Origin of the sequence: Bizionia argentinensis JUB59, from assembly GCF_000224335.1 — a bacterium.
Taxonomy (GTDB): domain Bacteria; phylum Bacteroidota; class Bacteroidia; order Flavobacteriales; family Flavobacteriaceae; genus Algorimicrobium; species Algorimicrobium argentinense.
In genome coordinates this window covers 1-47,840 of sequence record NZ_AFXZ01000070.1, presented here as the reverse complement: position 1 = coordinate 47,840, position 47,840 = coordinate 1, and the positions used below count along the sequence as shown (strand labels likewise).

Annotated in this window: 35 protein-coding genes, 1 other RNA gene and 2 pseudogenes; 21 read left to right on the top strand and 17 right to left on the bottom strand. The window is 33.9% G+C overall.

Features of this window, described 5'->3' with window-relative positions:
* Window positions 1-207, bottom strand: a pseudogene (locus BZARG_RS15120) (transposase); the annotation flags it as partial.
* Between the two features lie 170 nt (window positions 208-377).
* On the opposite strand from BZARG_RS15120, the gene BZARG_RS15115 reads away from it, so the two are divergent.
* Window positions 378-1,214, top strand: a complete 837-nt coding sequence (locus BZARG_RS15115) for an SGNH/GDSL hydrolase family protein (RefSeq protein ID WP_008639901.1) — start codon at window positions 378-380, stop codon at window positions 1,212-1,214.
* A gap of 169 nt (window positions 1,215-1,383) precedes the next feature.
* Window positions 1,384-2,658, top strand: a complete 1,275-nt coding sequence (locus tag BZARG_RS15110) for an alpha/beta hydrolase-fold protein (RefSeq protein WP_008639920.1) — start codon at window positions 1,384-1,386, stop codon at window positions 2,656-2,658.
* 116 nt (window positions 2,659-2,774) lie between these two features.
* Here the strand turns inward: BZARG_RS15110 and BZARG_RS15105 are convergent, their stop codons facing one another.
* Both BZARG_RS15105 and BZARG_RS15100 read right to left on the bottom strand, forming a co-directional pair.
* A complete protein-coding gene (locus BZARG_RS15105) occupies window positions 2,775-4,907 on the bottom strand; it encodes a prolyl oligopeptidase family serine peptidase (protein ID WP_008639897.1) in 2,133 nt (710 codons plus the stop codon).
* A 93-nt stretch (window positions 4,908-5,000) separates the two neighbouring features.
* Window positions 5,001-7,049 carry an HD family phosphohydrolase gene (locus tag BZARG_RS15100; protein WP_008639908.1) on the bottom strand — a complete coding sequence of 683 codons (2,049 nt, stop codon included), beginning with the start codon at window positions 7,047-7,049 and terminating at the stop codon, window positions 5,001-5,003.
* 129 nt (window positions 7,050-7,178) lie between these two features.
* On the opposite strand from BZARG_RS15100, the gene BZARG_RS15095 reads away from it, so the two are divergent.
* Window positions 7,179-8,357 carry an acetyl-CoA C-acyltransferase gene (locus BZARG_RS15095; RefSeq protein ID WP_008639903.1) on the top strand — a complete coding sequence of 393 codons (1,179 nt, stop codon included), beginning with the start codon at window positions 7,179-7,181 and terminating at the stop codon, window positions 8,355-8,357.
* Between the two features lie 132 nt (window positions 8,358-8,489).
* Window positions 8,490-9,242, top strand: coding sequence for a C40 family peptidase (locus tag BZARG_RS15090; protein ID WP_008639910.1), 753 nt, complete (start codon window positions 8,490-8,492; stop codon window positions 9,240-9,242).
* Between the two features lie 154 nt (window positions 9,243-9,396).
* Here the strand turns inward: BZARG_RS15090 and BZARG_RS15085 are convergent, their stop codons facing one another.
* Together BZARG_RS15085 and gyrA are read right to left on the bottom strand one after the other, a co-directional pair.
* On the bottom strand, window positions 9,397-10,644 hold the full coding sequence (locus BZARG_RS15085) for a tetratricopeptide repeat protein (RefSeq protein ID WP_008639911.1): 1,248 nt from the start codon (window positions 10,642-10,644) through the stop codon (window positions 9,397-9,399).
* A gap of 32 nt (window positions 10,645-10,676) precedes the next feature.
* Window positions 10,677-13,235 carry a DNA gyrase subunit A gene (gene gyrA / locus BZARG_RS15080; RefSeq protein ID WP_008639924.1) on the bottom strand — a complete coding sequence of 853 codons (2,559 nt, stop codon included), beginning with the start codon at window positions 13,233-13,235 and terminating at the stop codon, window positions 10,677-10,679.
* A 260-nt stretch (window positions 13,236-13,495) separates the two neighbouring features.
* Between gyrA and BZARG_RS15075 the strand changes: the two genes are divergently transcribed.
* Both BZARG_RS15075 and BZARG_RS15070 read left to right on the top strand, forming a co-directional pair.
* Entirely contained in the window at window positions 13,496-16,060 is a 2,565-nt protein-coding gene (locus BZARG_RS15075; protein WP_008639879.1) for an ATP-dependent Clp protease ATP-binding subunit, read from the top strand.
* Between the two features lie 80 nt (window positions 16,061-16,140).
* Window positions 16,141-16,509, top strand: coding sequence for a hypothetical protein (locus BZARG_RS15070; protein ID WP_040288962.1), 369 nt, complete (start codon window positions 16,141-16,143; stop codon window positions 16,507-16,509).
* A 36-nt stretch (window positions 16,510-16,545) separates the two neighbouring features.
* Here the strand turns inward: BZARG_RS15070 and hutH are convergent, their stop codons facing one another.
* Entirely contained in the window at window positions 16,546-18,057 is a 1,512-nt protein-coding gene (gene hutH, locus BZARG_RS15065) for a histidine ammonia-lyase (RefSeq protein ID WP_008639889.1), read from the bottom strand.
* 115 nt (window positions 18,058-18,172) lie between these two features.
* Between hutH and BZARG_RS15060 the strand changes: the two genes are divergently transcribed.
* Window positions 18,173-19,225, top strand: coding sequence for a TlpA family protein disulfide reductase (locus tag BZARG_RS15060; protein WP_008639915.1), 1,053 nt, complete (start codon window positions 18,173-18,175; stop codon window positions 19,223-19,225).
* A gap of 86 nt (window positions 19,226-19,311) precedes the next feature.
* Here the strand turns inward: BZARG_RS15060 and BZARG_RS15055 are convergent, their stop codons facing one another.
* Window positions 19,312-20,892 carry a bifunctional ADP-dependent NAD(P)H-hydrate dehydratase/NAD(P)H-hydrate epimerase gene (locus BZARG_RS15055; protein ID WP_008639906.1) on the bottom strand — a complete coding sequence of 527 codons (1,581 nt, stop codon included), beginning with the start codon at window positions 20,890-20,892 and terminating at the stop codon, window positions 19,312-19,314.
* 381 nt (window positions 20,893-21,273) lie between these two features.
* On the opposite strand from BZARG_RS15055, the gene gcvT reads away from it, so the two are divergent.
* The 6 genes from gcvT to BZARG_RS15025 all read left to right on the top strand — a co-directional run bounded on the left by gcvT (window position 21,274) and on the right by BZARG_RS15025 (window position 27,118).
* Window positions 21,274-22,356 (top strand): glycine cleavage system aminomethyltransferase GcvT, encoded by a 1,083-nt coding sequence (gcvT, locus tag BZARG_RS15050; protein WP_008639919.1) that lies wholly within the window; start codon window positions 21,274-21,276, stop codon window positions 22,354-22,356.
* Between the two features lie 3 nt (window positions 22,357-22,359).
* Window positions 22,360-23,274: a glutaminase gene (locus BZARG_RS15045; protein ID WP_008639909.1), complete on the top strand. Its 915-nt coding sequence runs from the start codon at window positions 22,360-22,362 to the stop codon at window positions 23,272-23,274.
* A 23-nt stretch (window positions 23,275-23,297) separates the two neighbouring features.
* Entirely contained in the window at window positions 23,298-24,128 is an 831-nt protein-coding gene (locus tag BZARG_RS15040) for a sugar nucleotide-binding protein (RefSeq protein WP_040288960.1), read from the top strand.
* A gap of 55 nt (window positions 24,129-24,183) precedes the next feature.
* Window positions 24,184-24,480 carry a 4a-hydroxytetrahydrobiopterin dehydratase gene (locus BZARG_RS15035; protein ID WP_008639885.1) on the top strand — a complete coding sequence of 99 codons (297 nt, stop codon included), beginning with the start codon at window positions 24,184-24,186 and terminating at the stop codon, window positions 24,478-24,480.
* A gap of 172 nt (window positions 24,481-24,652) precedes the next feature.
* Window positions 24,653-25,375, top strand: a complete 723-nt coding sequence (locus BZARG_RS15030) for a YebC/PmpR family DNA-binding transcriptional regulator (protein ID WP_008639913.1) — start codon at window positions 24,653-24,655, stop codon at window positions 25,373-25,375.
* A 258-nt stretch (window positions 25,376-25,633) separates the two neighbouring features.
* Complete coding sequence (locus tag BZARG_RS15025) at window positions 25,634-27,118, top strand: carboxypeptidase-like regulatory domain-containing protein (RefSeq protein ID WP_008639895.1); 1,485 nt, start codon at window positions 25,634-25,636, stop codon at window positions 27,116-27,118.
* Window positions 27,119-27,218: 100 nt separating this feature from the next.
* Here BZARG_RS15025 and BZARG_RS15020 read toward each other — a convergent pair whose 3' ends face one another.
* The 5 genes from BZARG_RS15020 to BZARG_RS15000 form a co-directional block, all read right to left on the bottom strand.
* Window positions 27,219-27,767 carry a 1-acyl-sn-glycerol-3-phosphate acyltransferase gene (locus BZARG_RS15020; protein ID WP_008639893.1) on the bottom strand — a complete coding sequence of 183 codons (549 nt, stop codon included), beginning with the start codon at window positions 27,765-27,767 and terminating at the stop codon, window positions 27,219-27,221.
* 1 nt (window position 27,768) lies between these two features.
* Window positions 27,769-28,851 (bottom strand): iron-containing alcohol dehydrogenase family protein, encoded by a 1,083-nt coding sequence (locus BZARG_RS15015; RefSeq protein WP_040288957.1) that lies wholly within the window; start codon window positions 28,849-28,851, stop codon window positions 27,769-27,771.
* Window positions 28,852-28,978: 127 nt separating this feature from the next.
* The gene (locus BZARG_RS15010) at window positions 28,979-29,683 is read right to left on the bottom strand and encodes an HAD family hydrolase (protein ID WP_008639925.1); all 705 of its coding nucleotides are present in this window, start codon (window positions 29,681-29,683) and stop codon (window positions 28,979-28,981) included.
* Window positions 29,674-30,390, bottom strand: a complete 717-nt coding sequence (gene kdsB / locus BZARG_RS15005; protein WP_192807239.1) for a 3-deoxy-manno-octulosonate cytidylyltransferase — start codon at window positions 30,388-30,390, stop codon at window positions 29,674-29,676. The genes BZARG_RS15010 and kdsB overlap by 10 nt, the downstream gene beginning before the upstream one ends.
* 291 nt (window positions 30,391-30,681) lie before the next feature.
* On the bottom strand, window positions 30,682-32,106 hold the full coding sequence (locus BZARG_RS15000) for an ATP-dependent DNA helicase (RefSeq protein ID WP_008639933.1): 1,425 nt from the start codon (window positions 32,104-32,106) through the stop codon (window positions 30,682-30,684).
* A 122-nt stretch (window positions 32,107-32,228) separates the two neighbouring features.
* Between BZARG_RS15000 and BZARG_RS14995 the strand changes: the two genes are divergently transcribed.
* The 3 genes from BZARG_RS14995 to BZARG_RS14985 are packed head-to-tail and all read left to right on the top strand — an operon-like array spanning window position 32,229 to window position 34,328.
* Window positions 32,229-32,969 (top strand): hypothetical protein, encoded by a 741-nt coding sequence (locus BZARG_RS14995; RefSeq protein WP_008639917.1) that lies wholly within the window; start codon window positions 32,229-32,231, stop codon window positions 32,967-32,969.
* The gene (locus BZARG_RS14990; protein ID WP_040288955.1) at window positions 32,953-33,774 is read left to right on the top strand and encodes a DUF3822 family protein; all 822 of its coding nucleotides are present in this window, start codon (window positions 32,953-32,955) and stop codon (window positions 33,772-33,774) included. The genes BZARG_RS14995 and BZARG_RS14990 overlap by 17 nt, the downstream gene beginning before the upstream one ends.
* Window positions 33,774-34,328 (top strand): RsmD family RNA methyltransferase, encoded by a 555-nt coding sequence (locus tag BZARG_RS14985; protein ID WP_008639939.1) that lies wholly within the window; start codon window positions 33,774-33,776, stop codon window positions 34,326-34,328. Before BZARG_RS14990 ends, BZARG_RS14985 begins: the two co-directional genes overlap by 1 nt.
* 71 nt (window positions 34,329-34,399) lie before the next feature.
* On the opposite strand, the gene rnpB is transcribed toward BZARG_RS14985, so the two are convergent.
* Window positions 34,400-34,718: RNase P RNA component class A (rnpB, locus tag BZARG_RS15385), an RNA gene on the bottom strand.
* Between the two features lie 199 nt (window positions 34,719-34,917).
* Between rnpB and BZARG_RS15380 the strand changes: the two are divergent.
* The 3 genes and pseudogenes from BZARG_RS15380 to miaE all read left to right on the top strand — a co-directional run bounded on the left by BZARG_RS15380 (window position 34,918) and on the right by miaE (window position 37,809).
* A pseudogene (locus BZARG_RS15380) lies at window positions 34,918-36,647 on the top strand (DNA polymerase III subunit gamma/tau).
* Window positions 36,648-36,652: 5 nt separating this feature from the next.
* Entirely contained in the window at window positions 36,653-37,225 is a 573-nt protein-coding gene (locus tag BZARG_RS14970; RefSeq protein WP_008639887.1) for a hypothetical protein, read from the top strand.
* Between the two features lie 2 nt (window positions 37,226-37,227).
* On the top strand, window positions 37,228-37,809 hold the full coding sequence (miaE, locus tag BZARG_RS14965; protein ID WP_008639937.1) for a tRNA-(ms[2]io[6]A)-hydroxylase: 582 nt from the start codon (window positions 37,228-37,230) through the stop codon (window positions 37,807-37,809).
* A 61-nt stretch (window positions 37,810-37,870) separates the two neighbouring features.
* On the opposite strand, the gene BZARG_RS14960 is transcribed toward miaE, so the two are convergent.
* The 4 genes from BZARG_RS14960 to BZARG_RS14945 form a co-directional block, all read right to left on the bottom strand.
* Window positions 37,871-38,401 (bottom strand): porin family protein, encoded by a 531-nt coding sequence (locus BZARG_RS14960; protein WP_008639931.1) that lies wholly within the window; start codon window positions 38,399-38,401, stop codon window positions 37,871-37,873.
* Between the two features lie 100 nt (window positions 38,402-38,501).
* Entirely contained in the window at window positions 38,502-39,407 is a 906-nt protein-coding gene (locus BZARG_RS14955) for a Ppx/GppA phosphatase family protein (protein ID WP_008639927.1), read from the bottom strand.
* Window position 39,408: 1 nt separating this feature from the next.
* A complete protein-coding gene (gene ppk1, locus BZARG_RS14950) occupies window positions 39,409-41,469 on the bottom strand; it encodes a polyphosphate kinase 1 (RefSeq protein WP_008639935.1) in 2,061 nt (686 codons plus the stop codon).
* 82 nt (window positions 41,470-41,551) lie between these two features.
* A complete protein-coding gene (locus BZARG_RS14945; protein ID WP_040288951.1) occupies window positions 41,552-42,037 on the bottom strand; it encodes a SixA phosphatase family protein in 486 nt (161 codons plus the stop codon).
* Between the two features lie 493 nt (window positions 42,038-42,530).
* Between BZARG_RS14945 and BZARG_RS14940 the strand changes: the two genes are divergently transcribed.
* Together BZARG_RS14940 and BZARG_RS14935 are read left to right on the top strand one after the other, a co-directional pair.
* Window positions 42,531-43,046, top strand: coding sequence for a hypothetical protein (locus BZARG_RS14940; RefSeq protein WP_008639941.1), 516 nt, complete (start codon window positions 42,531-42,533; stop codon window positions 43,044-43,046).
* Window positions 43,047-43,077: 31 nt separating this feature from the next.
* Window positions 43,078-47,840: SprB repeat-containing protein (locus BZARG_RS14935; protein WP_123767006.1), on the top strand; the 4,763-nt coding region annotated here is incomplete at its 3' end.

Here is a 47,840-nt window from a genome sequence, read left to right as displayed (position 1 = left end):
AAACTGGGTCAAGGTTCCAAAAACGGGTTCTACCGTACTTTGACGTTTGCCTTTCATATAGCTGCCTTGCGGACTATTTACATGTTCTATATTACGTTCATATTCTGCTTTGTAATAGGTTACGGAAAACTTTTTCTCTTTGGCCGTTTTCCCCAAACAGCGCAACTTTATTGGACAGTCCTTACATTGATACGCAGAACCACGGTACTATTTTTTAAGATCTCGCTCCGATAATAATAAGTATTTTTTTTTGAAGAATGAATGAAATATAACTAAAACTATCGATATCCCAGTTATAATAGCTTAAATCAGTTATATTAGTGCACATATAACGAGTTGCCAGTAATTTAAACAAAAATCGCGCTGAAATTGAAAATATGAAAAATCTTCTTCTAATATTCATCATATTAACCACAATAAGTTGTAAATCTCAAAACACAGAAAAAGCGGACGAAATAAACGTGTTATTTATTGGAAATAGCTTGACATATTTCTACGAAATGCCACAGACTGTGCAAAAAATGCTGAATGAAACAAATCCTAAAATAAAAATTGACCAAAGCACTTTTCCTGGACAATCTTTATCTGGACATTTATCTGAAATAATAACATCAAGAACGGAAAACGGAATTAGTACAAGAAAAAAAGAAGAAGGCGAAAAAACAGAAACGGAAATTAAGATTGCCGAGAAAAAATGGGATATAGTAATTTTACAAACTGGAACTGTAAGTGTTTTAATCCCAGAAAATCGAGAATTTAAAACGAACAAGGCAATTTCTGAAATTAAAAAATTAGTTTCTAATCCGAACTGTAAGTTTATACTTTTCAACACTTGGCCATCTAAAACCGAATATCCTGAACAATATTGCTATCCATCGAGAATGATAGATAAATCAATAGAAAAAGACAGATGCTGTTCGCCGACTCTTGAGAATTTACAACAAGAAACCGAAATAATAAATGAATCGTACGATTTAGTGGCGCAGAAAAACAACTTGCTGAAATCTGACAATGGAACAAAATTCTACGAGGTTTTGACCAAACATCCCGAAATTGAACTTTATGAAGATGAAAGTCATCCAAATAAATATGGAGCTTTTTTAAACGCTTGTGTTTTTTATCAAATGTTGACTAACAAAAAAGCATCTGATTTAATTTACAACGGCGAAATTGAACCTAAAACCGCCGAAATATTAAAGAAAATTGCGGAATAAAAACTACTGGCAACACCGTGTATAAACCATTGCTGGGTCTGTGCTTATCTGGAAAATTCTTGGGAATTTTCCAGCGTAGTTTTGTATCTTTAATGGTTCGTGTGTGAGACACGCAACGGTCCATACACAAAAACGTTATGTGTAGGCTAAAAAAAAAAACTAGAATACAATGATAAAATTTGAAAAATTACTTATTGCAATTTTATTATTAAGCATTTTTTCTTGCGCAAAAAACGAAAAAAAGTTAAAAGAAGAAAAAACAAATCCAAAGCAAGAGAACGGAATTAAAATCGGTTTTATAGATACTATAAATTCCAAAATCCTTAAACAAAAAAGAGAACTTGTTATTTATATTCCTGAAAGTGCTAAAGACCCAAACAGGAAAAGAGATGAATACCCTGTAGTTTATTTATTGGATGGAGACTACAATTTCCTTCCATTAGTTGGAATGTTAAAACAATACAGCGAGATGAACGACACACAAATTCTTCCCGAAATGATTGTTGTCGGAATTCCAAATATAGATAATGATAGTAGATGGATGGATTTTTCGCCGACAACAGCTGGAAAACCTGAACAATATGGAGGAGGAAACAAGTTTTTAGAATTTATGAAAACAGAGCTTTTTCCATACATCGAACAAAATTATTCAGGTTCTCAAAACAGAACTATTATTGGACATTCATTTGGTGGCTTGGTGGTAATGAATGCCTTAACAACACATCAGGAAATGTTCACTAATTATCTATTAATAGACGGCAGTCTATATTTCGATGAAGAATTATTTTTTAATAATCCTAATTATAGTTTAAAAGGTAAAGATTTAAAAAACAAAAATCTTTATATAGGAATTGCAAATACTGCGACTTATGGAAGCGATTTGGAAAGTATAAGAAAAGATACTATTAGAGCTAATAAATATGTTCGCTATTCTCTTAAACTTGTTGACGAAATAGAAAGTTTAGACACTAATCTAAATATGGAATGGAAATACTACGAAAATGACACACACGGAAGTACAGCGTTCTTATCTCAAATGGAGGGTTTTCGATTTTTCTATTCTTGGTTTGAGTTTAAAGATGAACATAAATACAGAGGTAAAAGTTTTATCCCAAAAACAGTTGAAGACCACTTCGCAAATTTGACTAAATCACACTTTAAACTGGTCTCTCAAAAAATAGGTTATACTTTTAAACCAGAAGAACAATGGGTAAGGTTAAATGCAGGTATGCTTCTTGATTATCATAAGCTTCCTAAACAAGCACTAGAAAACTACAAATTGAATCAAGAATATTATCCAAATAGCCCAAGTGTTTATAAAGATTTAGCTGACTATTATTTATTACAAAATGACACAATTTTAGCCAAGAAATATTATACTAAAACACTCGAATTAGAAGATAATTCTGGAGTAGAGGAAACACTGAAGAAATTAGGAACATAAAACAAGCAAAGGAAAAGCCTACACATAACAAAGTACTGTGGTAAAAAGGTAAAGAATCATAACAAAAAGCCCAAACGTTAGTTTGGGCTTTTCTTATAAAATAAAATATCAAAAACTTATTGCTTCGGCTCTACACCCATATTATACAAAGCAAATGCCTGAATATCCACTTGCTCATTTATAGTTGCTTCAGTCGATTTTCCTGCACCGTGTCCAGCGTTCACTTCAATACGTATCAACGTTGGATTTGTACCCGTTTGCTTGTCTTGCAACTCGGCAGCAAACTTGAAACTGTGTGCTGGTACTACACGATCATCATGATCGCCAGTTGTTACTAAGGTCGCAGGATATTCTACACCTGTTTTTACATTATGAACCGGTGAATAGGCTTGTATATACTCAAACATCTCTTTGCTTTCTTCAGATGTTCCGTAATCAAACGCCCAACCTGCACCGGCTGTAAACGTATGGTAACGCAACATATCCAATACTCCAACTTGTGGAATAGCAACCTTCATTAAGTCTGGTCGCTGCGTCATAGTTGCTCCTACTAATAAGCCACCGTTAGATCCACCTTTTATTGCTAGATAGTCCGAGGATGTATAGTTTTCTTTAATCAAGTATTCGGCTGCTGCAATAAAATCATCAAACACATTTTGCTTTTGCATTTGCGTTCCTGCATTATGCCATTTTTTACCGTATTCGCCACCACCACGTAAGTTAGCAACCGCATAAACACCGCCGTTTTCTAACCAAACCGCGTTGGCGATACTAAATGAAGGCGTTAAACTAATATTAAACCCACCATAAGCATAAAGCATCGTTGGATTTTCACCATTTAATTCTGTTCCTTTTTTATACGTAATAATCATGGGAACTTTGGTACCATCTTTAGAGCTATAAAAAACTTGTTTAGACTCGTAGTCTTCCGATTTAAAATCGATTTCTGGTTTTTGGTAAACCGTCGATGCACCGTCTTCAGGGTTATAAGAATAAATTGTTCCTGGAGAAATATAGTTTGTAAACGAATAATACAGGGTCGTATCTTCTTTTTTACCACTAAATCCACCAACAGAACCAATTCCTGGTAATTCAACATCACGAACTAACGTACCATCAAAATTATATTGTTTTACCATTGAAACAGCATCTTTCATATATTCTGCAAAAAGATAGCCTGCACCTTTAGAAACTGATAATACATTCTCCGTTTCAGGAATGACATCTTTCCAGTTAGCTTGTCCCACTTTATTAATATTGAATTTAACAATACGTTGATTTGCTGCTTCATAATCGGTTACTACAAAAAAGGTGTCACCTTCGTTATGCATCACATTATTACTGCTATCAAAATTATCAACAACCGATACAAATGGCCCATTTTTACGTAAATCTTTCACATAAAGCTCATTTCCATAGGTAGAATTAGCCGCTGTAACCACCAAATAATTATTATCTAATGTTACAGATCCACCCACGTAACGTCTTTTTTCCGAATCACCAAAAATAACTTTATCGTCACTTTGTGGCGTTCCTAATTTATGGTAGTATAAACGGTGTTGATCGGTTTTAGCCGATAACTCACTACCTTTTGGCTTCTCATAACTCGAGTAGTAAAAACCTTCATTTTTATACCAAGACATACCGCTGAATTTCACATCCATAATGGTATCGCCAATAATTTCTTTGGTTTCTGTTTTTAGAACAATAATTTTACGCCAGTCACTACCGCCTTCTGAAATAGCATAAGCTGCCATAGAACCGTCTTCTGTGAAACTTAATCCTCCTAAAGAGGTTGTTCCGTCTTTTGAAAATCCATTAGGATCCAAGAATACTTCTTCTTTTCCTTCGGCATCTTTTCTATATAGAACCGATTGATTTTGAAGCCCATCATTTTTAGAGAAATAGGTATAATCGCCTTCCTTAAATGGAGCCGAAATTTTTTCATAATTCCAAAGCTTTTCCATGCGCTCTTTCATTTTACTACGGAAAGGAATTTGATCTAAATAATCAAATGTTACTTTGTTTTCCGCTATTACCCAAGCTTTGGTATCTTCGGCATAATCGTCTTCAAGCCAACGGTACGGGTCTTGAACTTCAGTTCCGAAATAGGTATCAACAGTATCAACCTTTTGGGTTTTTGGATAAGTTAGCTTCATAGCTACGTTTTCATTTTCGTTCTTGTTTTGGTCGTCTTTACAGGCAACAATTGTCGCAAGCGCCAAAACAAATGTTAGTGATTTCCTCATATTCTATTTGGTTTATTAGAGTAATTAACAAAAATAAGGGATTTTATTGCTAAGTAGTGTTAAAGAAAATAACAGAACGCCATTATTGTCCGCTTATTCAGGGTATTCAATACGTAGGTGATAAATATTGGTCAGTTTCCTTTTAAGAATCTTTTTAATAGACTGAATTTCCTTGAACGTGATGTTCGCATTTAAAAACTGCTCTTCGCTCATTTGCTTGTTTAAAATAGTCTCCACAAAAGCGTCAATCTTTGTCGAAGTTGGTTCCTTTAAACTTTTGGAAGCGGCTTCAACACTATCACACATCATTAAAATAGCCGTTTCCTTGCTGAAAGGTTTTGGACCAGGATACATAAAATCTTCTATATTCAAATCTTCGTTTACTTTTTTCTCTTTCATATAAAAATAATACACCACACTAGTTCCGTGATGGGTTCTTATAAAATCGATAACGCGATCTGGTAAATTATTTTTTCTGGCTATTTCAATCCCATCAATTACATGATTAACAATGATACTTGCACTTTCAACAGGGGATAATTCGTCATGCGGATTTATTCCTGTAGACTGGTTCTCGGTGAAATACGTGGGGTTTTTCATTTTCCCAATATCATGATACAAAGCGCCTACCCGAACCAGCATGGCATTGGCTCCAATTTCGTTGGCCGCCGCTTCCGCTAAATTAGCCACGTTTAAAGAGTGGTGAAACGTACCCGGCGCTTTATTGGATAATTCTTTTAGCAACTTGGAATTCGTATCAGACAATTCCAACAAGGAAACATCCGAGACTAATCCGAATAGTTTTTCATAGACATAAATCAGCGGTTGTACAAAAAGCGTCGCTAAACCACATAACACAAACAGTCCAAAGGTTTCCCATTGCAAAGTTTCTATACTGCCTTCATGGATTACGAAAAAGGCAAAATAGGCTACAATATATATTAAGGTGATTTGTCCAACAGAAATAAACAGGTTTGCACGTTTATATAATTCAGACACCGTTAAAATAGTTACGATTCCCGCAATAATTTGTAGGAACATATATTCGTAACTATTCGGAACAATTAAGCCCAGTAACAACACCGTGATTACATGGGTAAACATACCTAATCGCGCATCGAAAAACGCTTTTAACACTAATGGTAAAATACAAATGGGCACCACATAAACGTATTGCGAATTATAACGCACCACCATGGTTGTTACTAAAACCATAAATGCCACGTTGAAGAAAATAAAGGTAACTTTTACATTGTTTTCAAATACAGATAAACGATATTTCTGAAGAAAAAGTAGCAACATTAATAAGGCTAAAGCCACTAAAAGGGTATAAGCAAAAACAATCCATATATAATTAGACTTATTCCAGACTTGCGATTCGTACTCGGATTCTAATGATTTTAATATTTGAAATTTAACGCCTTCAATCACTTCCCCTTTAGAAATAATAAGCGTTTCACGCTCTACACTGCCACGTGTATAAGAAACCTTGTCCAGCTCTTCCTGTAAAACACTTGCCGAAAAGTCTTTATTATAGATTAAATTAGGTTCTACTAAATCGAAAAACAGCGAGGTAAATTCATTTTTATACGCCAATAAATTATCAACCTCTAAAACTTTGACAATAATTTCGGTTAATTCATTTTCTTCGGTAAGGTTACCAAATTGGGTCTGCTCCTTCTCTACTCGACCCTCCAAAAGAATTACTTTTTTTGTTGGCTTATAGGTGAAGTCATCGCTTAACACACCAAAATGGTACAATTTATCAATTATTTTATTTCCTGCACTTTTTAAAATACTTAATTTGTAAACCCCTAGCGTATCTGGGAATAAACTTTTAAATGCGCGATCAAAATTATTAGAAACCGTATTTTTAACTGTAGCATCTAAATTGAAATACAAGGGCACTTTATCCTTAATCTCTTGTTTTTCGGTCGCTATTTCTGCGTCTGTTTTTTTAATGGCAAAATTAAAAGGCGCATATAAGTTTTCCGACTGCCAAGGTTTTCCTTTTTCAAAATTGTACTTAAATTTACCACTTTTAGGAAATAAGTAAACAATTAAAAAAGTAGTACATATAAAAAGCAACACTTTGTATGCAAGTGCATGATTTCTATAGAGTACATTTATAAAGTCTTTCATAGATTGAAGATATATTTTCAAATGTAGTAAAATATAGTCGAAAATTAAGGTTGTATAAAACGCTAATCATTCTACATTCTACTAAAAAATGATTAATTTTGTTTCATTAAAAAAATAAACGTTAAAAACATGAGTAAAGAAGTCGTTATTGTATCAGCAGCTAGAACACCAATTGGTAGTTTTTTAGGATCGTTATCAACTATTCCAGCACCACGATTAGGCGCTGTAGCTATAAAAGGTGCTTTAGATAAAATTAATTTAAAGCCCGAATTAGTTCAAGAAGTTATAATGGGTCATGTTGTTCAAGCAGGCGCTGGACAAGCACCTGCAAGACAAGCGGCTATTTACGCAGGCATTCCAAATACAGTACCTTGTACAACGGTTAACAAAGTGTGCGCTTCAGGTATGAAAGCCGTTATGCAAGCCGCACAAGCTATTGCTTTAGGTGATGCTGATATTATTGTTGCCGGTGGAATGGAAAACATGAGTTTAATTCCTCATTACTTACATGCTAGAACAGGAACAAAATTTGGTCCTGTTAAAATGGAAGATGGTATGCAACGTGATGGTCTTGTTGATGCTTACGATCAGAATGCTATGGGGGTTTGTGCAGATGCATGTGCTACAGAATATAAGTTTTCTCGTGAGGATCAGGATGCCTTTGCAGTTCAATCATATGAACGTTCGGCAGCAGCTTGGAAAGCAGGAAAATTTGACAATGAAGTGGTTCCTGTTGAAGTACCTCAACGTCGTGGTGATGCTTTAGTAGTTGATACTGATGAAGAATTTACCAATGTAAAATTAGATAGAATACCTTCTTTAAGACCAGCATTTTCTAAAGATGGAACGGCTACAGCTGCCAACTCATCTACTATTAATGATGGTGCTGGAGCGATGGTTTTAATGAGTCGCGAGAAAGCTGACGAATTAGGTTTAAAAGTTTTAGGAACTATAAAAGGTTACGCTGATGCAGCGCATGAGCCAGAATGGTTTACTACAGCGCCTGCTAAAGCGCTTCCAAAGGCGTTGGATAAAGCAGGAATAGATATTAAAAATGTAGACTTCTTCGAGTTTAACGAAGCGTTTGCTGTTGTTGGTCTTGCCAACATGAAGTTATTAGGTTTAAATGATTCTAACGTAAACGTAAATGGTGGTGCTGTTTCTTTAGGGCATCCTTTAGGTTGTTCTGGAGTTCGTATTCTAATTACTTTATTAAACGTTTTAGAACAAAACAATGCGAAAATTGGTGCGGCTGCTATTTGTAATGGCGGTGGTGGTGCTTCTGCAGTTGTTATTGAACGTACCTAATAATTTGTATTCTTATTTTTTATGGTCGATTTATGGGTTTCAAGAGCTTTAATGCTATTTCGAGAAATGGTATAATTTATTCAACCTTATTTTTAATAATCAATTAAAATATTAAATAAACATTAACCTCGAATGCAATACGGGATTTGTAATTTAAGTATTGTTCCATTACGAATGGAACCTAGCGATACAAGTGAACTTGTTTCACAAGTATTGTATGGTGATTATTTTAAGGTACTTGAAAAACGCAAATCTTGGAGTAGAATTCGCTTGGGTTTTGATGCTTATGAAGGCTGGGTAGATAATAAACAATATATAGAAATTTTTGAAGACGATTATAATAAATTACATCAAGAAGCGCCCATCTTATCTATCGATTTGGTAGAGTTTATTGAAGATAATACCAATCAATTATACCCAATTCCTTTAGGCTCAACTTTAAATGGTATGAACCTATTAGAACATGCTTATGAAGGTCATTCTGTAAGTGTAATTTCAGCGAAAGATGAACTACTAAATACAGCTTTTACCTATTTAAACGCACCCTATCTTTGGGGCGGAAAAACGCCTTTTGGTATTGATTGTTCTGGGTTTACCCAAATGGTTTATAAATTGAACGGTCACAAATTATTTAGGGATGCTTCGCAACAAGCAAATCAAGGTGAAGCATTAAGCTTTATTGAAGAAAGTGATCCTGGCGATTTAGCTTTTTTTGATAATGAAGAAGGTCAAATTGTTCACGTTGGTATAATTATGCCTGACAATTTTATTATTCACGCTCATGGAAAAGTTCGCATTGATAGATTAGATCACTCTGGAATTTACAATGTGGATACTGGTATGCATACCCATAAATTGCGCGTTATTAAAAAGATTATTGAATAAGTAAGTTTCTACACCAGCTGTTGTAAAAAAAGAAGCTAATAATATCTAACTTGTAGAAATTAAACGGGAAAGAATACTTTAATTATTAAGCAAAAAAAAATGCTACTGAATGTCAGTAGCATTTTTTAATAAAGTATGTTTGAAAATCTAGAATTTATTCTCCTTGTAGTTCTTCAATTTTATTTTTCAGACGCTTATAGTTTGCATCGTCTGGAATAGCTCTATAAATATTCATTAAAGTTGTAGTTACTTCTATGCTGTTTGGATCTATTTCTAAAACCGCTTCTAAATAAGGAATAGCAGTTTTATATATATTGGTTCTTTCTTTTTTCAATTCATCATAGCGCTTATTATCTGCAGATGATGTTCCTAAACCGTTCATTTCCTCAATAAGACTAGCCTCTTCACCTAAAATTAAAGCAGCCAAGTTTGTTTGCGCATTAATATAAGTTGGATCCATATCAATTACCTTCTGGTAATACTCCTTGGCTTTGTCATTATCTTTAGCTTCCGAAGCTAATACACCTAAATTATAGAATAAATCGATATTATTAGGATCTAATTCGATTGCTTTTTCAATAAGGACTCTATATTCATCCAAATTACCTAATTGATATTGCAAATTAGCTTCTGTCAAAATAATATCAACGTCAGTTGGATTATCAGCACGCGCTTTTTTAATAGCCTCTAAAGCCTCGTCCTTCTTATCTAAACTTACATAAATAAACGCTATATTTCTGGTTATCTCGTTAGCTTTAGATTCTGTTAAACGCTCGCCTGGTTTAATGTATTCGCCTGCTTTTACAAATAAGTCCCGATTATTTTTATCCGTAATAACTTCTTTACCGGTTTCTTTTTCAGTTGCAAAATATTCTTTAGCAACACCTGTATACCCTAAATCATTTAATGCAAGATAATGCTTTAAAGCTTCCTCATAATCCTGACCGCTAACAGCGCTAACTGCAGCGTAATATAAATAAGTAGTATCTGAAGGAACTACATTATATAATTGTTCGAATTTAGTACCAGCTTCTTCAAAATTATTAGACTTATATAAATTATTAGCTTTTGTTAAAAGTTCATTTTCTATAGTTGTTGTTAGCATCTCTGACTCCGATTGATAATCGCTACCAACCATCATCAAATTTTGTATAGCTTTATCTAAATCTGTATTATTAGCGGTTCCTTGAGCATAAAGCGCTTCGGCAACTAAAATATGGTATTGAGATTTTTGCTTATCACTCATATCAGACTTCATAGCTTCTGCCTGATTTAATGCTGATTTAGCTTCAGCATAATTTTTGTTTTTTATTGCTTTTTCAGCGGTACGTAACTCTTTTTTTTGTGCAAAAGAGATAGTTCCCACCAATATAGCCAATGCAATTAAAATTGGTTTTTTCATATTGTTCTAATTATTGTAATTATTTTTATTTTTTATTCTTCCTCACTATTATCAAGAGTTGTGCCATTATCCGTTTCTGGTGTTATATCTATTACTTCACCATCAGCATCTAAAACCACTTCTTCCGCATCGTCCTTCATAACTTTAGCAACGGCAGCAATGGAATCGCTTCCTTTTAAGTTAATCAGTTTTACACCTTGCGTTGCACGACCCATGACACGTAAATCGGCAACAGCCATACGAATAGCAATACCAGATTTGTTTATAATCATTAAATCCTCATCATCAGATACCGATTTGATAGCTACTAAATGACCAGTTTTTTCTGTTATAGAAATCGTTTTAACACCTTTCCCTCCTCTATTGGTTATTCTGTAAACTGCTTCACCATCTGCTGGATCATCAATATAAGTACGTTTTCCGTAACCTTTTTCAGAAACAACTAATACAGATTCTTCTTGTGGGTTTTCAACGGCAATCATTCCAATTACCTCATCTTTATCGTTAGCGAGTGAAATTCCACGAACTCCCGATGCGTTTCTACCCATTGGTCGTGTTTTAGCTTCTTCAAAACGAATAGCTTTACCTGATTTTAATGCCAACATCACCTGACTGTTTCCAGTTGTTAATTTAGCTTCTAATAGTTCGTCATCCTCTCTAATTGTAATGGCATTAATACCATTTGTTCGTGGACGTGAATACTGCTCTAAAGAGGTCTTTTTAACTTGACCTTTTTTAGTAGCCATAATTACGTAATGGCTATTGATATAATCTTCATCCTTTAAATCTTGTGTGCTGATGAAAGCTTTCACTTTATCATCCTGCTCAATATTTATTAGGTTTTGAATAGCACGCCCCTTGGATGTTTTACTTCCTTCAGGAATTTCGTAAACCCGCATCCAGAAACATTTACCTTTTTGAGTAAAGAATAACATGTACTGATGATTGGTTCCTACAAATAAATGCTCTAGAAAGTCTTCATTTCTAGTTGTAGATGCTTTTTGTCCTACACCACCTCTATTTTGTGTTTTGTATTCTGTAAGTGATGTTCTCTTAATATAACCCGCATGCGAAATGGTAATTACCACTTGCTCATCTGGAATCATATCTTCAATACTTAAATCGCCTCCAGCATATTCAATAACTGAACGACGCTCATCACCATATTTATCTTTTACAACAAGCAGTTCGTCTTTAATGATTTCCATACGACGTTCTTTTTTAGCAAGAATGTCTTTTAAATCTTCAATGGTTACCATTAAATCTTCATATTCTGTACGCAGTTTATCCTGTTCTAATCCGGTTAACTGACGTAAACGCATTTCCACAATAGCTTTCGCCTGGATTTCGCTTAATTTAAAACGTTCAATTAACTTCTCGCGCGCTTCATCAGCATTGGATGATGCACGAATAAGTGCAATTACTTCATCAATATTATCCGATGCTATAATTAAACCTTCAAGAATATGTGCGCGTTCTTCAGCTTTACGTAATTCGTAAGTGGTTCTTCGCACAACCACATCATGCCTGTGTTCCACGAAATGATAAATCATTTCTTTCAAATTCAATAGTTGTGGACGTCCATTAACTAGCGCAATGTTATTAACACTAAAAGAAGACTGTAAAGCGGTATATTTATATAAGGTATTTAATACAATATTTGGAATAGCGTCACGCTTTAAAACGTAAACAATTCGCATTCCATTTCTATCGGATTCATCACGAATAGACGCAATACCCTCCATTTTCTTTTCGTTGACTAAATCGGCCGTTTTTTTAATCATATCGGCCTTATTCACTTGGTATGGAATTTCGGTAACAATAATAGATTCACGTCCTTGTACTTCTTCAATACGTGCTTTTGCTCGCATGACTACACGACCACGACCTGTTTTAAAAGCCTCCACAACACCATCATAACCATAAATAGTTCCTCCGGTAGGGAAATCTGGCGCTTTAATATGCGTGATTAACTCATCAATTTCAATATCATGATTTTCAATATATGCTACAATACCATCCACAACTTCACTTAAGTTATGAGGTGGCATATTAGTGGCCATTCCCACGGCAATACCAGATGCACCATTTATTAATAAACCAGGAATACGTGTAGGAAGTACGGTTGGTTCATGTAAGGTATCATCAAAATTTAATTTAAGATCTACTGTTTCTTTATCTATATCGGCCAGCATATCTTCCGATATTTTACGCATACGTGCTTCCGTATAACGCATAGCTGCCGGACTATCACCATCAACAGACCCAAAGTTACCTTGTCCATCTACTAACATATAACGTAAACTCCATTCTTGAGCCATACGCACCATCGCATCATAAACGGATGTATCACCATGCGGGTGAAATTTACCAAGTACTTCACCCACGATTCTGGCCGATTTTTTATGGGCTCCCGTGGCTCTAATACCTAGTTCGTGCATTCCAAAAAGAACACGTCTGTGTACCGGCTTTAACCCATCTCTTACATCAGGTAAGGCACGTGACACAATGACTGACATTGAATAATCAATGTAAGCCGACTTCATTTCATCTTCTATGTTAATTGGAATCAATTTTTCTCCTTCTGCCATATATAATAATAATTAGATTTTTGTAGGTTTACAAATCGTGCTAATATAACCATTTCATCAACTACAGCAAGGGTTTCTTTTCTGTTTTTTCGGTTTATTTATTAACAATTATAACGAGTCTTTTCGTTAATAAGTAACCTGTTAAAAATTTTGACTTTATAAACTATTTTTCGTCTATTAGCATACCACGTATTAATTAGGGTATGATTTTTGTCCTTAACGATATGTTTTAGTACATTTAATGAAGAAAGGAATTATTTATGGATGACAATTTTTCACCAAGAGTTAAAGATGTAATTGCGTATAGTAAAGAAGAAGCCTTAAGGCTTGGCCACGACTTTATAGGCACAGAACATTTAATGCTTGGATTATTACGAGACGGAAGCGGTAAAGCTATTGATATTTTAAGTGCTCTAGAAATAGACCTTAATCACTTACGACGTAAAGTTGAGATTTTAAGTCCTGCCAACCCAAATTTGGCAGTTGCTTCAAATAACAAAAAGAACTTACACCTAACCCGACAAGCCGAAAGGGCTTTAAAGACCACATTTTTGGAGGCTAAACTTTTTCAGAGTAGCGCCATTAATACTGCACACTTATTATTGTGTATATTAAGAAATGATAACGATCCCACAACCAAGCTTTTAAATAAGCTAAAAGTGGACTACGATAACGTAAAAGAACAGTTTAAGATTATGATAACAAACGACGAAAATTATCCTGATATTACAGGGGAGCCGACATCGCAATCTTTTCCAGGTGACGATTCGGCAGCGGATGACGATACTTCAAAGGACAATTTATTTAATTCACCTACAGGAGGAAAAACGAATAAGAAGTCTAAAACACCAGTTTTAGATAATTTTGGTCGTGATCTTACAGCTATGGCCGAAGAAGGTAAACTAGATCCTGTAGTAGGTCGAGAAAAAGAAATTGAACGCGTTTCTCAAATTTTAAGTAGACGTAAGAAAAACAATCCACTTTTAATTGGAGAGCCTGGTGTTGGTAAATCGGCAATTGCCGAAGGTTTAGCAAATAGAATTGTGAGTCGTAAAGTATCTCGAATTTTATTCAACAAACGTGTGGTAACACTAGATTTAGCGAGTTTAGTTGCAGGTACCAAATACCGTGGACAATTTGAAGAGCGTATGAAAGCCGTTATGAACGAGCTGGAAAAAAACGAAGATATTATTTTGTTTATCGATGAAATTCACACCATTGTCGGTGCTGGTGGTGCCACAGGAAGTTTAGATGCTTCCAATATGTTTAAACCAGCTCTAGCTAGAGGTGAAATTCAATGTGTGGGTGCAACAACTTTGGACGAGTACCGACAGTATATTGAAAAAGATGGTGCTTTAGAGCGTCGTTTTCAAAAAGTGATTGTGGAACCTACAACAGTTGATGAAACTATTGAAATCCTTAATAATATTAAAGATAAGTATGAATCCCATCATAATGTAACCTATACTCAAGAAGCTATCGAGGCTTGTGTAAAATTAACCAACCGTTATATGACGGAACGTTTTTTACCAGACAAAGCTATTGATGCTTTAGATGAAGCGGGATCACGTGTGCACATTACTAACATTAACGTTCCAGATAGAATTGTTGAATTAGAAGAACAACTGGAAGCGGTTAAAGAAACCAAATCTTCAGTTGTTAAAAAGCAGAAATATGAAGAAGCTGCAAAACTTCGTGACGATGAAAAGCGTTTGGAGAAAGAATTAGCTATTGCGCAAGAAAAATGGGAAGAAGACACCAAATTACATCGTGTATCGGTTACTGAAGATAACGTAGCAGATGTGGTTTCGATGATGACTGGTATTCCTGTTAACAGAATTGCTCAAACTGAAAGTAATAAATTGGCTATTTTACCAGAACTAATAAAAGGTAAAGTAATTGGGCAGGATGAAGCTGTGGCAAAAGTTGTAAAAGCTATCCAGCGTAACCGTGCTGGATTAAAAGATCCAAATAAACCAATCGGTTCGTTTATATTTTTAGGTCAAACAGGTGTGGGTAAAACACAACTGGCTAAAGTACTTTCTAAAGAATTATTCGATAGTGAAGATTCCCTAATCCGAATCGACATGAGTGAGTACATGGAGAAATTTGCGATTTCTAGATTAGTTGGAGCACCTCCGGGATACGTGGGTTATGAAGAAGGTGGTCAATTAACCGAAAAAATTAGACGTAAACCTTACGCCGTTGTACTTCTTGATGAAATTGAAAAAGCGCATCCCGATGTATTTAATATGTTACTTCAAGTTTTAGATGATGGTTACTTAACGGATAGTTTAGGTAGAAAAATCGATTTTAGAAACACGATTATTATCATGACCTCTAATATTGGTTCCCGAAAATTAAAAGATTTTGGAGCTGGTGTTGGTTTTGGAACAGCTTCGCAGAAATCGCAGGAAGATGCTAATGCCAGAAGTGTTATTGAAAATGCCCTTAAAAAAGCATTTGCACCAGAGTTTTTAAACAGAATTGATGATGTGGTTATATTCAATGCTCTTGAAAGAGAGCATATCGATAAAATTATTGACATTGAACTGGAGAAACTTATTTTGCGCATAAAAGATATTGGTTACACACTTAAATTAAGTAAAGCCGCGAAAGATTTCATAGCCGATAAAGGCTTTGATAAACAATATGGTGCCAGACCTTTGAAACGTGCAATTCAAAAGTATGTTGAAGATGCTTTAGCTGAACAAATTATCAACTCGAAAATATCTGAAGGCGATAATATAATGATGGATTTAGATACTAAAACCAATGAATTAACTACTAAAATTGAATCAGGTAAAAAACCGACAGAATCTTAAAGTAAATCAAATAATTATTAAAAACCTCCGCTTATTTTTGCGGAGTTTTTTTTATGAAAAACTTTAATTAAGTTTGTAACATGCCAATAATTAAAAAATACCATTTTGGTGAAATATCATTTCACGAAAACTACATGATTGCGGTCATGAATGAAGGTCTCTCTATTTCATTAATTTTAAATAATGAACTTTATGGTATAGCAAGAAATCACTTTAAATTAAAAGATTTTGTCTATATAACACATCGAAAAAACTCCTATTCTGTAGACCCAAATATTTACTTTGAAATGTCGAAAATTAAAAACCTTATTGGTTTTGCCGTTGTTTTGGGAGATACGATTCAAATAGATAATACGGATTTCGAACGTTCTTTTATTAGTATCCCTTTTAAAGCATTTAATGCCCTGGAAGACGCCACGGATTGGGCAAACGATTTATGTGCTAAATAAAAATCTTATTTAGCAATTTTTAAAACCGCTACGTTCCTACTCATAAATTTCACGGTCATCAATCTGTAAATTGGTTAAAAATGCAATAGCATTCTGAATATCAATGTACAGTTCTCTATCATTTGAAACAAAAGTTACATCTTCACGAAATGCTGCTAGTACCGCTTCAATAAATGAAGAGGATTTTAAAGGCGCTCTAAAAAATAAAGCCTGGGACGCATTAAATAATTCAATAGCCAAAATACGTTCTATATTATTAATTAAAGTAAACGCTTGTGTAGCCCCATTTGCCCCCATACTTACGTGGTCCTCTTGTCCGTTGCTAGAAACAATACTATCAACACTGGCTGGACTTGCCAGCTGCTTATTAGCACTTACAATACTTGCTGCTGTATATTGCGGAATCATAAACCCAGAGTTTAAACCTGGATTATCCACTAAAAAAGTAGGCAAACCTCTTAAGCCTGATACTAACTGAAACACACGTCTTTCAGAAATATTACCTAATTCTGCCATTGCTATTTTTAAATAATCTAAAGCTAATGCCAATGGCTGACCATGGAAATTTCCGCCTGAAATTATTTCATCTTCCTGACTAAAAACATTGGGGTTATCGGTAACCGAGTTGATTTCCGTAATAAATGTTTTACGCACAAAATCTAAAGTATCTTTGGTTGCGCCGTGTACTTGTGGCATACATCTAAAAGAATACGGATCTTGAACGTGTTGTTTTGGTTGCAAAATTAACTCGCTATCCTGTAAAAATGTACGTACACGTTCAGCTGTTTTAATTTGTCCATTATGTGGACGCACCAAATGTACCAATTCATTAAATGGCTCTAATCTGCCATCAAACGCTTCTAATGAAATACTTCCTACTAAATCGGCTGTATAAGACAACTTATAAGACTTCATTAATAAATGAACACCGTAAGCGGTCATGAATTGCGTACCATTTAAAAGCGCCAATCCTTCTTTTGATTGCAGGGTTATTGGTTCCCATTTAAATGTTTTTAGAATAGAAGCGCCCGAAACAATGTCACCCTTATAATATACGTTTCCTTTTCCTATAAGCGGCAAGGCTAAATGCGCTAAAGGTGCTAAATCGCCAGACGCGCCTAACGAGCCTTGTGTATAAATTACAGGTAAAATATTGTTGTTATAAAAATCCATTAAGCGTTGCGCTGTTTCCAACTGAACGCCACTATGTCCATAACTTAAAGACTGGACTTTTAATAACAACATGAGCTTAACAATAGCTTTTGGTACGCGATCTCCGGTTCCACATGCATGGGACATAACCAAGTTTTCTTGAAGTTTTGTTAAGTTTTCTGTTGAGATTTTTACATCATACAATGAACCAAACCCAGTATTAATGCCATAAATAGGCTGATCTTGATTTTTTAATTTCTCATTTAAATAAGCCCGACAAGCTTCCATTTTTGTAATGGAGTCTTCTGATAAAGCTAACAGTTTATTTTCTTCCAGAATTGCTGAAATAGTTTCTAGAGTAATTGTTTCTTTGGATATATAATGTGTCGTTCTCATGCAGATAATTATTGTTCAAAATTCCGCATTCATTACCTATTATGCAAACAAATACTGATATTTCATTTAAATTCATCCTAAAACTCTATTTTTGAATAAACAAACTAATATAACTATGAAAAAAACATTGATTTTACTGTCAGCGTTATCAGTTTTGGCATGTCAAGAAGAAGCACCTAAAGACTATGCTACTTTCGCTGGAAAAATTACAAATAAAAATAGTGACTCGCTTGTGGTTAGAACCCGTGAGTACTCTAAAACGATCGCCGTGAAAGATGACGGTACTTTTAGTGATACGCTCAAGGTTAACACAGAAGTTTATAATGTATTTGATGGTACCGAATCCACTAACATTTTTTTAAAAAATGGTTTTGATATTAACATGACTGTCGATACCAAAGAGTTTGACGAAACAGTAACTTATAAAGGAAATGGCTCTGAACACAGTAATTTTTTAGCTAAAAGAGCCTTAAAAGAAGAACAACTATTAAATCTTGGAGAGTTAAGTAAAATTTCAGAGACGGAAGCGTTAGAAATTAAATTTAATGGTATTAAAACGGAATTAGATGAATTCTATAATTCTGATAAAGCGATTGATTCTACAATTATAGAAAACGCTAACAAGGATTTAGAGCCAATGCTTATGTCTTACAAATCTTATTTAGGCCAGTCTATTGCTTTAAAAAAGGAATTACCAAAAGGGATGGCTTCTCCTATATTTAAAGATTTCGAGAATATTGATGGAAGCACTACCTCGCTTTCAGATTTAAAAGGCAAGTATGTATATATTGATGTTTGGGCCACGTGGTGCGGACCTTGTATTGCTGAAATTCCATCATTAAAGGAACTAGAAAAAGAATATCATGATAAAAACATTCATTTTGTAAGCCTATCTGTGGACGACGGACGTGGATATAAAGCCGACTCTAGAGAGGAAGCGGCGGCATTATCTAAAGAAGGTTGGAAAAAAATGATTGCGGAAAAAGATTTGGGTGGTATTCAAATTATTGCTGCTGACGGCTTTCAGTCAGAATTCATTCAAAATTATAAAATTAACGGTATACCTCGTTTTATCTTAATTGATCCTGATGGAAACATTGTATCACCAGATGCACCTAGACCTTCAAGTGATGCTATTAAAGAACTTTTAACCGAATTAAATATCTAATTCCGAACCAGTTTAAAATTTAAAGAGTCGCAAATTTGCGACTCTTTTTTTATCCAAAATTTATTTTTTTGATTTTTAATCACTGCCTATTTTTCATTTTTCTTATTCTCGCCTTCTTTCTTATCTTCTTCGTTTCTTTCTGCTTTTGGCGATTCAGGTTGCGTGAACAAATCAATATACGCATCACCTAACGTTTCAATAACATGAGATGCTGTCATAGCTTCAAAGCCTAAATCTTGAACAGCGATATCAGCAGATTTTCCATGCAAATAAACACCAAATACAGCAGCTTTTAATGGTTCATAACCTTGAGCAATTAAACCTGTAATAATACCAGTAAGCACATCGCCAGTTCCGGCAGTAGCTAAACCAGGGTTTCCAGTGGAGTTAATATATATTCTATTCTTTAAAACCGTTAAGGTATGCGCACCTTTTACTACTATAATAAGTTTATATTTTTTTGAAAACGCCTTAACTTTTTTTAATTTCTCATAATCATTTTTCCATTTACCAATTAAACGCTCCAATTCTTTAGGATGAGGTGTTAAAATAGTATTTTCTGATAGTAACGACAGCAAATCCTTATTTTTCGCGAGTAAATTTATACCGTCTGCATCAATAACTAATGGTGTTTTATTTGTTTTTAGAAACGCTTTTAAGGATTCCTCTGTTTGTTTTGTGGTACCCAATCCAACCCCAAGTCCAATTACGGTTGGCGCAATTTCAAATTTAATATTACTGATAAATTCATCCTGCTCATCGGTAATTACCATAACTTCTGGTATACTAGACTGCATAGGAATATAACCACATTTGGGCAAAAAGGCTGTAACCAAACCAGCACCTACTGCCAAAGCAGAGCGACTAGCCAAAATAGCTGCTCCTATTTTACCATAACTCCCTCCTATAATTAAAGCATGACCAAAGTTTCCTTTATGCGAAAACTTGCCACGCATTTTATAAATAGGTAATACTTCTTGTTTTCCTATTAATTCAATATCGATAGGTGTATTAATTAAATAATTGGGATCTATACCCACATCCAACACCTCCCATTGCGTGGTATACTTGGCGGTATCCGGTAAAAAAAAGGCTAATTTAGGCGCTTGAAAACTCAACGTATGGCTAGCCCAAACAACAGCGTTCTCATCGGCAGGAACCTCGTCTGTTTCCATTCCTGAAGGCAAATCGATAGCTAAAGTAAATGCTTCCGAAGCTTTAAAGTGTTGAAAAAGTTTTACCACCCAATCAGCTGCTGGTAGAACTAAGCCAAATCCAAAAACGGCATCAATGATAATATCTTCAGATCCAATTTCAGGAAAATCATCTTTTGGCCCCATAAGCGTTGGCCATTTTTTTGTAATTTGCTTTATAAAATCATAATTAACAAGAAAATCTTTACTCCTGTTAACGCTAAAGTTAACCACATAAGTTTCCACATTATAACCATGATTAATTAAGTGTCGTGCTACAACCAATCCATTTCCGCCATTATTACCAATCCCGCAAAACACATGGATAGGCACTTGCGCACCTTGCATTCGGACATCCAACCAATTAAAAATTTGGATTCCAGCGCGTTCCATCAGCTCTGTAGATGTTATGTTATGGCGTTCAGCGGTGAGTTTATCGCCTTCGAATATCTGCTTATCTGAAAATATTTTCATGTATAAAATACTGTTTCAATAAATACTATAATGAAGACATTGTAATATTTACTATTAATGGTTTTGTAAAAATAAGTCTTTTGAAAGTCAATAACCAATATTCATGAATACACAACGCGTATTTATAAACTTAATGATTATCATATTTAAAAAGTCAATATTATTTCAATTTATAAACTTCCGTATAACATCTTGCTAGCCATTATTTCCAACTATCTAATGGTAAAATTAAAAATGATTTTTGAAGACACTTAGTATTATAATTAACAATTATTTAAATCTAGATTAGCTTAAAGTGTCACTTTAAAACAGATAAAATTCAATACATTTGCGAAACAATCGAAGTTTAATTAAAACATTCCGCTTACTCGGAAAAAACGTATGAAAAATATAGCTTTATCATTAACACATGAAGCACTAGGCGCAAAAATGGTGCCTTTTGCAGGTTTTAATATGCCCGTTCAATATGAAGGCGTAAATATCGAGCACGAAACAGTAAGAAAAGCTGTTGGGGTTTTTGATGTTTCACACATGGGAGAGTTTTTAATTGAAGGACCAAAAGCATTGGCTTTAATTCAGAAATTAACCTCAAACGATGCTAGTAAATTAACCATTGGAAAAGCACAATACACATATTTCCCTAATGAGACCGGCGGCGTTATAGACGACTTCATTGTTTATAAATTGGAAGAAGAAAGTTACTTATTAGTCGTTAATGCTGGAAATATTGAAAAAGATTGGAAATGGATCCAGTCTAATAATGATATTGGCGCTGACATTAGTGATGTTAGCGATACTTATTCACTTTTAGCTATTCAAGGCCCTAAAGCAATTGAAGCTATGCAACCCTTAACGAGTCATAATTTATCTGATATTAAGTTTTACAATTTTGTAGTAGGAGACTTTGCCGGTGCTAACGATGTTATTATTTCAGCAACGGGATATACAGGAAGTGGTGGTTTTGAAATTTATTGTAAAAATAAAGACGCTCAAAAAATTTGGGACAACGTTTTTGAAGCTGGTGCAAAATACGGTATAAAACCTATTGGTTTAGCTGCGCGTGATACACTGCGTTTAGAAATGGGTTATTGTTTATACGGTAATGATATTGACGAAACGACTTCGCCATTTGAAGCTGGTTTAGGTTGGATTACCAAATTCACTAAAGACTTTACTAATTCTGAAAATCTTGCTGAAGAAAAGAAAAACGGCCTAAAACGTAAGTTAATTGCTTTTGAGTTAGACGAAAAAGGAATTCCAAGAAGCGGCTATGATATTGTAGACACAGACGGAAATGTTATTGGAAAAGTAACTTCTGGTACCATGTCGCCTTCCTTAAAAAAAGCGATTGGTTTAGGTTATGTTCCTATGGATTATACCGCTGTTGATAGCAAAATACATATTCAAATACGTAAAAACGCCGTTCCTGCAACCGTTGTAAAACTGCCATTTTATAAGGGTTAATATATGATTGATTATCAATCCATTTTAAACAATATTTACGCGCGTGTAACACGGGAAACAGATAAAGGTAAAATTGCCAAATATATTCCTGAGTTATCGCGCGTTGATCCTAATCGATTTGGTATTCATTTAAAGCTTATTTCAGGTGAAGAGTTTTCGGTTGGCGATTCAGATGTTGGCTTTTCTATACAAAGTATATCCAAGGTATTAACGCTTTCTATGGCTATGAGTCAAGTAGAAGCGAAAATTTGGAATCGTGTGGATGTTGAACCTTCTGGAAACCCATTTAATCATTTATCTCTTTTAGAGCTAGAAGAAGGTATTCCTAGAAATCCGCTGATAAATTCTGGGGCTATCGTAATTGCTGACATTTTAGTTTCCCAATTAAAAGACCCGAAAGCCGAATTTTTAAAGTATGTTCAAGATATTACTGGCGATCCTTCTATTTCATATAATTTAAAGGTGGCTCAATCTGAGAAAGAAACGGGTTTTAATAACTATGCAGCGGCTAATCTTTTAAAATCTTTTAACAATCTAAATAATTCAGTTGATGCTGTTTTAGATTTTTACTTCCATCAATGTTCATTGGAAATGAGTTGTGCGCAATTATCCAAAGCTTTCTTTTTATTTGCTAATAAAGGTCTTTGTTTGAAAAATGTAGCGCGATTAACCAAAAGTCAGGCCAAGCGTATTAATGCCATTATGCTAACATGTGGTTTTTATGATGAAGCAGGCGAATTCGCTTTCGAAGTTGGCTTACCCGGAAAAAGTGGCGTAGGCGGTGGTATTGCAGCCTCCCTTCCAAATGAGTTTAGTATTGCAGTTTGGGCGCCAGGATTAAACCCACAAGGAAATTCGAAATTGGGTATGCAAGCACTGGAACGCTTTACAACCCTTACTAATCAATCTATTTTTTAATAATCAATTCCTTTTAGTTGGCCATGTCGGCAATAGAAAACAAACATAGAATATTAATTTTAGGTGCAAGTGGTTTTATAGGAAATGCTATTTACAAAGAGCTCTGCTCCTATTTTAGAACCTTTGGAACCTACCGAACACCCAAATTGGAATTTGAAAAAAATCAACATTTTTTTCAATACAATATTGAAGAAGATGATATATTTGAAATTCTAGAAATAGTAAAACCTACCATCATCATTTCGGCACTTCGTGGCAATTTCAATGCTCAAATTATTGCACATAGCCATATTGCGCAATATATGCAGTTACATAAAAGTAAGTTGCTGTTTTTATCTTCAGCCAATGTTTTTGATTCCTACAGCAAATACCCCAGCTACGAAATAGACAAAACTTTTAGTCATAGCGTTTATGGGCATTTTAAAATTAAAATTGAAAATATGCTATTGCGTTTACCAAAACGTCAAGTTGCAATTATTAGATTGCCCATGGTTTTTGGAAATGCATCACCCAGAATAACGGATATTAGAGAATTTATATTAAACAAAGAAGCTATTGAAGTATTCCCAAATCTGATAATGAATGTTGCAACAGAGATTAAAGTAACGCAGCAAATTCATTATATTATAAATAGAAATAAATGCGGTATTTTCCATGTTGGAAGTGCAGATTTAGTACATCATGATGAATTTATTTCCGATATTATAGAAACTTTAGGTTATAAAGATGTCCTTCTTAAAAACGTTTACACCACTAATGATGAGCGTTATTTAGCCGTCTTACCAAAGTTTAATTTACTACCGAAACACTTACAGTTTACCAGCAAAGATTTTATAACAGAAATAGCTATTTAATTGGTTCTCATTTATAATTTAGCTATATTAATGTCACTAAAAAACAGACATTATTATGAGCAAGTTATCAGAAGAAGATATTCAGAAAAAACTATTACAATTTCCAGATTGGGACTATTTTGATGAAGCAATTCATGCGGAATTCGAATTCGAAAATTTTAAAGATTGCTTTAGCGCTATGAGTCGAATTGCTTTTGAGTGTGAAGCATTAAATCATCATCCCGAATGGACAAATTTGTATAATGTATTAAACATATCCTTATCCACGCATGATGCCGACGGTGTAACTAATAAAGATTTTAAACTAGCGAAAGCTATTGATGCCATTGTTGTTCCTGAAGATGAGGAGTAAATATGGCATGTCTTTTAAGAGATATCTCTAAATATAATTCAAGTTATTTTTAGAGATTTTTTTATATACAGTTAATGGATTTTGTTAAATTTGCCTTATTAATAACTTAATCGAGTTTCCCACTTTCCTATCTTACGACAGGCAATCGTGGGAAAAAATAAAAAATTGTTTTATGGGAAGAGCTTTTGAGTTCCGAAAGGCGCGAAAAATGAAGCGTTGGTCTGCAATGAGTAAAGCCTTTACGCGCATTGGTAAAGATATAGTTATGGCCGTTAAAGAAGGTGGACCCGATCCAGATTCTAACTCCAGATTACGTGCAGTAATTCAGAACGCCAAATCGGTAAACATGCCGAAAGACAACGTAGAACGAGCTATAAAACGTGCTTCCGATAAAAGTCAAGGCAATTATAAAGAAGTGATTTTTGAAGGATACGCGCCTCATGGTATAGCAATTCTTGTAGAAACCGCTACAGATAATAATATGCGAACGGTTGCTAATGTAAGAAGCTACTTCAATAAATGTGATGGTAGCCTAGGCACGTCTGGCTCTGTTGTTTTTATGTTTGACCATACGTGTAATTTCCGTATTCCTGCTGAAGGATTAGACCCAGAAGAATTAGAATTAGAATTCATTGATTTTGGAGCTGAAGAAGTATTTGGAGACGATGATGGTATTTTAATTTATGCACCTTTCGAATATTTTGGCGCCATTCAAGCAGAGTTAGAGAGCAGAGAAATTGAAATTTTATCATCTGGTTTTGAACGTATTCCACAAGTAACTAAAACGATAAGCGCAGAAGAAATTGCTGATGTTGAAAAACTTCTAGAAAGATTAGAAGAAGATGATGATGTACAAAACGTGTATCATACTATGGAGGAAAGTTCGGATGCCTAATAATTAGACTATCATTTTGATTACATCATTTAACATTCATTTAGTAATGTTCGAGGGTTTTAAATAAATTATATTTTTATATAAACAATATTTAATTCGAGGTAAACATCTTGTTTTAAGAACTTTAACGCATTCCAAAGTATAGGTGTTTTTCATTTTACTTTATAACCTATAAAATCACAAAATTCGTTTTAGTTTACTATTTAGTTAAAAATGTAACAAACTTTATCTAAATTCGTCTTAATCTAAAACATAATTATGCTCTTTAAAAATATAAAACAAACGCTTTTTTCAGTTTTAATTTTTGTGTGCTCTTTAAGTAGTTTAAGTCAAACTATACGCGGTAAAATTTTAGATACTCATAACATTCCAATTCCTTTTGCTACAATACAAATTGGTGATGATTATGGCGTTATTTCTAATGATGAAGGTAATTTCACCATTCACACATCTAGTTTTCAAGACAAAGATTCAGTTCATATTTCCTGTATGGGTTATGAGAAAATCGGTTTCCAGGTACAAGAATTTCAATCTAAAAATTACACACTTACCGATCACGTTAATGAGCTTTCAGAAGTATATGTTACAGATAGAAAGTTAAGTATCGACTCTATATTATATTATGTAAATGCTAATGTTTCTAAAAACTATAGACTAAACAACCATTCATTTAAGCTTTTTGGCAGAAGAACGGAATATGTAGCTGGTAAAGTCGCTGAATTTGAAATTACAAAATCCCCTAATTTCAAAAAGAAACAGCTAGAAGCTTTCAACAAAGATTTTGAAGACCTCGGTAAATCCTTACTAAATAATAACTCCAAACAATATACAGATATGGTTTCCACCTTGTATATAAAGGATGCTAAACACGCCAAATTAGAGGTTGAAAAAGCCGTGCGTCTATTAGATGAGCGCAACGACCAATCATTAGAAAAAATGGTTGAAAAAGGTAACGATATTGTTTTAAAACATTTAGACACCAGCAAGGTTTATACGGTTAAATCTGGTTGGTTTAAAGTTTCTGATTCCGTTTCTTTTAATAAGCGAAACGATAAAGTATCAGATTCTATAAATGCAATTCGCTTTATACGAGAAGCCGCCTTAAATATGGTTAAAGAGGTTAATCCTATTACAGAAGATTTGGAATTAGATTTTATTACTAATACGAGAAAATATGATTATGAGCTCAAGGATTTCACTTATTTGAATGACGAAATTGTTTATATAATCGATTTTAAACCTAAACGTGGTTCTGCAAATTATGAAGGAACAATGTATGTTTCCAATCAAACTTTTGCCGTTTTAAGAGCTGATTATGCATTTTATCCCGGACGCGAGGGTAAAAAATTTAATCTACGTTTAATTTTAGGTGTTAAATATGTTGAAAAAAATAAAGCAGGTTCGGTAGCTTACAAAAAAGATAGTGATGGCTATTATTATCCATATTATATAAAAAATGAAGTGGACCGTTATTTTTATATTAATAGACCAATAAAATTTATAGACAATGATGACCGCAGCAATAAAGTAGCTTTTAATTTTAAAATGGAAGGGACTTTTAAAGAACGTACCGAAATGTTAACATTGGATGTAAACATCATGGATGAAGCCATTTTCAATGCAGTTACAGAACCTAAAACTCTAGATTACGAAACGAAAAAGAAATACGACCCTGCCATTTGGAAAAATTACAACGTGATAGAACCGCTTCAGGAAATGAAAGATTTTAAAGTAAAAAACTAATCGTAACTAAAATTAGTTAAATAGATATTATAAGCTTAAAAATAAAAAAATGCTACTCTCGTCAAGTAGCATTTTTATTATAAATATATAGTGCTTAATTCTATGAGTAAGATGCAACCTTTCCCTCTATTCCCTTAAAAAAGGCTTTCATAAAGGCAAAATCTGCTTCTAAATCGTCCGTAGGATAGAAAGGTTCCGAAATATTGTTTTGTTTATTTTTAAAATCCAAGCTAAACATTATAATCGGTACGTTGGCGGCTTTGGCTATATAATAAAATCCAGTTCGCCATTCGGTGACTTTTTTTCGTGTGCCTTCTGGCGCTAATGCTAGTCTAAATTCATCATGTTCTGCAAATAATTGAGCTATAGCTTCCACCTTATTTTGGTTCTCACCTCTATCGATTGGTGCGCCACCTATGGCTTTCAAATACCAGCCAATTGGACCAATAAACAGTTCCTTCTTTGCTATGAAATTAGATTTTAATTGGCTTACATTTCGTAATAAAACACCAATATAAAGATCATGCCAACTCGTATGAGGCACGCCTATTAATACTGCTTTTTTTACGGTATCCTTTGAAAAATTCACATTTCCAGTAACGCGCCAACCAAGCATTTTAAAATAAATGAATTCTGCTATACGACGCATGCTACATCCTGGAATAAAGGTCTCTTAATTTTTCACGTGTCATCACTTTTTTCCAGTTTTTACCCAAAGCATTTTCCCATAATGGTTCTAAACTTAAAGCAACATCAATCATTATATCAAACTCCTTGTCACTTAGATTGGCACAAATACCTTGCGGTAGTTTAATATCATGTTTGGCTTTCATTTCCTTAAAAACTTTTACACCTTCAGGGTAAAACTCTTCTAAATGATCAAAAACAATACAGTTACCAATGCCATGTTTAGTTCCTAATAAATAACCTAAACCATAACTCAAAGCGTGCGCAACACCGACTTGCGAATAAGCAATACTCATGCCACCATGCCAAGAAGCCATCATGAGTTTATCTTGTGCTTCTTCTTCAGATAAATTATTATCTAAAAACAACTCAACACATAATTCGTAGGCTTTTTCACCGTAACTTTCACTAAAAGCATTTAAATACGTACCTTTTAGAGACTCTACACAATGTATAAAGCAATCCATGCCCGTATAAAACCACTGATCTTTTGGAACGCCTTTTGTTAGTTCAGGATCCAAAATAACCTGATCAAATGGTGTGTAATCGGAGTTGATACCTAATTTCTTTTCTGGACCTGTTAATACGGTTGTTCTAGAAACTTCCGCACCTGTACCAGAAATGGTAGGAATACCAACATGATAAAGCGCTGGATTTTTTACTAAATCCCATCCTTGATAATCTTTAGCTTCTCCTTGGTTAGTTACCATTATAGCTACAGCTTTTGCCATATCCAAAACGGTTCCGCCACCAATACCTATAATTCCTGAAGGGCGTTGTTTGCAGGTTAATATAATATCTTCCACAAGTTCATCTACTTGCGATGTTTTGGGTTCCTCTTCGGCTGATATATATATTATTTTATCCTCATAAGCCAGAGGAATACGACTTGTAAGATCTGGATCTTTTTTAAAAACATCATCTACTAAAAAAATAAATGGCGCGATTGTACTTAATCGCTTGGGAACCAAAATATCTTCTAATTGACTAAAACTTCCTCGACCAAAAACAACTCGAGACACCATTGGGTAATTTTTGTAACTCATGTAATATTGTTCTGTAATAGAAAAAAACAGTACTGTTTTAAAATTCTATTTAATTAATCTCTCCTTAATTATATGACTATTAATTTCAATCTATAAATATCGTTATAATTTATGAAATCAGCTGATACTAATGTAATAATTCCAGTAAATCCCTTAAACATTTTATAGTTTTATACGCTTTTCCATTGGTTTCCTGCTTATTTACTTGCTCATGAATCCACGTGGTATGGAACGGAACATGGATGGCATGCGCTTTTAAATTAACAAGCGGTAAAATATCTGACCTCAATGAATTTCCAATCATTAAAAACTCCGACGGCTTAATGTCTAAATGGTTTAAAAGTCTGGAATAATTGCTCTCTTTTTTATCACTTAATACTTCAATATGATGAAAATAATCTAACAATCCTGATTTTTTCAATTTTCGCTCTTGATCTAATAAATCGCCTTTCGTCGCTAGAATTAATCGGTATTTTTTTGATAGTTCTTTAAGCACTTCTTCTACACCATTTAACAATTCTATAGGTTTCTCTAGCATATCTTTTCCTATATCTAGAATAGCCTGCATAGTTTTAGCATTGACATCATTATTGGATAATTCTATAGCTGTTTCCACCATAGAAAGCACGAATCCTTTTACGCCATAACCATAAATAGGTAAGTTTTTTATGTGCGTTTTAAACAACTCCTGATCTATTTTATTTAAGGTTTCGTAAGGTACTAATAAGTTCCCAAAAGCCACTTCTGCCTCACGGAAATAGGTTTCATTAACCCAAAGCGTATCATCGGCATCAAAACCGATAACTTTTATGTTGTTATAATTTACTTCCACAGTTTATTGGCTAATTCTAAATCTTCAGGTGTATCAATTTCGACACCTTGAACATATGATTCCACCATTTTTATTTTTTTACCATATTCTAAATAGCGAATACATTCAATTTTTTCTGAAGCTTCCAATTGTAACATGGGAAACTGGTAAAAATCTAATAGCGCTTGACGTCTAAAAGCATAGACACCTTTATGTTTATAGTACTTTACGCTAACTTCCTTATCCCTTGGAAATGGAATAGGACTTCTTGAAAAGTATAATGCGAAATTAGCTTTATCTACAATAACCTTTACGGTGTTTGGGTTGGTAATTTCTTCCCAATCCTGAATATGTACCATTAAAGAGGCCAAGTCCACTTCTTTTGAAGGATCGTTATCAAAAATGGCAATCAGTTTTTTTAATGATGCTATTTCGGTAAAAGGCTCGTCGCCTTGGACGTTTACCACAATATCTACATCATCCATGGTTTCAATAGCTTCGGCAATTCTATCGCTTCCACATTCATGTTCTTTTATACTCATAATGGCTTTTCCGCCATTATTTACAATTTCATCATAAATAATATCACTATCCGTTACCACAAAAACATCATCGAATAAATTAGTGTTCAATGTAGCTTCGTAAGTTCTTAAAATCACCGATTTGCCTGCTAAATTTTGCATAAGTTTACCGGGGAAACGGGAAGCCTTGTAACGTGCAGGTATCATGGAAATTATTTTCATGTGTTCTTAATTATTGTGTTTTATTTGGTCTCACCTGCTAGTAGGCAGGTGTATTTTGCAAGTAATGAGTTTTTTAGTTATTAAAATTTTCAACATGCATATTTTATAAAAAAACAGGATGAAACAATTTCAAAAATAAGACAATTATACCTCTTTTCAAGATTAGAATGTGTAAATTTTCTATAAACTCTGTGATTCAATTTTAAATTTTTTTTTATTACAGTTGGTAAAGTATATACAAGTTATTAGTTGCTACGTTAAATTATATACTTTTTGCTATTCTTTAAAAAAATCATCTTTAAAACCAATTAAATATAATTTATCCTTGGCTCTTGTAATCGCCGTGTATAACCAACGTAAATAATCCAAATTAATACCGTCTGGCAAATAAGGTTGCTCTACAAATACAGTACTCCATTGTCCACCTTGCGACTTATGACAGGTTATTGCATAAGAAAATTTAACCTGTAAAGCATTGAAGAACTTATTGTTTTTAACACCTAAAAACTTCTTATAACTGCTTGTTTCATCTGCATAATCCTTCATTACTTCATGATACAAGCGGTTGGAATCCTCATAAGGAAGTGAAGGGGTTTCTGCTGTTATAGTATCAAGCATTAAAACGGTTTCGAAAGGTATCATACGCGGATAATCGACCATACGAAGTTTTACTTCTGCAAAACGAAAGCCATATAATTCTTTAATACTAAAAATTTCTAGAACTTCGATAATATCGCCATTAGCAATAAAACCAGCATCTGAATTATCTTTGACCCAAAAATAATTGTTTTTAACTACCATTAAGAAATCGCCCGTCGATAATTCATTTTCATTAAATAGAATTCGGTTTCTAATCTGTTCGTTATATAAATTGGCTCGCTTATTACTTCTTACAATAATAGCGGTTTCCTCATTACCTACTTCGCTATATGAGTCCGTTATAGCGTCCATAATTTCATAACCATCTACTAGCCTAACAATATCCTTAAAGCCTTTTAAATCGAATTGAAAGGTGTCTAAAAAAGGTTGGTCCATCATTTCACGCAAACTGGTGGCATTTATTAAAATTCCAGAATCTTGCTCCTGACGCATAACTTCATCCAGTTCCATCTTGGTTACGGATTTATTATAGGTCAGTTCTAACGTGTTTTCATCTAATGCAGGACTTAAGTCTAGTTTAACAGGTGGTAATTGCGCCGTATCACCAATTAATAATAATTTACATTGATGTCCAGAATAAACATATTGCATTAAATCGTCTAATAATGAACTAGCATCTGAAAATTTAGAATCGCTAGGCGTATCCGCAATCATAGACGCCTCATCTACGATAAAAATGGTGTTTTTATGTTTATTAGGCTGCATAACGAACTTAACACTACCTCCCTTTTCTTTTTTAGGAAAGTATATTTTTTTATGAATTGTAAAGGCTTCTTTCCCCGAATAATTAGAGATCACTTTGGCTGCACGACCAGTAGGAGCAAGCAGTACAGTACTTTTTTTAGCTTTCCATAAATTAGATACAACCGTACCAATAATGGTTGTTTTACCTGTTCCTGCGTATCCCTTTAATAAATAGAGGTCATTTTTTTTATCTGAAAAAATAAATTCTGATAACTGCTGTAAAACTATGTCCTGTTTTAGGGTTGGTTTATAGGGAAACTGTTGTTTTACAAGCGAATAAAATTCATTAGAATTCATTAATAAATAGGGTTTTTTTTATTTTCAACAAAGATAACAATGATTTTTAGGCTCTTTGTCTTTTACGATTAAAAAAAAATTGTAGATTTGCGTACAACCTTAATTCATTTTAATTAAATACTATGTTAACAATAATTCTAATAGTAGTTGCGGTAATCGTTCTAACAATTGGTTTAGTATGGCTTGTAGACAAATTTGTACCTTCAAAGCTTAAACCCGTATTAATTGTATCCCTTTGGGTACTTATTGCCTTTTTAGGCTATCAGACATTTATGTCTGTTTATAAGCCAATACAGTTTAATGAAGTGAAAAACGAACGTTTTGCGCAAGTCATTGAACGTTTAATTGACATTCGTGACGCACAATTAGCTCACAGACAAGTAACTGGTGTTTTTGCTCCTGGTTTTGATGAATTAATTAAATTTATCGATACAGCGCAATATACTATTACACAACGTCGTGACACTTTAGTGCTGGACAAAAAAATGACAAAACGTTACGGTGGTGTTGAAACCAAAAAAGATAGTACTATTATTGACACATTAAATTTTGTACCAGTAAGAGATTCACTATTCCGTTCTTCAACACGATACAAAGAGATGATGATTATTCCTGTAGGAAAAGAAGGCGCTAAATTTGAAATGAATGCTGGTTTCTTGGAAACGAATGACGTTAAAATTCCTGTTTTCGAAGCTTTTGCTAACAAAGACATCATTTTACATGATTTAGATAAAGATTTGCGCGTTCAAGAAAATCAAGTAATTTCTGTAGACGGCGTTAATGGTAATGCTATTCGTGTAGGATCTATGAATGAAGTAAATACCACTGGAAACTGGCCAAAAACTTATGGCGATAACGATTAACAATCAACATATAAAAAGTAATAAGAACTTGTCCATTCAAATTAGTTTGAATGGACTTTCTTTTTGTATTTTGAATACTGAAAGCAAAACTGTTGTGTTTTTAAAGGAAATTTCTACAGAGAAACGTGAAACGCCTTTTACAATACTCGAGATGCTTATTACGGCTTTTAAAACAGAAAAAGAACTTCAAACATCTTTCAACAATATTCAAATTATTCATGAAAATGAATTAGCAACATTAGTTCCTGATGTCTTATTTCAAGAAGAAAATCTAGCTGATTATTTAAAATTTAATTCCAAAATATTAAGATCAGATTTTATCGGGTTTGATAAAATTGATATTAATAAAAGTGTCAATGTTTATGTTCCGTATGTAAACATTAATAATTATATTTATGAAAAGTTTGGAACATTTTCATACAAGCATTTTTCTACGATTTTAATTGAATCGATTCTAAAAAAGGAAAAAGGTGAAACGTTTACCAAAATGTATGCGCATATTCAGAGCACACATTTTGAAATTATAGTAGTGAAAAACGGAGAACTCCTACTCTATAATAGCTTTGAATATACCACAAAAGAAGATTTTATATATTATGTTCTTTTTACAGCCGAACACTTAAAACTCAATCCTGACGAATTAATACTCCAGTTTTTAGGGAAGGTTTCTGAAAGCGATGATTTGTATAATATAGCCTACAAATATATCCGTCATATCCGCTTTGCACAACGAAGAGACACTTTTAAATTTCAAGAAAAGCCTGAAAGTAATCATGCTTTTTTCACTTTAATACACAGTTTATAATGCGCATTGTATCAGGCCAATTTAAAGGTCGCCGAATTACAGCTCCTAGAAAATTACCTGTTCGCCCTACAACAGATATGGCTAAAGAAGCTCTATTTAATATTTTAAATAATCTGTATTATTTAGATTCTATTTCTGTGATCGATTTATTTTCAGGAACCGGAAACATTAGCTATGAATTTGCTTCGCGGGGTACTGAAGATATTACCTGTGTTGATGGGGATGCAGGCTGCATTCAATTTATAAATGAAACTGCAGAAACCTTGAATATTGAACTAAATACTATAAAAAGTGATGTATTTAGCTATCTAGCAAAAAACAAAAAGCAAGCGAACGTTATTTTTGCCGATCCACCTTATGATTTTCCATTAGAACAATTTAGTAGAATCCCAGAATTGGTATTTAAAAATAATTTATTGCTACCAAATGGTGTTTTAATTGTTGAGCATTCTAAATATACGCCTCTTTCAGAATTAGAATATTTTAGCTACTCCAAAAGCTATGGGAACAATTTATTTAGCTTCTTTGAAATGCCATCAGACGAAGAAGAATAATCCTGCTATTATTATATAAAACTAGAAACTATATATAAAAACAAAGCTCCTTGAAATTCAAGGAGCTTGTTTATTTAAGTAAATCTATAAGCCGAATTCTGTACTTTTTAATTAAAACTAAAAAGCCCTTATCATTTATCTGGATGTATTGTTGCCAATACACTCTAGCTGCCTACCCTCCAACAATCGCACGTGCCGTGCTCAAACGTTGGTATACATGACATTGCACCACATAGAGTTTACCTGGTTTCACTACAGCATTACCTGTACATACTTTCTGTTGCACTTTTCCTAACCTTACGGCTGGTGGCTGTTAGCCACTATGTTTGCACTCTGGTGTTCGGACTTTCCTAACCAAAATAAATTTGGTTCGATAAGGCGATCTACTTGCCACAAAGTTACAACACAAAACCTTATAGTGTTATCATTATTTAGCAAAATATAGCTCAATAAAATTTGCTTTCATTGTATAACAATGTTAATAACTCCCATTTAATTCACCATACATTATCATAAAATATAAACAGATTCCTTAACTTTGAGGAGTCTTAAGTTTGCACTAAAACAACGGCAAACTAAATCAGTAATAATGGAACACTTTGTAGTATCAGCGCGCAAATACAGACCACAAACGTTTAAGGACGTTGTTGGTCAGCATGCTATTACAAATACTTTATTAAACGCTATTGAAAACAATCATTTAGCACAAGGCCTACTTTTTACAGGTCCACGTGGTGTTGGCAAAACAACTTGCGCACGTATTTTAGCTAAAATGATTAATAGTGATGGTACTGAAAAAGAAGATGAGGATTTTGCCTTTAATATTTTCGAGCTGGATGCAGCTTCTAATAACTCGGTAGACGATATTAGAAACTTAACGGATCAAGTACGTATTCCACCACAAGTTGGAAAATATAAAGTGTATATTATTGACGAGGTTCATATGCTATCTCAGGCTGCTTTTAATGCTTTTTTAAAGACGTTAGAAGAACCGCCAAAACACTGTATATTTATTTTAGCTACAACGGAAAAGCATAAAATCATTCCTACAATTTTATCACGTTGTCAGATTTTTGATTTTAAACGTATCACGGTTAAAGACACAAAGTCTTATTTACAATATATTGCCGAAGAACAAGGTATTATTGCTGAAGACGATGCATTGCATATTATAGCTCAAAAAGCCGATGGCGCTATGCGTGACGCCTTGTCTATTTTTGATCGTGTGGTTAGTTTTTCAGGTAAAAACTTAACCCGTCAAGCGGTAACAGAAAACTTAAATGTTTTAGACTACGACACTTACTTTACAAGTACTGATTTAATTCTTGAAAATAAAATTCCTGAATTATTACTGCAGTTCAATAGCATTCTATCCAAAGGATTTGATGGGCATCACTATATTGCAGGTTTAGCATCGCATTTTAGAGACCTATTAGTTTGTCAAAATCCAAGCACTATTGAATTATTAGAAGTAGGCGAAGAAACACAAGGTAAATATTTAGAACAAGCGCGAAAAGCATCACAAGCTTTCTTGTTTGAAGGTATTGAACTTGCTAACGATTGCGATCTGAAATACAAGTCCAGTAGAAACCAGCGACTGCTGGTTGAACTCTGCCTCATGCAACTTGCCTCCATCACTTTCGATGGAGAAAAAAAAATTCTAAAAACTTTATAATACCTCCGAGTTACTTTAAAAGAATTGGTATTAGGCCCATTCCTGTAAACACGCAAGCTGTGAGCGCTAGCAAACCTGCGGCACCTGTGAATACCGCACCAAGTGCTGTTCAACAGCAAACAACCAACAAAGTTGCTGAACCCGTTAAAGAAACTCGTCCCACGCTTACTTTAGACGCGAAAAGGAAAACAACTTCTGGTTTATCTTTAAAAAGTATTCGTACTAAAAAAGAACACCAAATCCGACAAATGGACGTGGTAGTAGATGAAACTGACTTACCAAAAGACACTTTTAATCAAGAGCAGTTAATAAATGTATGGGGTGTACTTGTAAAGGAAATGGAAGCTACCGGAAAACTAAATTTGGCTTCTATTCTTTCCATTGATGTACCAAAAGCAAAAGGGAATGCTATTCAATTAGAATTCCCTAATGCCACCAATAAAATAGAAGTTGAAAGAGCGCAATACGAAATTCTAGGTTATATTAGAAAAGAGCTTAATAATTTCGATATTCATTTAGACATAACCATTAACGAGGAAATGGTAAAGCAATATGCCTATACTTCTGAAGAGCAGTTTGAAAAACTTAAAGAAAAAAACCCTGCTATCGATCTCTTGAAAAAGACTTTTGGTTTAGATTTTTAAAGCTTATGAAATACCGGAGTCTCATATTTTTAATTGGTTGTACTATAATATTTGCAGGTTGTGATGGACGTAATCGCTTGCATAAAACGCCAAAAGAAGTACTTCAAGAATCTAAATTGCTAGATTCGTTTTCAGAGAACACTAATTACATACCTGAAGAATACACAGAAATTGAAACTGATACGATTTTAAACAATGGTTTCCGCGTTCATATTAAAACCTTTTCGGATATGGAAAACAGCTTTTTAGAGCTTACAGAAACAGAATCTGTTAACGAGAAAACTCGTTTTCGTGAATTTAAAAGTGACGTTACCGTATTTAAAGATGATGCCGAAATATTCCATAAAACGATTGATAAAGCGTTCTTTGCAAATCAAAATGAATCTCATGAATTAGACTTGAACTTAATGACATTGCTCATGGTAGATGTCAATCAATTACCAGATGCATCATCAAACCAACTAGAAGAAGCTCAAATAGAGTTTTATTATCTTCACACAAAACGTGATTACAAATTACAATACCTATTAAGAATTCAACCAAATGGGGAATTCATATTATCTAATTTTGAAAATTAAACATGTTAGGACTTAAATTACCAACGGACCCAAGATGGGTAAATATTGTAGAAAAGAATATTGAATTCATTTTAACCGATCACGCCTATTGCGAACAAAAAGCAGCTAGTACGGCTATATCGTTAATAATTGGTTTTCCAGAATATACGGAACTAGTTCAGGAAATGATTGCTTTGGTAAAAGAGGAAATAAGTCATTTTAAAATGGTTCATGATCGGATTATTGATAATGGATGGATTTTAGGTCGCGATCGTAAAGACGAGTATGTATTAAAATTGATTACATTTTTTCCAAAAGGAGGCAGTCGTACCACACAATTAGTCCACAGATTACTATATGCTGCTTTAATTGAAGCTAGAAGTTGTGAGCGTTTCCGTTTATTATCGGAAGAATTAGAAGATAAGGAATTAGCCGAATTCTACAGAAAACTAATGGTCAGCGAGGCCAATCATTATACCATGTTTCTAGGTTTTGCTCGACAATATGGCAACCGCGAAGAAGTAGATAAAAAGTGGAATGATTTGTTAGAGTTCGAAGCCGATATAATGAAAGACTTAAGTAAGAAGGAAACAATTCACGGATAAACATAAAAAACTCCAATACAACATAGTGCCGGAATTTTTAAAACTATAATTGGTTAATTAGTTAGATTTTTAAACCAATACCAATTTGAATATTTGTGTTTGTCGCTTCTAAATCTCTTGGGTTATCATCTAATATGTTGGTTACGCCAAAATGATATCTAGCATCAATAAAAAGCTCATCGGTAATCATAAATTCTATACCACCAACAGCTGAAAAACCGAAGTTTCTATAACCATCTTCAAACTCGTGCACTTTAAAACCAATTAAGGGTCCTGCTCCAATTGATAACCTATCATCAATTTTAAACTTTACCAAGATAGGAGCCTGAATATAATCTACTCTCAGGGTTTTATCTTTTGCGCCTTCTGCAGAAAACTGAAGTTCTGGAGCTAAAAAAATAGACGATGACAGACTATACTCTCCAAAAAAACCAAGAGCAAAGCCATTTCTGTGCTGATTACTAAAGGTTGCATCCGGTTCAAAATCTAAATTAGAAATATTTATTCCTGCACGTACACCATACATGGTATTTTGAGCATAAGAAAAAGTTGCCATTATTACAAAAGTTAAAAGAAGTGCTTGTTTTTTCATGAGTATAATATTTGAATAAAAAACTTAAATTAATAACGTAAGAACGAATATAAATTATTTTGTTAAGTAATAGCCATTACAAAGACTAACTGCACTATTTTCACTGTGTATTGCTCGAAACGGTTTCAAAATAGATACTTTTTATTATACCATCGGCCAATCCAATTTTAGGAACAAAGATATCTTTTGCACCACTCCACTTCATGGCAGACAAATAAATACGGCAAGCTGGAATAATTACATCCGCTCGATCTTGATTTAAATCGAGTTCTGAAATACGCTCTTCATAAGAATACGTTTGCAACATATTATAGTACGAGGTTAAATAAAAATAGGTCAAAGGTTTTCCTATTGATTTACCTGAAATCTTGAAAATTTTATTAATGTTACCTCCCGTTCCTAACACATCAATTTTCTCAAAATCCTTCGTATTTAATTTAATCCAATCTTCTAACTGATTCCAGGTTTCACTTTTAACAATATCATTTAATAACCTAACCGTTCCTATTTTAAAAGATCTCGAGGTTATAGAATTTCCATTATGAATAACAGTAAACTCCGAACTTCCTCCACCAACATCTACATATAAATACGTTTTATTAGGATTGATGTACGAGTTTAAATCAGTGGCTGCAATAATGGCTGCTTCTTCCTCGCCATCTATTATATCGATTTTTATATCAGTTTGTTCTAATATAGAACTGGTCATTTTATCGCCATTACTGGCTTCTCTCATAGCTGAAGTAGCACAAGCTTTGTATTTTACCACGTTATGAGACTTCATGAGTAACTTAAATGCTTGCATGGTATCTAATAAGCGCTCACTATTATACTTGGATATTTTCCCTTTCATAAACACATCAGATCCTAAACGAATAGGCACCCGAACAAGTGAACTTTTTTTAAAGCGCGTGACTTTGCCTTTCTCCTCAATTATATTGGCAATTAGCAATCGCACGGCATTGGAACCAATATCAATTGCAGCATATTTTTTTATTGTTAACATGCTAATTTTTTAATTTGTTTAAATAATATTCATAAATCTCAAATTGAGCACGAACAACAGGTTCTGTTTTTTCTTTATATTGATTATTTTGTGTTTGATTTAGAATACGTGCTTTTACATTAGCACTCCAAAAAATACTAAAATTATCTAATAATTCCTGTTTAATATCTTCGTCATAAATAGGACAACTCACTTCCACTCTATGATCAATATTTCTGGTCATTAAATCGGCTGATGATATATATATCTGAGCATCTTCATCTGGCCCAAAAATATAGAGCCTGGAATGCTCTAAAAATTTATCTACAATACTAATTACTTCAATATTTTCACTCATACCAGGCACACCTGGAATTAAACAGCAAATACCACGAACTACCATTTGGATCTTCACGCCTGCCTGACTTGCCTCATACAGTTTATCCACCATTTTGTAACTGGAAAAACTATTCATTTTAAAACGAATTTGGGCAGGTTTCCCCAAAGATGCATTGACAATTTGTGCATTAATTAGTCTGAAGAATGCCTTTTCAGTATTATGCGGCGAGGTAATAATATGTTTATAGTGATATATCTTATAGTTAATTTCAAAAAAACTAAACACTTTATTAATATCTTTTAGTATTTTTTGATTGGCCGTAAACAAGGTATAATCGGTGTAGATTTTGGCAGTCGATTCATTAAAATTTCCTGTGCTAATAAATCCGTAGCGCATTATTTTATTATCCTCTTCACGCTCAATAACACACATTTTGCTGTGCACTTTTAAACCTTGAACGCCAAAAATTAAATGAACACCTTCATTCTGCATTTGTTGGGCATAATCTATATTTGCTTGCTCGTCAAAACGCGCTTGAATTTCAATGGAAACGGTAACTTTTTTACCGTTTTTAGCAGCGTTAATTAAAGAACTAGCAACATGCGAAATTTGCGCCAAACGATAAATAGTAATTTTTATAGTATTAACTTTAGGATCTAATGCAGCTTCCCGTAAAAACTTAACGATATACGAAAATGTATGGTAAGGCGTGTGAATTAAATAATCCTTATTAGCTATGGATTTAAAAATACTGTCTTGAAAACTCAATCCTTTTACAGGCAAGGCTTCTATTTTACTGTAAAGTAAATCTGTCCTTCCTAAACTAGGAAAATCCATATAATCCCGACGATTATGATAACGTCCGCCAGGAATGATGCTATCTGTAGCTTCAATATTCATTTTCTTCAATAAATAAGCAAGTGTTTCTTTATCAATTGTTTTATCATAAACAAAACGGACAGGCTCACTTATTTGCCGATGCTTAACGCTATCGGATATTTTTTCAATAAAACTTTTACTTAAATCGCTCTCTAAGTCCAGCTCACCATCTCTAGTAATTTTAATCATATGCGCGGAAATAGCAACATACTCGAAAATATTAAAAATGTCATCTAAACAATAGCGCAGTAAATCGTCTAACATGATAATGTAGCTATTACTACCCTGTTTAGGTAATACTACAAAACGATCCATGCTTTTAGGTATTTCAATAAGTGCATATTGATTTTCTCCATTAGTCATGACTAACTTAACGGCTAAATAGGCAGCACTATCCTTTAAATTAGGAAGCTCTATAAAATCGCTTAAAATAATTATTACCAATGCAGGACTGACTTTCTCGTGAAAATAACGCTTTATAAATTCATATTGCGTTGGTTGGATTTCGGTTTCATTAATAATAAAGATATCTTCATTCTCAAGTTTTTTATGAATTTTACTTAAGATCTCCAAACTATCACTTTGATGCTTGATAACAGTCTGCGTAATAATATCCAGTAACTCATTAGCTTTTATGCCGCCAAGTTCACTTTTTCCGCCTTTTCCAGCTTCAACAATACGTTTTACCGTAGCATACCGAACCTTAAAAAATTCATCTAAATTATTAGAGAAAATACCTAGAAATCGTAATCTTTCAATTAACGGAACCGTTTCATCATCGGCCTCTTGCAGCACACGATCATTAAATTGAAGCCAGCTAACTTCTCTATTTATATAACGTTTTTCTATTATTTGTTTTGTCATTAAATGTTTTACTTATATTACAAATATATTGTATTACGCGGAATTTTCAGGAATAAAGTCTAGCCTTAAAGTGATTATTTTTTCATTTTAAGGCCTTTGGAAAAGTATACTGAATAGTTTGTCCGGATCTAATTTCTTTCCACGAAGTCGTATTAAAAGTAATGGTTACCACCCCACAAGTTGGCACATTTTCGATCGATTTACTACCGTAGGTATTAACAAAATTTGTAATAGCATCATTATGTCCAAATACCATTAGATGATTAATTTGATTAGGACAGTTTTTTATATGAAAAGTAAGATACTTACCCGAAAAATCATATAATTCATGGGTGAACTGGCAAATATCTCTTGGAATATTTAAATTTTCAATGAAAATTTCTGCAGTAGTTTTAGCACGTTCTGCATTACTAGAGAGAAGTAATTCAGGAATAAATGTTTCCGACTTGACGTGTTTTGAAACTAAATCGGCATCATTCATCCCTCGCAAATTTAAAGGTCTTTGATGATCTGGAAGATTTAATTCCCAGGAGGATTTAGCATGCCGAATTAATGTAATTTTTTTCATAAAAAATCGATGATCAGTAAAACAAACAGTTAAAGCAGCCTCTAAATTAGACAAACGAACTGCATTGTTTAAGAAAACTATCCGCTATTAAACGTCCAATTTACGTGAAAAAAGAGACTTAAAAAACATCTTCATCGTAATTTTCAAACACCAAATAGGTAATGACACTTAAAAACCTATCGACTAATTATACCTAATTACCGACGAAATGTTTCGTTCTATCCTTTAAACGAGTTTATAAGTTATTTAACATTTTTTTTTGTATTTCATGGTTAATTCGCATTTAATTTGCTGGTAAGCTATTAATCAAATGATTCCAAATCGAACTAAAAATTTTAATCCATTCGCATGTCTACATGCACTTCCCTCTACATTTTTAGAAAACAGGTATTTAGTTAAACTTTAAAAAGATTTAACCCTGTCCAACGATTTAATTATTCTGATTCAATGCTTTTAATCCATTAAAAGTTAAAGAATTTATATATCAATAATTATGAAAAATAGAATAAACCCAGCGTTAATCTCCGTAATAATGGTTTGCACGTTATTAATTGTTTTCACTAGCAGTTACGCTCAAGAAAACCCTATTTATAAATTGCCTGACAACGCTAGCACCCAATCATTTTCTAGAACATCTGCTATAGTAATTGCGTATCCTGAAGATTTACTGTATGATTTAGAACCTTCTATTTATATTGAAAAAAATCAAATTACAAGAACCACTGGAGACCAACCACCTAGAGTGTTAAAACTGAAAGATGTTAACTCCTTTCCTATTTTAAGCACGCGAAACGAATTATTTAAGCGTGTTGAAATGATTACAATCAATATCCAATCTACTTCAGATTTATCCAAACCTTTTATAGTAGACAATATGAGAGGATTTGGTAGCCTAAAATATATTTACTTAAAATGTGAGTTTTCAGTTACAGAAATGCAAATCCGAAGTTTCATCCAGAAAGCAGATTCTGAAATCAGTATTTTTTATAAAATATTTAACCGTTCATAATTTGGTATTAGCTTACTTAAAAGTTACAAACATGGAAAACTTATACACCGCAAAAAATAGAAATTATAAAACGCATACTCAATTTGCGTTGGCTGTATTTATGCTATTAGCAGCTACTTTTTATAGTTATAGCCAAGTACGTGTAAATTTTGAACCTCGAACTTCAATATATACGCCATCACAAACCATTTATAACGTTAAAGGAGATTTCACCATGATGGGTAATACCAACCTAACATTGGTTAGTTATAGTGATAATACCAATAATGGTGGAAATGATATGCAATATGTAGATATTGATGGCGACATCAATACCTTAAACTCATCATCTGCTACCTTACAATATTCAACTGAAAATAATGCCATTCCAGAATGTTCAAACGTTGTTTACGCTGGACTTTATTGGTCTGGTCGTGCTGGATCTAGTAATACATTTACGGTATCGAAGCAAGTACCGAACGGAAATACCGTTACGCAAACTATTAATTCAACAGATGTAACTTATGATAATGAGGCCATTAGTAATACCAACTATTCCTTAAACATTACGAATTCAGGTGATACTTATAACTATATTTTCACTTCGAACAGCACTGGTAATACAGTCAAGTTTATCTATAGAACTTATAGTAACAATAAAACATTAAATGTTTCAGTAAATAATGGTCCAGAAGCACCTGTTTCTACAAGTTCTATTGACAATAATAATGCCTATTTAAGTTCACCTTATCAAATATTTTCTGATTCAAATTATACTTTAGAACTTACAAGATTAAGATTACAATGGAATGATAGGGCCTACGTAAATGTTAGCTATTTGGAGACTTTCCCTGCATTAACAACCATTACAAAAAATTACGATAAGCGTAAAGTTTCTATAAAAGGACCAGGTACAAGCAACTATACGCAATTAACTGCAAATGCTAGTGATATTTATTACCCAACAAGTTCTGATGACTATATGTATTCGGCTTACGCCGAAATCACAGATTATGTAAGAACCAATGGATTAGGAGAGTACTTTGTAGCCGATTTAGCTTTAAAAGAAGGAGATCCTGACGGAACAGGTTACTATGGCGGTTGGGGAATGGTTGTTGTCTATGAGAATACGAAAATGAAATGGCGTGATGTAACTGTTTTTGATGGTCATGCTTACGTAGTTTCACGTAATAATAAACAATATACAATACCTATTTCTGGTTTTAATTCAACTCAAAATGGGCCGGTGAAGGTAAAATTAGGCGTAATGGCGGGCGAAGGTGATGTCTCTTTTACTGGTGATACATTTCAAATTGAAAATAGAAATTCTGGAACATATACTACGTTAAGTCATTCAGGAAACGATCCCAATAACTTTTTTAAATCCTCTATAAATACAGATGGAAATCCAAGAAACCCAACGCTTATAAATAATACGGGGATAGACATTAGTATGTTCAACATCAATAATACGGGTAATACCGTAATTAATAATAATCAAACCAGTACATCTTTTAAATACTTTACCATTGGTGACACCTACTCCATTTATAACGTAACATTTTCAGTGGATGCCTACATTCCCGAATCAGAAGGCTTACTGTCGGCTAATACAATCAATGGCAGTCCTGCTACAATGCCTTATGTGGTTCAGCCGGGAGATGTTGTAGAATATGGTGTACAAATTAGAAACAGAGGTACCGAAGCTATTAATAATGGCCGCTTGGTAATTCCTATACCCTATACATCACAATTTGTACCAGGAAGTATTGCTTACAATGGAATACATCCATTATTTCAACCTACTTCAGCTCCTTATTTTGCACCAAACGAAGGAGCAACCGGATCTATTGTTTGGGATATGAATTACCTTCCTTTAAATCCGAATGATTTAGACGAGCTAATAGCTAGTATTACCTTTAAGTTAAGCTCCACTACAAATTGCGCCATTTTAGTCAATAATGATTGTGCGCCTAAAATTGTAATAGTAGGTGGAAATATTTCTGGAGTAGGTTCACTTTCTCAAAATAGCTATTCGTTACCATTAATTCAAGGTTATCAACAAAATGGGGTTTGCCAAGGAGAACCAAATACGAACCCTATTGAAATTGAAATTGATTCAGCTCAATATATTATAGATAACTGTACTAATGTTTCTTTAGAAAGAGATTTCTTTTATTGTGATTTTATGGGGAATTCTATACCAGTTTCAGCCGTTTCAGGAAACTTTCCTCCTGGATCAAGATTTTATGATTCGTACCCAGTAACAGACGCTTCTACATTATACAATACTAGCAATCCATTTCCTACAACTGTAGGCGTAATAACTTACTATGCCATTCCTCCTGGAGGTGCTGGTTGTAGTTATATTTTCACTATTGAAATCAGCGAGATAACAACCATACCAGAAATTTCTGATCTGGTTTATTGTCAAGATGAAACGGCACTAGCTCTGACAGCAACCACTACAAACCCTGATTATGTTCTTTTATATTATGTAGATGATCTAGAAAGCACGCAGGGTCTTACAACTTTAATACCGGCAACAGGCACACCTGGGACGTTTACGTATTATGTAGCTGAAGGTCCAAGTACAACTTGTACAGGAAAACGTGCTCCCATTACTGTTACAGTATTAAAGCCTTTAACTATTTCATTAGAAAACTTAACAGACACAGGATGTTTAGGTGCCAATAGTGGTGCTATTGATATTACAGTTACCGATGGTTCTGGCAATTACTCCTATTCCTGGAGCGACGCTTCTAATACTACAACTCAAGACTTATTAAATGTTCAGGCTGGTATATATACAGTCACTGTTACGGACAATGATAGTAATTGTACCGCGACATCTGAATACGAGATTCTGAATGCGACACCGAATGCTCCAATTATGACTGCACCAAATGCTGAAGTAATTGAAGCCTGTGCAGCTGAAGACATTTCAAATAGTACGGCAACAGCATTAACATATAATGAAACCAAAACAACAATTACCGAAGCTGAATTTTTGGCTGAAGGAGGCACATTTACTGCTGATAATATTGCGGCTATTACATATCAAGATAAAGCTTTAGGATCTTGTCCTATCGTAATTGTAAGAACCTTTACAATAACCGACGAATGTGATCAAAATGCATCAAGCACGCAGGCGTTTACTGTTAACACACCACCTATAGTTATCAACACTTTAGATGGTAGTGATTCAGTTAACTGTTTTGCCGAAGCGACAGAATCATTTTCGCTTCCAATTATTACTGATGTTTGTGGTAATATATTAACCCCGTCTGCTGCTGCAATTACAGATAGTCCAGATCCAATTTCATGTGAAGGAACTCGTACTTATTCATATACCTATATAGATTGTAACGATAATGTAGATACCTGGTCTTATGTTTATACGATTGAATATTTAGATTTCAATCCAATAACAGCAACAACAGCCGATGCTGAATGTGTTGCAGACATTGAAATCCCTACACCTCCAAGCGTTACCGATAATTGCGGAAACATTTTAACACCAACTGGTCCTGTAGAATCAGCGAATCCAACATGTGAAGGTGAAATAAAATATACTTGGACATATACAGACTGTGCGCAAAACACGCAAGATTATGTGCATACTGTAACAGTTTTATTTATTAATTTCATATTACCTAATAACGATGGGTCAGCTGTAACATGCATTGATGATGCACAAGTTGTGCCAACTCCTCCTACGGTTTCTGATAACTGTGGAAACGTAATTTTGCCTGTTGGTCCTGCAATAAGTGCCGATCCAACTTGTGTTGGTGACAAAACATATGCTTGGACCTATACTGATTGTGCAGGGAATTCTCAAGATTGGGTGTATACCTACTCTGTAAATGACAATATTGATCCTGTATTAATTACCGAAGCTTCAAACATAGCGATCCAATGTGATGGTAAAGGAAACAATAGTGCTATTCAAGAATGGTTAGATAATAATGGTTACGCGGTTACTTCCGATAATTGTTCAGAAGTAAAATGGACAAACAACTACGGTGGTTCCACTTCGGATTGTGCTGAACCAATTGAAGTCACATTTACAGCGACAGATTCTTGTGGAAATTTTGTTGAAACTTCAGCTACTTATTCCATTATTGATACCGTAGAACCTGTTATTACAATAGAAGCAGAAAATGCGTCTTTTGAATGTGATGGTTCTGGAAACATAACAGACTTAAATAATTGGTTAGACACTAATGCCGGTGCCACAGCAACTGATGATTGCTCCTCTGTAACTTGGTCTAATAACTTTACAAATCTTACAGATGGCTGTGGAGAAACAGGTTCTGCTAATGTAATTTTTACTGCTACAGATGGGTGTGGAAACACCATAAAGACGTCTGCAACCTTTACAATTATAGACACAACTAATCCTAATATTGATACTGAAGCGAGTAATCTAACTGTTGAATGTGATGGTTTCGGAAATAGGACCCAATTAAGAAATTGGTTAAATAATAATGGTGGTGCAGCTTCTACAGATACTTGTAGTGATATTACTTGGGATCATGATTACAAAGGAGTATTAACATCTACATGTGGTACAACTGGCTTTATATTGGTAAACTTTAAAGCCACCGATGCCTGTGATAATGAAAGTTTCACATCAGCAACATTTACTATTATTGATTCGAAAGCTCCTGTTGCTCCTCAAGCTCCTGCTGATATTGCCGTAGAATGTATTTTAGAAGTACCTGTTGCTGCTAATTTAACGGCCCTAGATAATTGTGCTGGTGAGATTGTTGCTTCGGCTGTCGATTCAACTGACGAAACAGATTCTTGTAG

Excerpts from the sequence above, each read along its gene's own strand:
- hutH (WP_008639889.1), bottom strand. The coding sequence starts at position 18,057 with ATGAGAACGACACATTATATATCCAAAGAAACAATTACTCTAGAAACT.
- BZARG_RS14955 (WP_008639927.1), bottom strand. The coding sequence starts at position 39,407 with ATGTTAACAATAAAAAAATATGCTGCAATTGATATTGGTTCCAATGCC.
- BZARG_RS15045 (WP_008639909.1), top strand. The coding sequence starts at position 22,360 with ATGATTGATTATCAATCCATTTTAAACAATATTTACGCGCGTGTAACA.
- BZARG_RS15105 (WP_008639897.1), bottom strand. The coding sequence starts at position 4,907 with ATGAGGAAATCACTAACATTTGTTTTGGCGCTTGCGACAATTGTTGCC.
- BZARG_RS15095 (WP_008639903.1), top strand. The coding sequence starts at position 7,179 with ATGAGTAAAGAAGTCGTTATTGTATCAGCAGCTAGAACACCAATTGGT.
- BZARG_RS15040 (WP_040288960.1), top strand. The coding sequence starts at position 23,298 with ATGTCGGCAATAGAAAACAAACATAGAATATTAATTTTAGGTGCAAGT.
- BZARG_RS15085 (WP_008639911.1), bottom strand. The coding sequence starts at position 10,644 with ATGAAAAAACCAATTTTAATTGCATTGGCTATATTGGTGGGAACTATC.
- BZARG_RS15000 (WP_008639933.1), bottom strand. The coding sequence starts at position 32,106 with ATGAATTCTAATGAATTTTATTCGCTTGTAAAACAACAGTTTCCCTAT.
- gcvT (WP_008639919.1), top strand. The coding sequence starts at position 21,274 with ATGAAAAATATAGCTTTATCATTAACACATGAAGCACTAGGCGCAAAA.
- BZARG_RS15115 (WP_008639901.1), top strand. The coding sequence starts at position 378 with ATGAAAAATCTTCTTCTAATATTCATCATATTAACCACAATAAGTTGT.
- BZARG_RS15090 (WP_008639910.1), top strand. The coding sequence starts at position 8,490 with ATGCAATACGGGATTTGTAATTTAAGTATTGTTCCATTACGAATGGAA.
- ppk1 (WP_008639935.1), bottom strand. The coding sequence starts at position 41,469 with ATGACAAAACAAATAATAGAAAAACGTTATATAAATAGAGAAGTTAGC.
- miaE (WP_008639937.1), top strand. The coding sequence starts at position 37,228 with ATGTTAGGACTTAAATTACCAACGGACCCAAGATGGGTAAATATTGTA.
- BZARG_RS15070 (WP_040288962.1), top strand. The coding sequence starts at position 16,141 with ATGCCAATAATTAAAAAATACCATTTTGGTGAAATATCATTTCACGAA.
- BZARG_RS15110 (WP_008639920.1), top strand. The coding sequence starts at position 1,384 with ATGATAAAATTTGAAAAATTACTTATTGCAATTTTATTATTAAGCATT.
- BZARG_RS15060 (WP_008639915.1), top strand. The coding sequence starts at position 18,173 with ATGAAAAAAACATTGATTTTACTGTCAGCGTTATCAGTTTTGGCATGT.
- BZARG_RS14970 (WP_008639887.1), top strand. The coding sequence starts at position 36,653 with ATGAAATACCGGAGTCTCATATTTTTAATTGGTTGTACTATAATATTT.
- BZARG_RS15020 (WP_008639893.1), bottom strand. The coding sequence starts at position 27,767 with ATGCGTCGTATAGCAGAATTCATTTATTTTAAAATGCTTGGTTGGCGC.
- BZARG_RS15015 (WP_040288957.1), bottom strand. The coding sequence starts at position 28,851 with ATGAGTTACAAAAATTACCCAATGGTGTCTCGAGTTGTTTTTGGTCGA.
- BZARG_RS14940 (WP_008639941.1), top strand. The coding sequence starts at position 42,531 with ATGAAAAATAGAATAAACCCAGCGTTAATCTCCGTAATAATGGTTTGC.
- gyrA (WP_008639924.1), bottom strand. The coding sequence starts at position 13,235 with ATGGCAGAAGGAGAAAAATTGATTCCAATTAACATAGAAGATGAAATG.
- BZARG_RS15100 (WP_008639908.1), bottom strand. The coding sequence starts at position 7,049 with ATGAAAGACTTTATAAATGTACTCTATAGAAATCATGCACTTGCATAC.
- BZARG_RS15030 (WP_008639913.1), top strand. The coding sequence starts at position 24,653 with ATGGGAAGAGCTTTTGAGTTCCGAAAGGCGCGAAAAATGAAGCGTTGG.
- BZARG_RS14990 (WP_040288955.1), top strand. The coding sequence starts at position 32,953 with ATGGCGATAACGATTAACAATCAACATATAAAAAGTAATAAGAACTTG.
- BZARG_RS15055 (WP_008639906.1), bottom strand. The coding sequence starts at position 20,892 with ATGAAAATATTTTCAGATAAGCAGATATTCGAAGGCGATAAACTCACC.
- BZARG_RS15075 (WP_008639879.1), top strand. The coding sequence starts at position 13,496 with ATGGATGACAATTTTTCACCAAGAGTTAAAGATGTAATTGCGTATAGT.
- BZARG_RS15035 (WP_008639885.1), top strand. The coding sequence starts at position 24,184 with ATGAGCAAGTTATCAGAAGAAGATATTCAGAAAAAACTATTACAATTT.
- BZARG_RS14960 (WP_008639931.1), bottom strand. The coding sequence starts at position 38,401 with ATGAAAAAACAAGCACTTCTTTTAACTTTTGTAATAATGGCAACTTTT.
- BZARG_RS14945 (WP_040288951.1), bottom strand. The coding sequence starts at position 42,037 with ATGAAAAAAATTACATTAATTCGGCATGCTAAATCCTCCTGGGAATTA.
- BZARG_RS14985 (WP_008639939.1), top strand. The coding sequence starts at position 33,774 with ATGCGCATTGTATCAGGCCAATTTAAAGGTCGCCGAATTACAGCTCCT.
- BZARG_RS15025 (WP_008639895.1), top strand. The coding sequence starts at position 25,634 with ATGCTCTTTAAAAATATAAAACAAACGCTTTTTTCAGTTTTAATTTTT.
- BZARG_RS14995 (WP_008639917.1), top strand. The coding sequence starts at position 32,229 with ATGTTAACAATAATTCTAATAGTAGTTGCGGTAATCGTTCTAACAATT.
- kdsB (WP_192807239.1), bottom strand. The coding sequence starts at position 30,390 with ATGATACCTGCACGTTACAAGGCTTCCCGTTTCCCCGGTAAACTTATG.